General features: G+C 66.3%; 41 protein-coding genes and 7 pseudogenes. 21 read left to right on the forward strand and 27 right to left on the reverse strand.

Translation table 11 applies throughout. The annotated features are described in order from the left end of the window. Positions 1–424 (forward strand): radical SAM protein (locus FE811_RS11600; RefSeq protein WP_140847671.1); only part of this gene is annotated, 424 nt, incomplete at its 5' end. Positions 425–531: 107 nt separating this feature from the next. Here the strand turns inward: FE811_RS11600 and FE811_RS11605 are convergent. After that, positions 532–1,227 carry a TetR/AcrR family transcriptional regulator gene (locus FE811_RS11605; protein WP_116221205.1) on the reverse strand — a complete coding sequence of 232 codons (696 nt, stop codon included), beginning with the start codon at positions 1,225–1,227 and terminating at the stop codon, positions 532–534. A 1,091-nt stretch (positions 1,228–2,318) separates the two neighbouring features. On the opposite strand from FE811_RS11605, the gene dctP reads away from it, so the two are divergent. The 5 genes from dctP (at position 2,319) to FE811_RS11630 (ending at position 8,691) form a co-directional block, all read left to right on the forward strand. Further along, a complete protein-coding gene (gene dctP / locus FE811_RS11610) occupies positions 2,319–3,359 on the forward strand; it encodes a TRAP transporter substrate-binding protein DctP (protein ID WP_084196916.1) in 1,041 nt (346 codons plus the stop codon). 84 nt (positions 3,360–3,443) lie between these two features. Further along, positions 3,444–5,075 (forward strand): GMC family oxidoreductase, encoded by a 1,632-nt coding sequence (locus FE811_RS11615; RefSeq protein ID WP_116221206.1) that lies wholly within the window; start codon positions 3,444–3,446, stop codon positions 5,073–5,075. Between the two features lie 411 nt (positions 5,076–5,486). Beyond that, complete coding sequence (locus FE811_RS11620; RefSeq protein WP_208861527.1) at positions 5,487–6,905, forward strand: MmgE/PrpD family protein; 1,419 nt, start codon at positions 5,487–5,489, stop codon at positions 6,903–6,905. A gap of 155 nt (positions 6,906–7,060) precedes the next feature. Then, complete coding sequence (locus tag FE811_RS11625; RefSeq protein WP_116221208.1) at positions 7,061–7,432, forward strand: DUF4286 family protein; 372 nt, start codon at positions 7,061–7,063, stop codon at positions 7,430–7,432. 92 nt (positions 7,433–7,524) lie between these two features. Further along, positions 7,525–8,691: an acyl-CoA dehydrogenase family protein gene (locus tag FE811_RS11630; protein ID WP_114536551.1), complete on the forward strand. Its 1,167-nt coding sequence runs from the start codon at positions 7,525–7,527 to the stop codon at positions 8,689–8,691. 347 nt (positions 8,692–9,038) lie between these two features. Here the strand turns inward: FE811_RS11630 and FE811_RS28240 are convergent, their stop codons facing one another. From FE811_RS28240 to FE811_RS11670, 9 genes and pseudogenes are all read right to left on the reverse strand, one after another. Then, complete coding sequence (locus FE811_RS28240) at positions 9,039–9,164, reverse strand: DUF2200 family protein (protein WP_255469714.1); 126 nt, start codon at positions 9,162–9,164, stop codon at positions 9,039–9,041. Between the two features lie 76 nt (positions 9,165–9,240). Then, positions 9,241–9,381: pseudogene (locus FE811_RS28245) on the reverse strand (DUF2200 family protein); the annotation flags it as partial. Positions 9,382–9,471: 90 nt separating this feature from the next. Beyond that, positions 9,472–10,473, reverse strand: coding sequence for an asparaginase (locus FE811_RS11640; protein ID WP_116221209.1), 1,002 nt, complete (start codon positions 10,471–10,473; stop codon positions 9,472–9,474). 9 nt (positions 10,474–10,482) lie between these two features. Next, positions 10,483–11,241 carry an amino acid ABC transporter ATP-binding protein gene (locus FE811_RS11645; protein WP_116221210.1) on the reverse strand — a complete coding sequence of 253 codons (759 nt, stop codon included), beginning with the start codon at positions 11,239–11,241 and terminating at the stop codon, positions 10,483–10,485. Positions 11,242–11,317: 76 nt separating this feature from the next. Further along, on the reverse strand, positions 11,318–12,307 hold the full coding sequence (locus FE811_RS11650) for an agmatinase (protein ID WP_116221211.1): 990 nt from the start codon (positions 12,305–12,307) through the stop codon (positions 11,318–11,320). Positions 12,308–12,326: 19 nt separating this feature from the next. Next, positions 12,327–13,082, reverse strand: coding sequence for an amino acid ABC transporter ATP-binding protein (locus FE811_RS11655; protein WP_208021339.1), 756 nt, complete (start codon positions 13,080–13,082; stop codon positions 12,327–12,329). A 47-nt stretch (positions 13,083–13,129) separates the two neighbouring features. Further along, positions 13,130–13,852 (reverse strand): amino acid ABC transporter permease, encoded by a 723-nt coding sequence (locus FE811_RS11660; protein WP_036752659.1) that lies wholly within the window; start codon positions 13,850–13,852, stop codon positions 13,130–13,132. Between the two features lie 3 nt (positions 13,853–13,855). Beyond that, positions 13,856–14,515 (reverse strand): amino acid ABC transporter permease, encoded by a 660-nt coding sequence (locus FE811_RS11665; RefSeq protein ID WP_116221212.1) that lies wholly within the window; start codon positions 14,513–14,515, stop codon positions 13,856–13,858. A 61-nt stretch (positions 14,516–14,576) separates the two neighbouring features. After that, on the reverse strand, positions 14,577–15,419 hold the full coding sequence (locus tag FE811_RS11670; RefSeq protein WP_116221213.1) for a transporter substrate-binding domain-containing protein: 843 nt from the start codon (positions 15,417–15,419) through the stop codon (positions 14,577–14,579). Positions 15,420–15,661: 242 nt separating this feature from the next. Here FE811_RS11670 and FE811_RS11675 point away from each other — a divergent pair, with 242 nt between their 5' ends. Both FE811_RS11675 and FE811_RS11680 read left to right on the forward strand, forming a co-directional pair. Next, the gene (locus FE811_RS11675) at positions 15,662–16,651 is read left to right on the forward strand and encodes a LysR family transcriptional regulator (protein WP_116221214.1); all 990 of its coding nucleotides are present in this window, start codon (positions 15,662–15,664) and stop codon (positions 16,649–16,651) included. 344 nt (positions 16,652–16,995) lie between these two features. After that, positions 16,996–22,125: a RecQ family ATP-dependent DNA helicase gene (locus FE811_RS11680; protein ID WP_116221215.1), complete on the forward strand. Its 5,130-nt coding sequence runs from the start codon at positions 16,996–16,998 to the stop codon at positions 22,123–22,125. A gap of 202 nt (positions 22,126–22,327) precedes the next feature. Here the strand turns inward: FE811_RS11680 and FE811_RS27440 are convergent, their stop codons facing one another. Beyond that, the gene (locus tag FE811_RS27440) at positions 22,328–22,702 is read right to left on the reverse strand and encodes a hypothetical protein (protein WP_166435415.1); all 375 of its coding nucleotides are present in this window, start codon (positions 22,700–22,702) and stop codon (positions 22,328–22,330) included. Positions 22,703–22,712: 10 nt separating this feature from the next. Between FE811_RS27440 and FE811_RS11685 the strand changes: the two genes are divergently transcribed. After that, the gene (locus FE811_RS11685; protein ID WP_181180855.1) at positions 22,713–23,129 is read left to right on the forward strand and encodes a hypothetical protein; all 417 of its coding nucleotides are present in this window, start codon (positions 22,713–22,715) and stop codon (positions 23,127–23,129) included. 406 nt (positions 23,130–23,535) lie between these two features. Here the strand turns inward: FE811_RS11685 and FE811_RS11690 are convergent, their stop codons facing one another. The 5 genes from FE811_RS11690 to FE811_RS11710 form a co-directional block, all read right to left on the reverse strand. Beyond that, complete coding sequence (locus tag FE811_RS11690; RefSeq protein ID WP_116221217.1) at positions 23,536–23,769, reverse strand: hypothetical protein; 234 nt, start codon at positions 23,767–23,769, stop codon at positions 23,536–23,538. Between the two features lie 194 nt (positions 23,770–23,963). Then, positions 23,964–24,236, reverse strand: a complete 273-nt coding sequence (locus FE811_RS27445) for a hypothetical protein (protein ID WP_166435417.1) — start codon at positions 24,234–24,236, stop codon at positions 23,964–23,966. A 714-nt stretch (positions 24,237–24,950) separates the two neighbouring features. Further along, on the reverse strand, positions 24,951–25,358 hold the full coding sequence (locus tag FE811_RS11700) for a carboxymuconolactone decarboxylase family protein (protein WP_036752673.1): 408 nt from the start codon (positions 25,356–25,358) through the stop codon (positions 24,951–24,953). A 51-nt stretch (positions 25,359–25,409) separates the two neighbouring features. Next, on the reverse strand, positions 25,410–25,709 hold the full coding sequence (locus tag FE811_RS11705) for a DUF1330 domain-containing protein (protein WP_116221218.1): 300 nt from the start codon (positions 25,707–25,709) through the stop codon (positions 25,410–25,412). After that, the gene (locus FE811_RS11710) at positions 25,706–26,347 is read right to left on the reverse strand and encodes a GntR family transcriptional regulator (RefSeq protein WP_370362674.1); all 642 of its coding nucleotides are present in this window, start codon (positions 26,345–26,347) and stop codon (positions 25,706–25,708) included. Before FE811_RS11710 ends, FE811_RS11705 begins: the two co-directional genes overlap by 4 nt. Positions 26,348–26,514: 167 nt before the next feature. On the opposite strand from FE811_RS11710, the pseudogene FE811_RS11715 reads away from it, so the two are divergent. The 6 genes and pseudogenes from FE811_RS11715 to FE811_RS28255 all read left to right on the forward strand — a co-directional run. Further along, positions 26,515–27,116 (forward strand): annotated as a pseudogene (locus FE811_RS11715) (amino acid synthesis family protein). A gap of 138 nt (positions 27,117–27,254) precedes the next feature. Continuing rightward, a pseudogene (locus FE811_RS28250) lies at positions 27,255–27,401 on the forward strand (alpha/beta fold hydrolase); the annotation flags it as partial. Between the two features lie 342 nt (positions 27,402–27,743). Next, on the forward strand, positions 27,744–28,133 hold the full coding sequence (locus tag FE811_RS11725; protein ID WP_208861594.1) for an ABC transporter permease: 390 nt from the start codon (positions 27,744–27,746) through the stop codon (positions 28,131–28,133). Further along, the gene (locus FE811_RS11730) at positions 28,130–29,218 is read left to right on the forward strand and encodes an ABC transporter ATP-binding protein (RefSeq protein WP_116221714.1); all 1,089 of its coding nucleotides are present in this window, start codon (positions 28,130–28,132) and stop codon (positions 29,216–29,218) included. The genes FE811_RS11725 and FE811_RS11730 overlap by 4 nt, the downstream gene beginning before the upstream one ends. A gap of 68 nt (positions 29,219–29,286) precedes the next feature. After that, positions 29,287–30,732: pseudogene (locus FE811_RS11735) on the forward strand (NAD-dependent succinate-semialdehyde dehydrogenase). Positions 30,733–30,832: 100 nt separating this feature from the next. Next, positions 30,833–31,221, forward strand: a pseudogene (locus tag FE811_RS28255) (transposase); the annotation flags it as partial. A 90-nt stretch (positions 31,222–31,311) separates the two neighbouring features. Here FE811_RS28255 and FE811_RS27875 read toward each other — a convergent pair. The 8 genes and pseudogenes from FE811_RS27875 to FE811_RS11770 all read right to left on the reverse strand — a co-directional run bounded on the left by FE811_RS27875 (position 31,312) and on the right by FE811_RS11770 (position 36,139). After that, positions 31,312–31,803, reverse strand: a complete 492-nt coding sequence (locus FE811_RS27875) for a branched-chain amino acid ABC transporter permease (protein ID WP_244295122.1) — start codon at positions 31,801–31,803, stop codon at positions 31,312–31,314. 270 nt (positions 31,804–32,073) lie between these two features. Further along, positions 32,074–32,523 (reverse strand): annotated as a pseudogene (locus FE811_RS27880) (SDR family NAD(P)-dependent oxidoreductase). Further along, entirely contained in the window at positions 32,520–32,873 is a 354-nt protein-coding gene (locus FE811_RS11750) for an HIT family protein (RefSeq protein ID WP_116221221.1), read from the reverse strand. Before FE811_RS11750 ends, FE811_RS27880 begins: the two are co-directional and overlap by 4 nt. Positions 32,874–32,991: 118 nt before the next feature. Beyond that, positions 32,992–33,711, reverse strand: coding sequence for a 2OG-Fe(II) oxygenase (locus tag FE811_RS11755; RefSeq protein ID WP_116221222.1), 720 nt, complete (start codon positions 33,709–33,711; stop codon positions 32,992–32,994). Beyond that, positions 33,708–34,766: a bifunctional DNA-binding transcriptional regulator/O6-methylguanine-DNA methyltransferase Ada gene (ada, locus tag FE811_RS11760; protein WP_208861528.1), complete on the reverse strand. Its 1,059-nt coding sequence runs from the start codon at positions 34,764–34,766 to the stop codon at positions 33,708–33,710. Before ada ends, FE811_RS11755 begins: the two co-directional genes overlap by 4 nt. A gap of 123 nt (positions 34,767–34,889) precedes the next feature. Beyond that, on the reverse strand, positions 34,890–35,249 hold the full coding sequence (locus FE811_RS11765; protein WP_116221224.1) for a DUF1330 domain-containing protein: 360 nt from the start codon (positions 35,247–35,249) through the stop codon (positions 34,890–34,892). 210 nt (positions 35,250–35,459) lie between these two features. Continuing rightward, positions 35,460–35,627: a hypothetical protein gene (locus FE811_RS27455; protein WP_166435418.1), complete on the reverse strand. Its 168-nt coding sequence runs from the start codon at positions 35,625–35,627 to the stop codon at positions 35,460–35,462. After that, positions 35,627–36,139: an SRPBCC domain-containing protein gene (locus FE811_RS11770; RefSeq protein ID WP_116221225.1), complete on the reverse strand. Its 513-nt coding sequence runs from the start codon at positions 36,137–36,139 to the stop codon at positions 35,627–35,629. The genes FE811_RS27455 and FE811_RS11770 overlap by 1 nt, the downstream gene beginning before the upstream one ends. A gap of 98 nt (positions 36,140–36,237) precedes the next feature. Between FE811_RS11770 and FE811_RS11775 the strand changes: the two genes are divergently transcribed. The 5 genes from FE811_RS11775 (at position 36,238) to FE811_RS11795 (ending at position 42,280) form a co-directional block, all read left to right on the forward strand. Further along, complete coding sequence (locus FE811_RS11775) at positions 36,238–37,134, forward strand: LysR family transcriptional regulator (protein WP_116221226.1); 897 nt, start codon at positions 36,238–36,240, stop codon at positions 37,132–37,134. Between the two features lie 502 nt (positions 37,135–37,636). After that, positions 37,637–38,869 (forward strand): MFS transporter, encoded by a 1,233-nt coding sequence (locus tag FE811_RS11780; protein WP_255469716.1) that lies wholly within the window; start codon positions 37,637–37,639, stop codon positions 38,867–38,869. Between the two features lie 140 nt (positions 38,870–39,009). Then, complete coding sequence (locus FE811_RS11785; RefSeq protein ID WP_140847674.1) at positions 39,010–39,861, forward strand: universal stress protein; 852 nt, start codon at positions 39,010–39,012, stop codon at positions 39,859–39,861. 266 nt (positions 39,862–40,127) lie between these two features. Beyond that, positions 40,128–41,231 carry an ATP-grasp domain-containing protein gene (locus tag FE811_RS11790; RefSeq protein WP_116221229.1) on the forward strand — a complete coding sequence of 368 codons (1,104 nt, stop codon included), beginning with the start codon at positions 40,128–40,130 and terminating at the stop codon, positions 41,229–41,231. Positions 41,232–41,314: 83 nt separating this feature from the next. After that, positions 41,315–42,280, forward strand: coding sequence for an alpha/beta fold hydrolase (locus tag FE811_RS11795; protein ID WP_116221230.1), 966 nt, complete (start codon positions 41,315–41,317; stop codon positions 42,278–42,280). Here the strand turns inward: FE811_RS11795 and FE811_RS11800 are convergent. Beyond that, a complete protein-coding gene (locus FE811_RS11800; protein WP_036752694.1) occupies positions 42,235–42,813 on the reverse strand; it encodes a DedA family protein in 579 nt (192 codons plus the stop codon). The genes FE811_RS11795 and FE811_RS11800 overlap by 46 nt on opposite strands. 482 nt (positions 42,814–43,295) lie before the next feature. Here FE811_RS11800 and FE811_RS11805 point away from each other — a divergent pair, with 482 nt between their 5' ends. After that, positions 43,296–45,344 carry a catalase gene (locus FE811_RS11805; protein WP_116221231.1) on the forward strand — a complete coding sequence of 683 codons (2,049 nt, stop codon included), beginning with the start codon at positions 43,296–43,298 and terminating at the stop codon, positions 45,342–45,344. Positions 45,345–45,702: 358 nt separating this feature from the next. On the opposite strand, the gene FE811_RS11810 is transcribed toward FE811_RS11805, so the two are convergent. Further along, the gene (locus FE811_RS11810) at positions 45,703–45,999 is read right to left on the reverse strand and encodes a hypothetical protein (RefSeq protein ID WP_116221232.1); all 297 of its coding nucleotides are present in this window, start codon (positions 45,997–45,999) and stop codon (positions 45,703–45,705) included. Between the two features lie 55 nt (positions 46,000–46,054). Beyond that, positions 46,055–46,259: pseudogene (locus FE811_RS28260) on the reverse strand (hypothetical protein); the annotation flags it as partial.

Here is a 46,259-nt window from a genome sequence, read left to right on the forward strand (position 1 = left end):
CGACGGCGTGGTGTTCTCGGGCGGGGAGCCGACGCTTCAGCGCGGCCTGCCCGAGGCGTTGCGGGCGGTCCGGGCCCTGGGGTTCAGGACCGGCCTGCACACGGCCGGCCCCTACCCCGCCCGGCTTGCGGCGGTGCTGCCGCTTTGCGACTGGGTCGGCTTCGACGTGAAGGCGCCGTTTTCCGGCTATCGGCGGGTGACGGGCGCAACCGGCAGCGGCGACAGGGCCAGGGAAAGCCTGCGGCTGCTGCTGGCCAGCGGCACGGCCCACCAGGTGCGCACGACGGTCGATCCCACCCTGATCGACGGGGCGGCCTTGGCGCGGATGGGCGCGGAACTGGCGGCGCTGGGTGTCGCCGACCATGTCCTGCAGCCCTGCCGCAGCACCGGAACACCCACGAGCCGTCCGGTGCGCAAGGGCTGAAAGCCGGCCTTGGGGGCCGGCATGCCGTGGCGAAGGAACCGGGGGCAGCGGGCTCGTCTATGCCGACGGTATCGACCGCATCCGGCCGGTGGGCTCGGGCCGAACGGCTATCTTTGCGGCCGGCCGGAGCCGTGCCCGATGCCTTCCTCACCTCCGGCCTCTGCCGATGCGGGTGTCAGCGAAAGCCCGGCGGGCAGGTTGTCCGGTTTCAGATACCCATGGCAAGCAAAATTGATGATGGCCGAGGTGACATCTTCCACCGAATGCCGCCCGCCGGGGCGATACCACTTATACATCCAGAGCGTCATCCCCAGAATTATGCTTGCAGCTATATGAGGATCGACATCCACGAAAACCCCCTTTTCGACGCCCTCCCGATATATCTGCTCTACCGTGCGCAGGTATGATTTCTTGACTTCCCGGACCTGGACCAGCGCGCTTTCCGGAAGCTCGGATTCGTTTTCGATATATACGGCAAGGTCGGCCATGTTCGAGGAAAACATGTCGATCCGGCCGCTCATGATCCTGACCAGCTTTTCATGCGGGCCAATATCCATTTCCAGGATTTCATTGAGCTGCGCCGTCGACATCTCCATGAATCTCTGGTGTATTTCCAGAAGGATGTCGGACTTGCTCTTGAACCAGTAATATATCGCGGGCCTGCGCACGCCGAAGTGGTCGGCAACCTCCTGGAGACTGGTGCCGCGATACCCCTTCTTTCGGAACAGATCCGCCGAAACCCGCAAAATTTCGTCCCTGGTCAGGTTGGGCCGCGCATTCGGAGTTCTTGAGATCGGCGTCATGGTCGTGGCTTCTCGTCATCAAGGAATTATTGTTGCTCGTCCGTCGCGCGGCCATGATGGCATTTGCCCCATGAACAGCGCCCATTGATCTTTCGGGCGACAGTTTCCCTGCCGAGCCATGCAACCCCGCTTGAACTGCGCACAGATCGGTTCTCAATCTCGTTTTTCGGACGACGGCTGTCCTGGTTGAACCGCCAGCAACCGGGTCGTTTCGTTCGGTTCACCTTATAATCGTCGAGGATCAGGGGGCTGTTATAAGGAAGGATCACCGGACCGAACCTAACCGCCCGAGGCGCGACTGGCAAGCGCCCAGCCGCCGCGGGGCGGAAGGTCGCGCCGAGGATTCCAGCATCAGAGGCCCTGACGGAGAGAGGTCCCCCTGCGGAATACTACCTAGCGAAAACAGTAAACTAACTTCATGATGGTCAGCCCTGCGCCGCGACATGAGACCTGGGCGGCTCCGCGGTATACGCCCAAAGATTCCGCCCTGCAAAATGATGTTGACACGAATCGAAACGAGGTTTACTTACTAGAAAGTAAGCGTGGGGGAGATGTGGATGAGCCCGCAGGGATAGGCTGCGCCCGGCGGGAAACCGACCGGAAGGCGATCTCTGCAATTCGGAAAGTTTAGGCGTATCCTTAATACGGATATGCGCCCGACCATTTCGGTTGCGCAGACCGAAAAATACGAGATGGCTTCCTGCGACAACTATGACGTCATTGGCGCGAAAAGCCGCGCCGTATTCGCATATCGAAGACAAGTGCCCGAATGGCCTTGTTCGATAACCCCTCCCTGGGATTGACAGGGAACCTTGCCCACCTTCTTGCTGACGATCGCCGCCGCTTCATGCGGGCGATGTGCTGCATCCTTGATCCCCGCCAGCATTGCCAAAAACCCTGCCTTGCCGGCGCTTTGCAAAATTTACAAAAACGGCATCAAATTCCGTATTGCAAAACACATTTCCTAAAAGTAATTTCCCCAAGGAAGGCGACCTGCCGGGCCTCGGCCGCGCGCTTTCCGCGCCAAAGCGAAGGGCGCGCCCTGCCCCGCCGGCAGGTTTCTTGCATTTCATCTTGGGGAGGAGAAAGACATGAAACAAACCATCTCGCTGGCAAGGACAGCATTGCATGCGGGAACGGCGATGGCGTTCCTTGGCATGGCGGCCGGTTCGGCCGCATATGCGCAGGAGGTGACGCTCAAGCTGGGCAGCGTCCTGCCCGCCGGGCACTATATCCACCAGCACCTGGTCGATGTCTTCATGGCGGATGTCGAGCAAAAGACGAACGGCGCGATCAAGTTCGAAAGCTATCCCGCCGCGCAGCTTGGCAAGGACGTGCCCGCCACCATGGGCAGCGGCTTGCTGGACCTGGGCGTCGTCATCACCGGGCATCATGCGGCCAAGTTCCCGCTGTCCTCGGTCGGGGAACTGCCGGAAGGCGCCGGAAGTGCCTGCCAGGGCTCGGCCAAGATGTGGGCGCTGACCCAGCCCGGCGGCATCCTGGACCAGGCGGAGTTCGCGCCCAAGGGGCTGCGCGTCCTGAACGCCAACATGCTGGCCCCCTATGTGCTGTTCACCGGCAGCCGCAAGGTCGAAAAGCTGGACGACGTGCGCGGCCTGAAGATCTGGTCCAGCGGCCCGGCGGCCGAAAAGGCCATCGCCGAGATGGGCGGCGTGCCGATCAAGGTCTCCTCGACCGAGCTTTACGATTCCGCTACCCGCGGCACCGTCGACGGCGCCGTGTTCCCCTATTCCGGCCTAGTCCAGTACGAGCTTGAGCCGGTGCTGAAATATGCGGTCGACGGGGTCAACTTCGGCTCGGGCGTGTTCTTCATAACCGTCAACCAGCGCAGCTGGGACCGCCTTACCGAGGAACAGCGCGCGGTGATGAGCGAGGCGGCGCTGGCCGCGCAGCAGTCGTTCTGCGCCTATATCGATGAAAACAACAGCGAGCTTCGGGACCAGGTCGCGGCGCGGGACGGCTATACCGTCACCACCCTGGAAGGCCCCGCCCAGGAGGAATTCGTCGAACGGCTGAAGCAGGGCGCGGTCCACTGGGCCGGGGTCATGGACAAGGCCGGCCTGCCGGGCAGCGAGGTGCTGAGGGCGCATCAGGAAGCCGCAGCCGATTGACGCGACAGCGGCCGGTCCCGCCGCGACATCCGTTGCGGCGGGACGGATCTCTTGTCGCCGGGGCATCAACGCAAGGGCAGGGCATTGGAAGAATTCGACTATGTTATCATCGGCGCCGGCAGCGCGGGCTGCGTCCTGGCGCATCGGCTGACCGAGACGGGCAACCATAGCGTCTGCGTGATCGAGGCTGGCCCGCCGGACCGCAACCCCTTCATCCATATCCCCGCCGGATATGTGAAGAACGTCATGAACAAGGATCTGACCTGGGGCTTCGTCAGCCAGCCGGTCCCCGGCATCGGCGGGCGCTCGGTGGGGCTGCCGCAGGGCAAGACGCTGGGCGGCTCCAGCGCCATCAACGGCATGGTCTACAATCGCGGCCAGCGGGCCGACTATGACGGGTGGGCGCAGCGCGGCAATCCGGGCTGGAGCTATGACGACGTGCTGCCCGCCTTTCGCCGCTCGGAAAAGCGGGGCGGCGCTGCCGATCAGGACTATCGCGGCACCGACGGCCCCCTGACCGTGACCGACCCGGCCTTCGACAGCCCGCTGTGCCGGATGTTCGTCGAGGCGGCCAGGGAAATGGGCATCCCCGAGGTCGAGGATTACAACGCCGCCGCGCAGGAAGGCGTCGGCGGCTTCCAGTTCACCATCGACCTGTCGGGCCGGCGCTCGGTCCGCATGAGCACGGCCCGCGCCTTCCTGCATCCGGCCGAAACAACCGGCCGGGTCTCGGTGCGGACCCATGCCTATGCGGCGCGCATCCTGTTCGATGGCAAGCGCGCCATCGGCCTGCGCTATCATGCCGGCGGCCCGCATGGCACGCCGAGCGAGGTGCGCGCCCGGCGCGAGGTCATCCTGTCGGCGGGCGCGCTGAACAGTCCGCGGCTGCTGCAGATCTCGGGCATCGGCGATCCTCGGCATCTGCGCGGGCTGGGGGTGGACCCGGTCGCCGCCCTGCCCGGCGTGGGCGCGAACCTGACCGACCACTACCAGGTGCGCGCGGCGGTGCGGCTGAAGGGCATCCGCACCGTCAACGAACGCGGCCGGGGCCTGGCGCTGGTTTCGGAGGTCGCGAAATGGGCCCTTGGCAGCCGCGACACCATCCTGGGCATGGGGCCGGTGCCGATGCGGGTCTTCATGCGCTCGGACCCGGCGCTGGATGCGCCCGACCTTCAGCTTTCCTTCACCCCGGCCAGCTATCGCGAAGGGGTGGCGGGGCTTCTGGACCGCTATCCGGGCATGACCTGCGGCGGCTACATGCAGCGCCCGGAAAGCCGGGGCTGGGTGCGGGCCGTGTCCACCGACCTGGCGGTCCAGCCCGAGATCCAGCCCAACTACCTGGCGACGGAACGCGACCGCATGGCCATCGTCCAGGTGCTGAAATACGCGCGGCAACTGCTGGGCGCGAAAAGCTTCGCACCCTATTACGTCCGCGAGGAATTTCCGGGCGACAAGGTCTCGACCGACGACGAGATCCTGGACTTTGCCCGCCAGTTCGGCGGCACCGCCTTTCACCATTGCGGCACGGCCCGCATGGGGCCGGCCAGCGATCCGATGGCGGTGGTGGACGAAAGGCTGCGGGTGCATGGGATCGAGGGGCTGCGCGTCGTCGATGCCTCGATCATACCGGCGATCATCTCGGGGAACACGAACGCGCCCACCATCATGATCGCCGAGAAGGCGGCAGAGATGATCCGCGCCGACAACGCCGCCTGACCTGCGGCCGCGCATCGGCCCGCGCCTTTGCGCCTTGCGGACGGGCCCGTGGGGGCGCCGCAAGCCGTTGTTGCGGCGCAGAGCGGAGGCTGTGTCGAACACGTTGCGGCATCAAGTTTCGCTTTGCAAAACATGTTGACGCGAATCGGGATTAGATTTACTTACTCGAAAGTAAGCAAAGGAGACGCGGATGATCCCCCAGCTTGCCAGGAATGGATCCACCTGGACGAAAAGATCGGTCGGGCCCTGCGATTGTCAACGAAGATTGGGCTGGCGGCGGCTTTCCGAAACCGCGGCCAATCCGCAAGGCGAGGATGCCCAGGAACATGGAAATCCCTCGGCAATATCCGCGCCCCATTCCGCATGAAACCGGGCGGCAAGGACAGGCAATCGCAAGGCAGGAGGAGGATTATGGATATGAATGAGCAGGTGCTTGCCGATTTGTCGGCATTCGTGGCCGATACACGCTTCGAGGATCTGCCTGCGGCGGTCGTGGATGAAACGGTTCGGATCATTCTCGACTCGGTCGGCTGCGGCATTGCCGGGACGACGCATAAGCGCGGCCAGATCGGCATCGATTACGGGCGGATGCAGGCCGGGACGGAGGCGACGATCCTGGGGACCGGCCATCGCGCCTCGATCCTTGGCGCCGCCTTCGCCAATGCCGAGTTGATCAATGCGCTGGACCATGACGCGGTCCTGCCGCCCGGCCATGTCTGCCCCTATGTCCTGCCCGGCGCACTTGCCCTGGCCGAAACCCGGCATGCCAGCGGCCGCGAGCTGATCCTTGCGACCGCGCTGGCGCACGAGATTTCCTGGCGCATCGGCAAGGCGATGGATTACCTGCGCGACATCCGGGACGGCAAGGTCGAGCCGCCGCCCGTCTGGGGTTTCGCCAGCACGATCTTCGGCGCGGCCGCCGCCATTTCCAAGCTTCAGGGCCAGCCCGCCGAGGTCGTCGGCAATGCGCTGTCGATCGCGGCGATGATCTCGCCCGTGAACGCGGCGGCGTCCTGGCGCCAGCACGCCCCGCCGACGACGATCAAATACATGCTGGGCGGCTGGCTGGCCCATGGCGCGATCACCGCCGCGCATATGGCGGGCTTCGGCCATCGCGGCGACCGGCAGATCTTCGAGCCGGAATACGGCTATCCGCGCTTCATCGGCACCCGCCGCTGGGAACCCGAACATATCCTGGACAAGCTTGGCAGCGAATGGCGCTTTCCGTCCGAAAGCTCGTTCAAGCCCTATCCGCATTGCCGTGTCCTGCACCCGCCGCTGGACGCGCTGAACCAGATCATCGACCAGAACCGGATCACGCCGGACGAGATCGAAGGCATCAAGGCCTGGGTCGAGGGTTTCCTCGAACGCCCGCTGTGGATGAACCGCGACATCACCGACGTGACGGATGCGCAGTTCAGCATCGCGCATGGCCTGGCGCTTGGCGCCCATCAATTCCTCCGCGGCCCGGAATGGCAAAAGCCCGAGAGGGTCTATGACCCCTCGGTCATGCGGCTGATGGAGAAGGTCGAGCATGTGATCCACCCGGATTATGCCGATTCGCTGACCAAGGACCGCGCCAGCCGCCCGACCCGTGTCGAGGTCCGCGCGCGCGGCCAGGTCTTCGTCGCCGAGCGCAGCCACCCCAAGGGCAGCGGCGCGCCGGGCAGCGACAGCTACATGACCACTGCCGAACTGGTCGAGAAGTTCCGGGTGAATGCCGAAGCCGTCCTGGCGGAGGGCCGCGCACGACAGCTCGCCGACCGGCTGCTGGACCTGGCCGATGCCGACGACGTCTCGGCTGTCGTCAAACTGGCCGGCACAGGCTGAACGGGGCTGGTCTTGCCGGCGGTGCGGGGCGGCGCATGGGCCCGGCAGGACAGGCAGGACTTCGCGCGGGAAAGGCTTTCCCCAGGTCGCCGCCGAACGGGGTGGTCCGAACCGGCTGCCCCGAGGGGAACGATCGACCCGTTTTCGGGCCGCGTATGAAACTGCTGCAGCGCAGGGAGGATGAAATGCCGCGTTTCGACTTTATCGTGTTCACGAATTGCAAGGAAGGCACGGACGAGGAATTCAACGACTGGTATACGCATCAGCATCTTCAGGACGTGATGCGCATTCCGGGCGTGGTCAGCTCCCAGCGATTCAAGCGCAGCGAGCACCAGCGCGATCCCGGTCCGTTCGAATGGAATTACCTCGCCATCTATAATTGCGATACCGACAACGTTCAGGACATCATCGGCCAGATCCGGGCGCGCGTGAATACCGATGCGATGCCCATATCGGACACGCTTGCGGAAAAGCGCTTCTTCTGCGTCTTCGAACCGATCACGGATATGCAATATCCGAAAGAATAAGCCAATCGCCCCCGCATGCCCATGGCGCTTGAATGCCAGGCCGTGGCGGAGAAACACGCGCCCCTTTTCAATTGACCAACACGAGGATTCCCATGGAGAACATCCTGACCCCCGACCAGCAGGAGATTCGCGACGCCGCCCTGCGCATCGCGTCGAAATTCGGCCCCGACTACTGGCTGGAACGCGACCGCGAGGGCGGCTTCCCCGAGGCCTTCTATCGCGCCTGCGCCGATGACGGCTGGCTCGGCATCGCCATGCCAGAGGCCTATGGCGGCGCCGGCCTTGGCATCACCGAGGCGGCGATCTTCTTGCAGGCCATGGCGGAATCGGGCGGCGCGGTGCAAGCCGCCTCGGCCATCCACCTCAATATCTTCGGCCTGCAGCCCATCGTCCTCTTCGGCACCGAGGAACAGCGCCAGCGCATGCTGCCGCCGATGATCCAGGGCAAGGTCAAGGCCTGTTTCGGCATCACCGAACCCGATGCCGGGCTGAACACCACCAAGCTCAAGACCCGCGCCGTGCGCCAGGGCGACAAATACGTGGTCAACGGCAAGAAGGTGTTCATCTCGACCGCGCAGGTGGCCGATTACATCATGCTGCTGGCCCGCACCACGCCGATCGAGGAATGCAAGCGCCCGACCGATGGCCTCAGCATCTTCTACACCAAGCTCGACCGCAGCCGCATCGAGGTGCGCGAGATCGACAAGATGGGCCGCAAGGGCATCGACACCAACGAGCTGTTCATCGAGAACCTGGAAATCCCCGCCGAAGATCTGATCGGCGAAGAGGGCCAGGGCTTCCGCTACATCCTGCACGGGATGAACGCCGAGCGCATCTTCGTGGCCGCCGAATGCATCGGCATCGGCCGGGCGGCGAACGAGCGCGCGGTGCAATATGCCAAGGAGCGCGTGGTCTTCGACCGGCCCATCGGCCAGAACCAGGGCATCCAGCACCCCTTGGCGCAGAACTGGGCGAACCTGGAGGCAGCGAACCTGATGATGCTGCATGCCGCAAGGCTGTGGGACGAAGGCAAGCCCTGCGGTTCCGAGGCGAATGCGGCCAAGCTTCTGGCCTCGCAGGCGGCGGTCGAGACCTGCAAGAACGCGATGCTGACCCATGGCGGCTATGGCTATGCCAAGGAATACCATGTCGAGCGCTTCATGCGCGAGATCATGATCCTTTATATCGCCCCGATCACCCCGCAGCTGATCCTGTCCAACATCGCCGAGAAGAAACTCGGCCTGCCGAAGTCGTATTGAGGGCGTGCTGCCCCCGGCGGATCGTCGCCGGGGGCACGGCCCAGGAAAGCTCGGGAAGAAAGAGCGATCCCAAAGAGCAAGCTGCTTGCCGCCATCCGCATTCTCGGGCTGGGTGCCATGTCCGGGCACGCCATGCGGGAACGCTGCCGCGCGCCTCGCTGCGAAAAGCGGCATCGTCCCCGGCGAAGGATCGAGCGAAGACCAGGCGGGGCATGCAGTTCCGCGAGGAAAAGCCCGATTCCGGCAACACGCCACTGGGCCTTTTACCCACGATGCCAAGGGGCCTCACGCGGGCGGCGGCAGGGGTGGCATAGGTCGTAGCCTGTTACCCGCAATGCCAGCGCGCCTCACTCTTTCCGCAGGATCTTCTCCATCGGCTTCCCCTTGGCCAGTGCGTCGACCAGCTTGTCGAGATAGCGGATCTCGCGCATCACCGGGTCTTGGATCTTCTCGACCCGGACCCCGCAGACCACGCCCCTGATCCGCGCGCACCGGGTTCACAGCCTCGGCAAGGAAAGTCTCGAAATCCGTCCGGTCTTTCAGCCGGGCCGCCAGTTCCTCTGGCCCGCAGCCCTTCAGCCAGGGGATGATCGCATCGACCTCGGCCTTGGTGCGGCCCTTCTTCTCCGCCTTCGCCACGCAATGCGGTGAGAGGCTGGCGAAGCGCGTGGTGAAGATCCTGTGCGTCATGCCGCCTCCCCCGACCGTTCCAGGCGCGTCACGTTGACCTGCCCGCGTCGAACGGGCGACGCGCTCCGGGCCAACCTCGGCCGCGGGCGATCAGTCCATCTGCGCCCCGGCATCCCCAGCAAGATCGCGGCAATAATGCCCGAAATCCCTGGCCGTGACGGGACCGGGCTGGCTTTCCAGCAGCAGGGCCAGCAGGATGCGGGCCTTCTTGCCCTGCAGCCGGCCCGCCAGGATCGCCCCCGCATGCTGCAAGTCCAGCGCGCCGCCGTCGGCGTAAAGCGGCCGGGTCTCGCCCCGCAGGCAGCGCGTCGTCACGACGCAGGTCACGCCCCGCTCCCGCGCGCGCGCCACGGCCGAGGCCAGTTCGGGCGTGCCGTTGCCGCAGCCGAAGCCCTCGATCACGATGCCCCTCATGCCGGTGGCGACGAGCGCGTCGATGCCGCGGCCGTCCATGCCCATCACCGCCGGCAACAGCGCCACGTCCTGGCTGATGCCGGTCGCCGGCCGGGGCGCGGGCCGGGGCGGCCGTGCCAGCAGGCGGATACCGGCACGGCCGACGCGCGCCACCGGGCCGAAATGCGGACCGGCAAAGCCGGCGCGGGCCTGCGCGTCTATCTTGGTGACATCCTCGGCGGCATAGGCGCTGCCGTCAAAGACCACCACCACGCCCAGGCCCCGCGCCTTGCGCGAGCCCGCCAGGCGCAGCGCCGCCGCCAGATTGCCCGGCCCGTCCGGCACGGGGCTGTCGGCGGCGAATTGCGCCCCGGTGAACGCCACCGGCTTCTCGGACCCGATCACCAGGCTGGCCAGGAAGGCGCTTTCCTCCATCGTGTCGGTGCCATGCGTCACCACGCATCCGGCCACCTCGGGATCGGCCAGATGCCCGGCGATCCGCCGCGCCAGTTCCAGCGACAGCGCCAGGTCGATGCGGTTGCTGCCGAGATTGCAGAACGGATCGACCCGCAGTTCCGACGGACCCGAGGGCAGCAGCGCTTCGGGCCCGTCCATGCTGAAGAGCCCGCCGCGGTCGGCCGAAAAGCGCGAGGCGATGGTGCCGCCGGTCGAGACCAGCGCGATGGTCCGTGGCGCCATGCCCGCCCCCTAGTGCAGAACCTGGCTGAGGAAGCGCCGGGTGCGCTCATGCACCGGGGCGCCGAAGAACGCCGCTGGGGGCGCCTGTTCCACGATCTGGCCCTGGTCCATGAACACCACCCGGTCGGCCACCTGCCGGGCGAAGCCCATCTCATGCGTGACGATCATCATGGTCATGCCCTCGGCCGCCAGGCCGCGCATGGTGTCCAGCACCTCGCCCACCATCTCGGGGTCGAGCGCCGAGGTCGGCTCGTCGAACAGCATCACGCGCGGCTCCATGCAGAGCGCGCGGGCGATGGCGGCGCGCTGCTGCTGGCCGCCCGACAGCTGCGAGGGGTATTTATGCGCGTGTTCGCCCAGCCGCACCCGCTCCAGCAGCTTGACCGCCAGCGCCTCGGCCGCGCGCCGGGACATGCCGCGCACCGACATCGGCGCCAGGACGCAGTTCTGCACCAGGTCGAGATGCGGGAACAGGTTGAAATGCTGGAACACCATCCCGACCTCGCGCCGCACCGCCTGCGCGGCGCTTTCGCTTTTGCCCAACTCGATCCCGTCCACGACGATCGAGCCCTCCTGGTGCTGTTCCAGCTGGTTCAGGCAGCGGATCAGCGTCGACTTGCCCGAGCCGGAGGGGCCGCAGATCACCACCTTCTCGCCCTTGGCGACCGACAGGCTGACATCGGTCAGCACCTGGAACGCGCCATACCATTTGTTCACCCCGGCGACGGAGATGATCGGCCCGGCGGGCGAGGCGTCTGGATTGGACATGGCGGACCTCCTGAATCCTGGGTTGGCATCCTTGACGGCCCGCCCCGGCGGGACTGCCGGAACGGGCGGGGTGCGATCAGGCGGCGGGCCGGGCGGCGCGCCGGCTGATCCGCTCGTCGAAATAGCCGGCGCGGACGGCGGCGCCGACCAGGTTCACGAAAAAGCGCCCGGCGGCGATGGCGGTCAGCTGGTTCACGTCCTTCGAGGGGGTGATCTCGACGATGTCCATGCCGACCACACGGCCCTTGCGCACCAGCCCGTGCAGCAGCTCGCGCATCTGGCAATAGGTCACGCCGCCAAAGGCCGGCCCGGCCACGCCCGGCATCACCGAGGGATCGACCCCGTCCGCATCCACCGTCAGGTAATAGCGCCCGCCGTCCGGGATGCGGTCCAGAATCGCCTGCATGCCCTTTTCGTGCAGCTCGTAGGCGGTGACGATGTTCGAGCCGTAAGCCTGCGCCGCCTCGTATTCCTCGGGGCGGGCGGTGCCCTGGGCGCGGATGCCGATCTGGAAGATCTCCTTCACATGCGGCATTTCCGAGGCGCGGCGGATCGGGCTCGACAGACCATCATGCACGCCGTTGATCTGGTCGCGCCAGTCCAGATGCGCGTCGATCTGGATCAGCGTGATCGGCCCCTGGTCGTCATAGGCGCGCAGCACCGGGATCGGGATGCCGTGGTCGCCGCCGATGATCAGCGGCAACGCCCCGGCGGCCAGGATCTTGCGCACCGCGGCTTCGGCATTGCGCGCATGCACCTTGGGATCGGCCGGATCGCCGGTCACGTCGCCGCAATCCACCGCCCGCACGTCGCGGCCGTCGTAAAGCGTGCCGCCGATGTCGAAATCATAGCGGTCGAGCAGCCGCACCGCCCGGTCCGTCGCCTGCCGCACCGCGGTCGGCGCGCGGCTCTGGTCGTTCGTCACCTCGTCCATGGTATAGGCCGAGCCGTAGGGGATGCCGAGAAAGGCGATGTCGGCATCCAGCGTGTCCAGGTCGGTATGCACGGTCGAATAGAGCATGCTGGTATGGCCATGCTTCGGTGCCGAGGTCAGCTTGCGGGTCATGAATGGTCCTCCGGGTAAATCAATGGCTTGGGGTGGAAAGGTCGGCGGGGGCCGCCACCTCGTGGATCTGGGCGAGGAATTCCCTCAGCCTGGGGTTCTGCGGGTCACCCAGCACCTGCCGGGCCGGGCCCTGTTCGGCGACCAGGCCGCCGTCGAGAAAGATCACCCGGTCGGCGACATGGCGGGCAAAGCCGATCTCATGCGTGACGATCACCATGGTCATGCCGCTGTCGGCCAACTCGCGCAGGAACAGCAGCACCTCCTTGACGATCTCGGGGTCCAAGGCCGAGGTCGGCTCGTCGAAGAGCATCAGCCGCGGCTCCATGGCCAGGGCACGGGCGATGGCGACGCGCTGCTTCTGGCCGCCCGACAGGGCCGAGGGATAGGCATCCTCCTTGCCGGCAAGGCCGAAGCGGGCCAGAAGCGCGCGGGCCTGGCGCTCGACTTCCTCGCGCGGGCGGCGCTGCACTTTGATGGGGCCGCGGGCGATGTTCTCCAGCACGGTCATGTGCGGCCACAGGTTGAACTGCTGGAACACGAAGCCCATCATCGGCCGCAGCTGGTCGATGCGCTTGTGCGACTGCATCCGCACCTTGCCGTCGCGGCCCGGCTCGCGGCCGATATGGGTGCCGTCCACCTCGACGAAGCCGCCGTCGGGAAAGGTCAGGTAGTTGATGCAGCGCAGGAGCGTGCTCTTGCCGCAGCCCGAGGGGCCGATGATGCAGACCACCTCGCCCGCCGCGACCTCGAAGCTGATGTCGCGCAGCGCGGTCATGGTGCCGAAGGACTTGGCCAGGTTCGAGACTTTCAGAAGGGGATGGGTCACTTGCTCCTCCGCATTCCGAGCTGGAGATACTTGTCGGCCAGGCTGTGGCGGGCCTGCTGGCTGCCCTGCGCGGCGCCGGCGGCGCGCTCGACCCGGTGCATGCCATGGGCGAAGGCCGAGGTGATGAGCCAGTAAAGCGCCGCCGTGGTCAGGAACACCTCGAACGGGGCGAAGGTGGCGCCCTGGACCACCAGGCCCTGATAGGTGATCTCGGCCACGGTGATGGTGGACAGCACCGAGGTTTCCTTGATCATCGAGATCGCGGTGTTGGTCGAGGGCGGCAGCAGCAGCCGCAGCGTCTGCGGGGCCACCACCTCGCGCATGCCCATGAAATAGGACATGCCGACGGCGCGCGCGGCTTCCAGCTGGCCCTTGGGCACCGCCAGCACCGCGCCGCGGATCACCTCCGAGAAATAGGTGCTGGCATAGAAGGCCAGGGCGATGCCGCCGACCACCGGCTCGGGCAGGCGCAGCCCCATGAAGGGCAGGCCGTAGAAGAAGATATACAGCACCACGATGAAGGGGATGTTGCGGAACCATTCCACATAGGCCCCGGCGATGGCGCGCAGCCAGCGGCGATGCGACAGCGCCATGATCGCCACCGGGATCGCCAGCAGGAAGCCCGCGGCGATGGACAGCAGGGCGACGACCAGCGTCATCCACAACCCTGCGGCGAAAAGCGGCCAATTGTCGAGAATGACGGAGAAATCGAGGGTCATGACCTATCCCCTGCGTGCGGCGAAGCGGGTTTCGATGCGGCGGCCCAGCTGGCTGATCGCCAGGTTCAGCGCAAACAGCACGATGGCGGCGGCCAGGAGCGCCTCGAGCGGGCGGAAGGTGGTGTTGGCGATCTGCTGGGCGGTGCGCAGCACCTCGACCACGGTGATGACCGACAAAAGCGCGGTGCCCTTGACGATGGTGGTCAGCTCGTTGACCAGCGGCGGCAGGATGCGGATGTAAAGCTGCGGCAGGATCACCCGCGTCCAGATCGTCCGCGCCCGCACGCCCAGGGCGATGGCCGCCTCGACCGGGCCGGGATCCATGCCGGCTAGGCCGCCGCGCATGATCTCGGTGATGAAGATCGAGCTGTTCAGCGCGATGGCCAGAACCCCGGCCTGGATCGGCGTCAGGTCCAGCCCCAGCGCCGGCAGGCCATAGTAGAACAGGAAGATCTGCACCAGGATCGGCGTGCCGCGGATGAAGCTGATCAGCACGCCGATGGCGCCGGTCAGCAGGCCGATGCCGGTGGTGCGCAGCACCGTCAGCACGGTGCCGCCGATCAGCGCCAGCAGCATCGCGCCCAGGGCGATGGTCAGGTTGGTGAGGGCTGCGGGCAGCAGCCGGGGGAAGGCGTCGCCAAACGCCAGCATATCGAAATCCACGGGCTTCCTCCTGCTTCTGCTCGGCCTGTGCCGCGGCCCCTTGCCAAGGGCCGCGGGGCCGTCAGAGCGCCCCTTCGGGCAGATAGCCCGTTTCGGGCAGCTCGTAGGTCATGCCGAGCCATTTCTGCTGCAGCTCGGCAAAGCGGCCGCTGGCCTTCAGCTCCAGGATGACGGCGTTGATGGCGTCGCGCAGGTCCTTGTCCTCGGGGCGCACCACCCAGGCGTTCAGGCTTTGGGTATCGGCCGCCTGCCCGACCAGCTCGAACACGCCCGGCCGTTCGTTCATCAGGTTCTGCAGCACCGGCAGCCCGGCCATGGCGGCATCCGCCGTGCCATTGGCCACCGCCAGGAAGGAATCGTTGAAGGTGGGGAACAGCTTCAGCTCGGCAAAGCCCTGGCCCTCGGCCTTCAGCTTCTCGTCCAGCGCCTTGGCGACCGGATCGACGGCCGAGGCGAGCTGCGTCGCCACCACCTTGCCGGCCAGGTCCTCGACGCCCCCGATGTCGCCGTTGCCGGCGCGCTTGATGGCATAGGCGGTGCTGTCGGCGATGGGCAGCGTATAGGCATAGCGCGCCGCCCGTTCCGGGTTGATGCCGACCGAGGTCGCCACGAAGTCGAACTTCTGCGCCAGCAGCCCCGGCAGGATGCCCTGGAACGGCAGGTCGAGCTGCTTGATCTCGACGCCCCAGGCCTTGGCGATCTCGTCCAGCAGGTCGCGGCCGAAGCCGGTGATCTGCCCGTCCTTGACGAATTCAAAGGGCGGATAGGCGGCCTCGGTGCCCACGACCATGGTGCCGGTGCGCCTGATCTTCTCGAAAGTGGTCTCGGCCAGAGCCGGCACTGCGCTCGCCAGGGCGATGGCGATGCTGACCGACAGGCCGGCAAAGGTGCGGCGGGTGATCATTGTCAGGCTCCTCCCTTGTCAGATGATCTGAGCCGTGGATAAGGCGAATCCGCGCCTTATCAAAAACAAAAATCATTCTCTGGTCGCGCGCCGGAAAACTCGCCGGCCCCGATGGGTTCCCATTAATTCCATTGTTTACAGGATTATGTCCCAGAAACACCCGCATATCCGGCACGATTCTAGCTTGCCATCATCCCGAAAATTCCTGATCATCATTCCCTAAAATCATGGTTTGACCCTTCATGTGCGCTGCCGACCCCCTCAGCCCCCCGCCGCGCCTGGCGATAGACCTGCATGCGCTTGAACTGTATCTCGCCGTCTTCGGCTCCGGCAGCATGACCGCCGCCGCCGAGCGCATGCAGCTGACGCAATCGGCCGTCTCCCGGCAGATCCTGCGGCTCGAGGCAGAGCTGGGCGTGCCGCTGTTCGACCGCACGTCGCGGCCGTTGGTGCCGACGCCCGCCGGCCGGCGGCTGGCGCAAAGCGCCGAGCGGCTGCTGTCGCAGGCGGCATCGCTGCGAAACGAATTGCTCGACGCCAACCAGACGACCCTGACCCAGCTGCGGCTGGGGATCATCGATTCGCTGTCCGATCCGCTGGTGCCGCAGCTGATCAAGGCCATGCGCCACACCATCGACGCGGTCTCGATCTTCAGCGGCTTCATGGAACCGCTGCGGCAAAAGCTGATCAGCGGCGACCTGGACGCCGTCATCTCGGCGGACCCTTTCGACGATCTCGACCGCTTCGACCGGCACGAGCTGTTCTCCGAGCAGTTCATCGCGCTGCTGCCCAAGGAGGTGCCGCCGTTCCGCGACGAGGAATCGTTTCGCCGTTTTGCCACCACCTCGCCGATGATCCGCTCGGGCGCCACCACCGGCATCGCGCGGCGGGTCGAGCAGCAGTTCCGCCGCACCCGGCTGGAGGTTCCGCATGCCTTCGCCTGCGACACCATCGATTCCATCATCAGCTTCGTTGCGGCGGGGCTGGGCTGGACGATCCTGACGCCAAGCTGCATCCGCAAATGCGCGCACCATGTGCCGTTCCTGCAGATCCTGCCCCTGCCCGGCCCGGCCTTCGCGCGGCGGATCTATCTGGTGACCCGCAGCGGCGAATTGACGGCGTTGAAACCGTTGCTGGTCCAGACCTGCCGCGCGATCGTCGCCACGCAATATGTCCCGGCTCTCAGCGCCCTGGCCCCATGGCTGGGCACCGCCGTGACGGTGGCGAAATAAGCCACGGCCTTGGGGGCAATATGACCGCGCGCCAGACCGAAACCGCCGCAGAGCGCGCCCTTGCTCAGCCCCCCGCGCCGGATTCCTTCGCGGGGCCTGGGCGGCAAATGCCTGGAAATCCGTCTGCCGGCGAAGCTCGTGCCATGCAGGCCGGGTCGTCACCGGGCGCCTGTCCCTGGGCATGGGCATTCGAACATGCCGGAATGCAAGCCGCCCCTCTTCGCCATGCGCCGGCATTGTCGCCAGAAGAATGCGGCGGCATCCGGCACCCGCCGGGGCGACCCGAAAGCTGCGGCGATGTTGCGATTGCACGAAGCGCAGGAATTGTATTCCCTTTGCTCGAGATGGATGAGCAATGCACCACGACCGCCGTATCGGACCGCCACCGCTTTCTGCGGCAATGCCTGTCGATCGATCTGGAGGTCAACCCCAGGACGGCGCGGATCTTTGCCTTCGCCGCGGTCCGTCACGGCATGGACGGGGCGATCCGCGCCGAAGAGGGACAGCTTGAGAAGGGGCTCGATCGTCTGGAAGAGGCGCTCGACGGCATCGCGCACCCGATCGGGCATAATTTCCTGCGGCACGATCTGGCGCATCTCGTGGCTGCCCGGCCGCGCCTGTCGCGGATCATGCAGGCGCCCATCGACACGCTCTGGCTGAACCCCCTCGCCTTTCCGCGCAATCCCTATCACCATCTGGTCAAGCATTATCAGGACGGGCGCCTGCAGGCCGGCCATGTGAACGACCCCGAGCTCGATGCGAAGCTGGTCTTCCAGGTGCTGGAGAACCAGCTCAAGGCCTTCAGCGACCTGAATGCCCAGACGCCCGATGCATTGACCGCCTATCACTGGCTGACCACGCGCAAGGATCTGAGCCGGGGATTCGACGCGGTGTTTGGCCATGTGCGGGGCGCCGGGCTACCCTCTCGGGAACAGGCCTTCGCCGCGATCCGCCGCCTTGCGGAAGGCAAGACCTGCAAGCAGCGCCTCGAGCAGGAACTGGACCGGCTGGCCAGCCCCGACCGCGGCTGGCCGATGGCCTATGCCCTGTCCTGGATCTCGGTCGCCGGCGGGGATTCGGTCATGCCGCCCTGGGTTCGGGCCCAGTTCAGGGAGGCCTCGCTGATCGTGCGAGAGCTGAGGGACGGCTCCTGCCAGGATCCCGGATGCGGATGGTGCGCGGAACAGAACGACCCGGTCAAGGCGCTCCGGCGCTGGTTCGGCTTCGATGCCTTCCGGCCGCAACCCGCCGACGAGAGGGGGCGCTCGCTTCAGGAACGCATCGTCGGCGAGGCGATGGACGGGCGGAACCTGCTGGGCATCCTGCCCACGGGCACCGGCAAGTCCGTCTGCTACCAGATCCCCGCCCTGTCGCGTTTCGACAGGACCGGCGCCCTTACCGTGGTCATCTCGCCCCTGGTGGCGCTGATGGCCGATCAGGTCCAGGGGATGGAGCGGGCCGGGATCTCTTCGGCCGTGACGATCAACGGGATGCTGTCGATGCCCGAGCGCAAGGACGCGCTCGACAGGATCCGCATGGGCGATGCCGCGATCCTGATCATCTCGCCCGAGCAACTGCGCAGCACCTCGATCCGCTCGGTGCTGCAACAGCGGGAAATCGGTCTCTGGGTTCTGGACGAGGCGCATTGCATCTCGAAATGGGGCCACGACTTCCGGCCGGACTACCGTTATGTCGCGCGCTTCATCCGCGAAACCGCCGGGGACGGGCCGCCGCCGCCGATCCTTTGCCTGACCGCCACCGCGAAGCCCGAGGTCGTGCGCGACATTCGCGAGCATTTCGAAAGCCGCGTCGGCGTCGAGCTGTTGCTTCTGGACGGCGGTGCCACGCGAGACAACCTGAGTTTCGAGGTCCGTCCGACGGGGAAAGAAAGGAAACTGGCCGACATCTTCGAAGTGATCTCGGACATGCTGCCCGCCGAAGGCCGCTCGGGCGCCGTGGTCTATTGCGCGACCCGGAACGCGACCGAGCGGGTCGCCGCGTTTCTGAAGCACCAAGGCATGGCGGCCGAGCATTTCCACGCCGGCCTCGGCGCCGACGACAAGAAGGACATCCAGGAACGCTTCCGAACCGGAGAATTGCGGGTCATCGCAGCCACCAACGCCTTTGGCATGGGGATCGACAAGCCCGACATCCGCCTGGTCGTGCATTGCGACATTCCCGGCTCGCTGGAGAACTATCTGCAAGAAGCCGGGCGGGCCGGGCGGGACCGGGCCGATGCCAATTGCGTGCTGCTTTATGCCGCCGACGACATCGAGCGGCAATTCCAGCTTTCGGCACGCTCGCGCCTGGCCCGGCACGAGATCGGCGCGATCCTGCGGGCGATCCGCCGGATCGACGAACGCACCCGCAAGACCGGGACGGTCGTCGCCACCTCGGGCGAGATCGTCCGCGAGGAAAAGGACCGCGAGTTCCAACGCGACAGCGCCACCGAAGACACGCGGGTCAAGACGGCGGTGTCCTGGCTCGAAGAGGCGGTGCTGCTGCGGCGCGAGGAGAACCGCGTCCAGATCTATCCCTCCTCGCTGAAGATCCGCACGCTCGACGAGGCCGAGAGCCGCTTGCGCGAGGCCCAGATCACCGAGGCCCGGCGCAAGGCCCTTGTCGCCATCGTCCGGCATGTGATGAACGCGCCGCCGGACCAGGGCATCTCCAGTGACGAGCTTTGCGGCGCGAGCGGCCTCACGCCGGGCCAGCTGAACAAGGCCATGGCCGATCTGGAGACCCTGGGCATCGCCAGCAACGATCTGGCGATCACCGTCTTCGTCCATATCGGCATCGAAGGGCATTCCGCCGCCCGCCTTGCCGAGGCGTCGGATCTGGAGAAAACCCTGATCGCGCTGATGCGCGAGGCGGCCCCCGATGCCGGGCGGTCCGAACCCGTCCCGCTGCACCTGTCGGAGACCTGCCAGACCCTGCGCGACAGGGGGTATAAGGAGGCACGCCCCGACATCGTCGAAAAGCTGCTGCGCGGCATGGCCCGCGACGGACGGGACCAGGATGGCGGCCGTGGCAATATCCGGCTGAGAAAGGCGTCGCGCAACACGCTTGCGGTCGCGCTCGAACGGTCCTGGCGGATCATCGAGCAGACGGCGGAACTGCGCTGGAAGGCAGCGGCCGTTCTGCTTGGACATCTGGCCGGCAAGGTCGGCAAGGGGATCCGGGGCAAGGACATCCAGATCGAAACGAAGATCGGCGATCTCCTGAACGCCATGGCCGCGGATATCGAGCTGAAAGCCAGCGGCGTCAGGGACAAGACCAAGCTCATGGAACGTGCGCTTCTGTGGCTGCACGAACAGGGCATCGTGACATTGGGCAAGGGGCTCATGATCTTCCGCCCGGCGATGACCGTCCACCTGAACCCCAAGGGCGGACCCTTCACCAAGGAACATTTCCTGCCGCTCGAGGAACATTACACCGAGCAGACCGTGCAGACCCATGTGATGGCCGCCTATGCCGAACGCGGCCTGGTCGACATGAACGAGGCGGAACGCCTGTCCGCGGACTACTTCACCCTGGACCAGGACAGCTTCCTGCACCGCTGGCTGCCCGGTCGGGGCCAGGACATCCGCCGGCAGACGACCGGCGCCTCCTGGAAGGCCATCGTCGAATCGCTGGGAAACCCGGTCCAGCAGCGGATCGTCACCGATACGCGGGAAAAGACCAATGTCCTGGTGCTGGCCGGTCCCGGCTCGGGCAAGACGCGGGTGCTGGTGCATCGCATCGCCTTCCTGCTGCGGATGCGCCGCGAAGATGCCCGCGGCATCCTGGTGCTGACCTACAACCGCCATGCCGCCATCGAGATAAGGGCGCGCCTGCGCCATCTGGTCGGCGACGATGCAAACGGCGTCACCGTCTCGACCTGCCATGCCCTGGCCATGCGCCTGGTCGGCGCCAGCTTCACCGGCCAGAAATCCGACGACCGCGATTTCGACGGCATCGTCATGGAGGCGGACCGCCAGCTGAACGGCGAGGGCCTGGGCCGGGCCGAGGCCGAGGCGCAGCGCGATGCGCTGATCCAGGGCTATCGCTGGATCCTGGTCGATGAATACCAGGACATCGGCCCCGAGGAATATGCGCTGATCGCGGCGGTGGCGGGCCGGTCGCTGGACGACCCGGACCTTCAGCTCAGCCTGTTTGCGGTCGGGGACGACGACCAGAACATCTATGCCTTCGCGGGGGCCTCGATCGACTACATCCGCAAGTTCGAGGAGGACTACCGCGCCCGCCCGGAATTCCTGGTCGAGAACTACCGCTCGACCCGGAACATCGTCGAGACCGCGAACGCCGTCATCCGGCCGGCGCGGGACCGCATGAAGGCCGATCGCGACATCACCATCGACAGCGGCAGGGTGATGGAGCCTGCGGGGGGTGTCATGGCCCGGCATGATCCCGTCGCCCAGGGTCGCGTCCAGCTGCTGGACTGTCCTGCCGGTGAAATCCCCCACGCCATGGCCGCGCTGGACGAATTGATCCGGCTGTCCCGCCTCGATCCCGAATTCTGTTGGGACCGGGCCGCGATCATCGCGCGGCAATGGAAGCGGCTTGGCCCCGTCCGGGCCTATGCCGAGACGCTGGGGATCAAGGTCGAGCTGGCCAGCGAAAAGCCCCCCGGCCTCTGGCGCCTGCGGGAAATGCAGGCCCTGGTTGCGGACCTGCGCCGCGAACCCGGCAGGGTGATGACGATCGCTGATATCCTGGATCTGCTGAACGCGCAGACACCGAGCCGGTGGATCGACCGCATCGCCGAGGGCATCGCGGCCCTGGCCCGCGAGTTGGGAACAGGCGCGATGCCGGCGCTGGATGCCATCGAATGGCTGGCCGAATGGTCGCGGGACAGCCGGGGCGAACAGCGCGGATTGCTTCTGCTGACCGGGCATCGCGCCAAGGGGCTGGAGTTCGACCACGTCGTGATCCTGGACGGCGGATGGGAAAACGCCAACCGTGGCGAGGATCAGGACGCCCCCCGCCGGCTCTTCTACGTTTCCATGACCCGCGCGCGCCAGACGCTTGCCATGACCACCACCGGCCGGCATGCGTTCCTGCAGCCAGGGGGCGACGGCATCCTGCACCGCCCGGTGCGCGTGGATCTCGGAAATGGCCTGCCGCCCGAAAGGCATTACGAACTGCCAAGCCTCGAGGCGGTCGATCTGTCCTTCGCCGGTCGTCTTGCGCCGGGACATCCCGCCCATGCGGCCATTGCCAGCGCCCGCTCCGGCGACGAGCTTCACTTGATCCGCGAGGATGGTCGCTGGAGCCTGCGCGACCGTCGCGGCCGCCCGCTTGGCCGCATGGCGAAAGCCTGGCAACCACCCGAGGGCATGACCTTCCTGAAAGGTTCCGTCGGTGCCGTCGTGCGCTGGCGGAAGACCGACAACGAGGAGGCCTACAGGGAATGGATCAAGCGGGACGAATGGGAAACCATCCTGCCCGAGCTTGAATTCACCCGCGATTAAACGGGGCAAGGCTTGTTCGCCCTGTCCAGATTCGGAGGCTGGATCGCCCCTGCCCCTTCCGCGATCAGATGGTGAAACCCTCCAGACCTCTCCAGGCGGATATGCGCGACGACGGGCGGACGCATGCCTTCATGGCCAGCACCATCGCGCTTGGCCGCGCCGGGGGCCATCGCCACGCCGCTTTCGAAAGCCGATCGCCCGGTCAACGCCGGATCGAGATTTCGGGCGAGAGGGCGAACTGATCTCCTCCAGTTCTGGCGCCGGCACGCAGCTGGAACTGCCCATTTCGAGCGTTCGACATGAGTTGGGTGATCTCGGTGCCGACCTCGAACGACGGGTGCCGGCTGCCACTGTCCGCCGGTCCGGCTGCCGGAGCCAACTGCGCCGACCTGGCCTGCTTCGAGGGCCGCGAGCGTGACGCGGCGCGCCCTGCCCCGGCGTCATAGGCGGCGCCGGCGTCACCCCGCCGGACGGTCTGGTGCGGCTCAAGCAGCTGCTTGCCGCGCAGGTGATGGCGGTCCGCTCCCTCGATGCGAACGACCTGGCGGCCCGGAACGACAAGGGAGGGTGGTGACATGCGCATTCTCGTGACCGCCGATCTTCACCTCGCCTTCTGGCTGCAGGCCGGCCGCGATCCGCTCGCGGCCCTTGATGCGGAGTTGCTCGCCTCGCTCGATGCGCTGATCGTCGCAGGCGATCTTTCGAACAAGCCCAAGGTGCGCTGGCCGCATATGCTCCGGCACCTGGGTCGCTATGTCGAGCCCGGCCGGAGCCATCTCCGGCCTGGCAACCACGACTATGACGACCATGCGCTGGACGGCGACGACTCGCTGGCAGCGATCTGCGCCGGGGCCGGGGAGCATTCCTGCAGAAGGCGGAACTCGTCCTCGGCAACCTGCGCTTCCTGTGCTGCACGCTCTGGACAGATTTCGCCCTGCGCGGCGATCTGCGCCTGGGCGATGATGGCGGCGCAGCGTGACGATTGCCGCTATCGCATCAGCTAAGGCTACCGCCGACACGACGCTTGCCCATGCCGATCACCGGACATGGCTGGAAGGGCGCCCTTCCCCGGCCTCACCATCGTCGTCGCCCATCACTGTCCGCATCCGGGCCTGATCGGCGGGCGGCGCAGTAATCTGGATCCGGTCTATGGCTCGGATATGCTACCGCTCATCGAGCGATATCAGACCAACAAGGCTCCGATCATATCAATGATACAATTACTGCCTCCCAGGGGTCCGTGCGCCGCTATACCGTGGAATATCGCCTCGTGAACTGCAGGGCTTGAAGTGTCATGTGCAGCACTGCCAAGACAATGATAATGGCCGGGTCCATTTCCATGGCACTCATCCACGGTTTTCGAGGCCATGCATCCGGTTACGCTTACGCCGGGCATGCCGGAAATATTGTTCAGGAATGCATTTCCCCCATGCTCCGGTGCCGAGGTGGCTTGGCAAGCACCATGATCGGCCTGCAGAAGGTGTTGCTGACGGTCCCGTATTCCCCATGGCAATCGATCTTCTCGCTTCCACCGCTGGCAATCTTGAAAACACCGGGCGCCACCTCATTCGCCATCAGGATGTCGGGAAGGCTGACGGCGATAGCTGTGGCTTTTGCCAAATCACCTCTGATGATCATTTCCATCTTTCGGCTGGAACTTTCCCTACCAGTTATATTCGAGGAGGAGACACCTCTGGACAGCGGAAACCCGTGGACAGCCATCAGCTTCCACAGCAAGAAAGCAGGAGGAGGATTATCGAAAAACTCTATGAATCACCATATGCCTGGACGAACATCGCCTCGTTTCACCGGAAAATCAGATCCCAGCACGGCGATGCTCACCGCAGACCAAGCTCGGTTGGGGGGATAATAGCCATCCAGAAGGTCGTTTCGTTTCCGAACATCGCGCCGACAGCGGCAAAGAAGGCAATAAGGCGACGGAAACGGCCTTCCCGCAGCTCGAATTCGTGCTGGCCACGACGGGCAACGTGCAGACCCAGGTCAACAACGTCGAGGATCTGATCGCCCAGCAGATCGACGCGCCAGTGATCCTCCCGCTGGCCGAGCCGGTCAAAGCCGCCAAAGCACGCGGCATCTTCTTTCAGTACCAATGCGACATCTGCTGCGCGTCATCCTCTGATCCGGTCCCAGGATGTCGGGATAGGAATGACCCTAACAGGCTGCTGAAAAAGGATTTTGAGAGGGCGACGCAGCAGAAATCGTTCTGGATCCAGCTGATATCGGCCCGAAAATAGGGTGTTTTCGGCAAATTTGAGGCGGATTTCCCGGTTCCCCGCCCGCGCTGTCCTGTCGCAAGGACCTTTTCAGCAGCCTGCTAAGTTGCCCACAGAGCCGCTCCCCTAGTTCTTGCGCTTCATCTGCAGCCCGGCAGCCTTGGCCGGGTTGCACCACTCCCGAATTGATCCCCTGGTGACAGATACGCCGCCGCCCGGCGATATCACAGAGGCGTTACGGCGCGCTCTGGTCCAACGGCTGGTCGCGACAGGATGATGCGATGTGCTTGACCGGAATTCTTCCCGGATCGCGGCGAGAAGGATATGGCTGCAACATAAAAAGTGGATGCGCCGAGAATCAGCCAGCGCAGCACCCTGTTCACGGCGGCCGTCGAGCGGATTCCACTTGATTCAACAGCGGAGAGGTCAATGCGGCTTTCGCAAATCAGGTCGCCTAACATTCCGGCGAGAGGCGCCGATTATCCACAATGACATTCCCCTGAGATCGTTACCGAAACAGCGGCCGGGCTTCATGTCAACTGCAGGCATCCGCCCGCCCAAATCGCCGACATGATAAAGTGGCACTTCACCCTATTTGTCCTCATTCGGTTTGGGGACGGCTCCTTCGGCCACCAGGATCTCATGCGCGGCCTTGAAAGCGTCAAGGCCTGCCGGGATACCGCAATAAGCCGTGGCGTGCAGCAACGTAGCGCGGATCTCGTCCACGGTGACGCCGTTGTTCAGCGCCCCCCGCACATGCAGCTTGATCTCGGGGGTGCGGCCAAGCGCGGTCAGCATGGCAAGGTTCAGCAGGCTGCGCGTCTTGCGGTCCAGGGTTGGATCGCCCCAAGCCCAGCCCCAGGCCCAAGCCGTGGTCGCCCGCTGGAACGACATCATGAAGTCGTCCGCCCGCTGCATCGAGCCATCGACATAGTCCGCGCCGAGCACCTCGCGCCGGATCGGCAGGCCCTTGTCGAACAATTCCTGGTCTTCGGCCATCGCGATATCCCTTCTCGCTTGATCATTCGCCGGCCTCCTAGCCGACCTGCATCAGGACGACGGTTCCGAAACGCCTTCCACGACCACGACATGCGCCTCGCATGCGCCGTCCCGGCGAGCACGGGCTTCCCGTAATTCCGGGGAATGAAAGCAGGCGCGGGCGCGGGCCAAGTCGGGAAACCGGATCACCACATGGCGCTGGAGAGCCGGGCCTTCCAGGGTCTCGGCTGCCCCACCCCGGACCAGAAACTCGGCGCCGAACTTCGCGAAAGCCGCGGGCGCCAGCGCCTGGTATCCGGCATAGGCCTCGGGATCGAGAACGGTCACATGGGCGATCCGATAGGCGCTCATTGCCCCATCCTCTGGTCATCCTCGTTCGCCGCATGCAGCAGCTTGCTTGCGATTTCCGCGGTTTCGGTCAGGTGCTCGCGCACGGCTTCGCCTGCCCGGTCCGGGTCTTGCGCGAAAATGGCCTCGGCAATGCGCTGCATCCGGGCCTGGCCCGATACATGCCGGTCGGTCGAGGCCAGCGTCAGCGCCCGAAGCCGCGAAATGCGCCCATTGAGGCGCTGGACGATCTCCCAGGCGATGTGATGCCCGGCGGTGACGAAAATGACCTCGTAGAACCGCGTCGTCGCATCGTAGAGCACCTGGGGATCGTCGGATAGAAAGGCCTCCTTGAGGCGCTGAAGCGCGGCCTGCAGATCGGCACGGGCGGACGTGTCGAGAAGCCTGGCGCAAGCCGCCGCCGCCGCCGCCTCCAGCCGGAGACGGATGTCATAGATCTGCCGGGTCTTGTCCCAGTCGAGGGTAGCGACGATCGGCCCTTGCCGGGGCTGGATCTCGACCAAGCCCTCGGCCTCCAGATAGCGGATCGCCTCGCGGATGACGGATCGCGAGACACCCAGTTGATCGACCAGCGTCCGTTCGACGAGCCGGTAACCGGAAGGGAAGCGCCCCGACATGATCGCGGCCCGCAAGCGCTCCACCGCAAGTTCGCGAAGCGTCTGAGGAACGTGCTCGATGCGCAGGCTGGCATGTTGTTCGTTTGTCATGGTGCCAGATTAACGCGGCTGGAATGCCAAGACAATGTCTTATTGACATATGGAATGTTGGTATACCACCTTCCGGTCATCGAATTGCTCTGGGGACTGCCATGATAGCGGAAATCCGCAAGACCTTGCTGAATATCGAGACCACGCTGAGCGAAGGCGGCCGCACCGCGCCGCAGCCTTTGAAGCTGATCACTGCCGCCGCCGTGCTGAAGAATCCCTGGGCGGGGCGCGGCTATGTCGACGACCTCAAGCCGGAAATCCACGCCGTCGCCCCGATCCTGGGCGAATTGCTGACCACTATGGTGATCGAGGCCGCCGGCGGCGGCGACAAGGTCGAAGCCTAGGGCAAGGCTGCGGTGGTCGGCCTCGATGGCGAGGTCGAGCATGCCAGCGCGCTGATCCATACCCTGCGCTTCGGCAACCAATACCGCAGCGCGGTGGGTGCGAAGTCCTACCTGGCCTTCACCAACACCCGCGGCCCGGCGCACGCCCCGATCATGATCCCGCTGATGGACAAGAACGACGAGGGCCGCCGCTCGCACTATCTGGCGATCCAGTTCGCGATCCCGGATGCCCCAGCCGCCGACGAGATCGTCGTCGCGCTCGGCGCCTCGGTCGGCGGGCGCCCGCATCACCGTATCGGAGACGCCATCAGGACCTGAAGGATCTGGGTCATGATGTCTCGAACCCTGCCGCTGTCTGACGGCGCCTCCGTCCGGCTGATCGAGGCCGGGCGCGGCGATCCGCTGCTGCTGATCCACGGCGTCGGCATGCGGGCCGAGGCCTGGGAGCAGCAGATGGCCGCCTTGTCGGCGCATCACCATGTCATTGCCGTCGACATATGCCGGGGCACGGCGCTTCGTCCCTGCTGCCGGCGGCTGCGCGCCTGCCCGATTTCGTCGCCTGGGCGGCGCGACTGGTCGAGGCGCTGGACCTGGGTCCGGTCAATCTGGCCGGCCACTCCATGGGCGCGCTGGTTTCGGCGGGCCTGGCGGTCGAGCGTCCCGACCTGGTCCGGCGGCTGGCATTGCTCAACGCGGTCCATCGCCGCTCGCCCGAAGCTCGCGCCGCCGTCCTGGCCTGCGCCGACGAGATCGCGCGCCGATCCGCGCTGGCTGCAGGCCGCCTTCACCTCGGCCAAGATCGCCGCCATCGTCATGGTGCTGTCCGTCGCCATCGGCCTGCTGGCCTCGCTGGCGCTGGTGCGCGGCCGGTTCCGCGGGCGGGCGGTGCTGCGCGGCTTCTTCCTGACCCCGATGGTGCTGCCGGTGGTCATCATCGCGGCGCGCTTTGCGCCGCCTTCCTACGGCTGGGGCTGAACGGCACGCTGGTGGGCTTTGTCATCGCGCATCTGATCGTCGCCCTGCCCTTCGCGATCATCACCATCTCGGGCGCGCTGGAAACCTTCGCCCCCTCCATCGAGGATGCCGCGATCCTCTGCGGCGCCAGCCCGTGGGAGGCGCGCTTCCGCGTCACCCTGCCGGCCATCAGCCACGGCCTGTTCTCGGCCGCCATCTTCTCGTTCCTGATCTCCTGGGACGAGGTGGTGCTGGCGATCTTCATGGCCTCGCCCAAGCTGCCGACCCTGCCGGTCAAGGTCTGGACCACGCTGTGCCAGGACCTGACGCCGGTGATCGCCGCCGCCTCGACCCTCCTCGTCCTTCTGACCGTGGTCCTGATGATCGCGGCCGCCCTGATCCGCAAAGGCAAATCCCGATGACCAGCCCCTACCTGCACATCAACGGCATTCGCAAGACCTTCGGAGACGTCGTTGCCACCGACCATGTCGAGCTGGAAATCGGCGAAGGCGAGTTCATGACCTTCCTCGGCCCCTCGGGCTCGGGCAAGTCGACGACGCTTTACATCCTGGCCGGTTTCCAGGATCCGACAGCGGGCGACATCAGGCTGCGCGGCAAGACCATCCTGCAAACGCCCTCGCGCACGCGCAACATCGGCATGGTGTTCCAGCGCTACACGCTGTTCCCGCATCTTTCGGTGGGCGAGAACGTGGCCTTTCCCCTGCGCGTGCGCCGCGCGCCGCAAGCCGAGATCGCCGCCAAGGTGAAGCGCGCCCTGTCGCTGGTGCGCCTGGACGGGTTCGAGGACCGGATGCCCGCCAACATGTCCGGCGGCCAGCAGCAGCGCGTCGCCCTGGCCCGTGCGCTGGTCTACGATCCGCCGGTCCTGTTGATGGACGAGCCCTTGTCCGCTCTGGACAAGAAGCTGCGCGAGGAAATCCAGTATGAGATCCGCCGCATCCACCAGCAGACCGGCGTGACCATCCTCTACGTCACCCACGACCAGGAAGAGGCGCTGCGCCTGTCCGACCGGATCGCCGTCTTCAACCGCGGCAGGATCGAGCAGGTCGGCACCGGACCCGAGCTTTATGCCAGTCCCGCCACGCATTTCGTGGCCGATTTCATCGGCGACAGCGCCTTCCTGGCCGGAGAGCTGGCCGAGGTGAAGGACGGCCGGGCCACGCTGCGTTTCACCGATGGCACGGTGCTGGCCGATGTGCCGATGCACGGCGCGGGCGCGCGGGGCGGCAAGGCCGAACTGATGCTGCGCCCCGAACGGATCGACCTGTCTGACACGATGGGCCCGCCGGGCGCCTCGCTGCCCATCACGGTAGAGGACGTGACTTTCCTGGGCAACAACAGCGCCGTCACCGCCCGCACCGGCTGGGGCGACCCGCTTTATATCCGGCTGAACTTCGGCCATCCGATGATGGGCAGCGTCTCGCGTGGGGACAAGCTGCATGTGCGCTGGCAACCGCAGGATGCCCATGCCTTCAGCAAAGAATGACGCCCGAGATCGGAATTCCCTCCAACCCGCCGGCTTGCAACACGCGCCCGCCCGCAGCGGAAACCGCGATGCTTGACCTGAACGATCCCTCGCTGCTGACCGGCAGCGCCCTCATCAACGGCTCATATGTGCCGGGCGACCGGGTGTTCACCGTGACGAATCCCGCAACCGGCACGGAACTGGCACAGGTGGCCGATCTGGGCGTTGCCGCGCTTCGCCAGGCCGTCGACGCCGCCCATGCCGCGCAAAAGCCCTGGGCCGCGCGCACCGGCAAGGACCGCGCGACGATCCTGCGCCGCTGGCATGACCTGATCATGGCCAACCCGGAGGATCTCGCCCTCATCCTGACCGCCGAGATGGGCAAGCCCCTGGCCGAGGCACGGGGCGAGATCGCCTATGGCGCATCCTATGTCGAATGGTTCGCCGAAGAGGCCAAGCGCGTCTACGGCGACACCATTCCCGGCCATATGCCCGACAAGCGCATCATCGTGCTGAAGCAGCCGGTGGGCGTCGTCGGCGCGATCACGCCCTGGAATTTCCCCAACGCCATGCTGGCGCGCAAGATCGCCCCGGCTTTGGCGACAGGCTGCACCATGGTCGCCCGGCCCTCGGAACTGACGCCGCTTTCGGCCCTGGCGCTTGGCGTTCTGGCCGAGCATGCGGGGATTCCGGCGGGGTCCTGAACATCGTGCCCGGCCTTGATGCCGCCGGCATGGGGGCCGAGCTTTGCGCCAATCCCAAGGTCGCGAAGATCACCTTCACCGACTCGACCCGCGTGGGCAAGATCCTGATGCGGCAGGGCGCTGATACGATCAAGGAGCTGTCGCTGGAACTCGGGGCAACGCGCCCTTCATCGTCTTCGATGACGCTGACCTGGACGCGGCGGTCGAGGGCGCCATGGCGGCCAAGTTCCGCAATGCCGGCCAGACCTGCGTCTGCGCCAACCGCATCTATGTGCAGACGGGGTGCATGACTCCTTCGTCGAAAAGCTGGCTGCCAAGATCGCGGCCCTGGCGGTCGGCGACGGTCGGGCCGAGGGCATCGCGATCGGTCCGCTCATCAACGACGTGGCGCTGGCCAAGGTGGAGGACCATATCGCCGACGCCCGCAGCCATGGCGCGACCATCGCCACCGGCGGCACACGGCATGCGCTGGGCGGCCGCTTCTTCCAGCCGACCGTGCTGTCAGGCATGACGCCCTCAATGAAGATCGCCCGCGAGGAAACCTTTGGCCCCGTCGCCCCCATCTGGCGCTTCGAGACCGAGGATGAGGCGGTGGCGCTGGCCAATGCCAGCGTATTCGGACTGGCGGGCTATTTCTTCTCGCGCGACCCGTCTCGCGTCTGGCGCGTGGCCGAGGCACTGGAGGTCGGCATGGTCGGGGTGAACACCGGCCTGATCTCGACCGAACTGGCGCCCTTCGGCAGCGTCAAGCAATCCGGCCTCGGCCGCGAGGGCAGCCATTACGGGATAGAGGATTACCTCGAGATCAAATGCATGTGCCTGTCGGCCTAAGCTACTTTGGCAGATTGCAGTCCTGCGAGCGTTTTGAGGATCTCCCTGTTCGGTTTTGCGGGATTCATGGGGTCGATTGTTGCAGGCACCGGCCAAGAACATGGATTGGCAAGTCGATCCGCAGCGGTGGCTTGAGCCGTTCATCACGGCCTTACGCGCGCGGATCTATCCGGCCTGTATGGCCAGGCTGATTGGTCCTGGGGATCGCAAGAGCATCCAACCGATGGCGCCGCGTGCCGCAGGCGCAAGCTATGACCCACTTCATCGCTGGCTTGTGGGATGCCGCGCCGTTGGAGGCGGCGCTGCCTGCCGAGGCCGAACAGACAAGTCGGCGGGGACGATGCGTGGCTGATTGTGGATGACACCGCGCTCCTCAGGAAGGGATGCCGGGCGGCCGGCGGCGCGCCGCAATATGCCTCGGCGCGCGGCAAGAATGCCAACTGCCCCACGCGGGTGGCGCAGACGCTGGCCTGGGGCGAAGTGCCGGTCACCGCGATTGTTGGCCATACTGCCCAGAGATTCAGGCTGAGGGCGAGAATACCGTAGATGCAGGAGATCGAGACGACATGAATGAGGAAATCAGACACGGCTTGCCTCGCTGACGAAAATGCCCTTGGGGTGGAACAGCAGGATGGCAACCAGCAGCGCGAAGGAAGCCGCAGGTGCATAGCTTGCCGGCAGGAAGAAGAAATCCCTCCCGATCAGCAGACCATAATTGAGATTGGTGATCAGCGTTTCGGCCGCCGCGATAATGACGGCTCCCACCACCGCACCAAAGGCGTTCCCCAACCCGCCAAGGATTGCCGCCGCAAAGACCGGCAGCAGCATGTTGGTCCCCATGTCGATGCTGACCGATCCCCTCAGCGCCAGCATCGCGCCGCCAAGTACGGCGAGAACGCCAGACAGGAAAACGACGAAGCCGGTTACCTGCCCGATGTTCACCCCGGCGGCGGCGGCGAGGACGGGGTTGGTCGAAACCGCGCGCATCTCTCGCCCGAGCGGCGTGCGGAACAAGAGCAATGCAAAGCTCAACAGCACGACCAGCGCCAGGCCGCCGGTGATCATCTGCATCTCGGTCACGCGCACACCCAGGATCCGGGTGGCAGGCGCAACGGGAACCGCGAAGCGCTGCGCCGACAGAACATGGCCAACGCGAGCGACCCGGTCAATGCGATCGCGGACTCCAACCGCAACAGCCGCTCGAAGATGAGGCGGTTGCACAACCAGGCCAGCACGCCCGCGGACAGCGCCGAAACCGTGATGGCCAAAGCCAGGGAAAACCCATGCCTTTGCAGCGCTATGCCGGTGCACAAACGCGACGTTTGGAAAGCAGGTCAAGGATTAGGCCGCCGTCAGGTTGACCGCGATGACATCCCGCCAGTTCTCGGGTGCCATCTCGGGGACCAGCCCCATCTGGCCGACGATGCCCGCATTGTTGAAGGCGCCGTCCAGCGCACCGAATTCCTGCAGCGCAAGGCCGGCCAGCACATCGGCATAGCCTTCATCCCTGACGTCGCCGGCCAGAACGCGGGCTCAGCCGCCGTCCCGGTTGATCGAGGCCGCAAGGGTTTCCAGTTCCGCCGCCCGGCGCGCGGCCAGCGCCAGGTTGGCACCCTCGGCGGCAAACAGCGTGGCTGCGGCTGCGCCGATCCCGCTGCTGGCGCCGGTGACGATGATCGTCTTGCTCGTCAGTTCCATGATCCGTTCTCCTGAATAGTGGCCCATGGGTGTCCAGCCGCGGGGCCGCCCTGGCGGCTTCCCGTTCCTTGCCCTCGAAAGGCGGCGGCTCATAGCCTGCGGGCGATGTCCGCCGCGATCCGCTGAAGCGCGGCATCACCCGGATGCGGAAGCTCGCGATAGGTCACTTTCTCCTCCGGGATGTATCGCCTGGAGGTGATGTCGTCCTTCTCGACCAGCGGCACCAGATGGGCATGGGCATGGGCATGGGCATGGACGACATCGCCGCCGGTGAAGGCGAAAGCGACCCGCTCGACATCGAACAGCGCCTTCAGGATCCTGGCAAGCCTCTGCGCCAGCCTCATGATGTCGGTGGCAATGTCCGGCGGCAGCTCATCGAAGGTTTCATAGTGCTCAATGGGGATGATCTGCAGATGTCCCGGCCGGGTCGGCCCGATATCCACGAGGCGCCCAGCCGTTCGTCGCGGAAGACCTCATGCGCCAGCCCCCGGTTGCGGGCGACCCGGCAGAGCAGGCAGGACATCGCGTTCACCCCTTCCCAAAGCCCGCGCTTTTACCCGATCATGTCGCGTCGTGGAAGATGATCCCCAGCGTGTGGCGCCGGCCGCCTCGGACGGTGCTGACGCCGTGGCGCATGTTCACGCGGTAATCGCCCCGGTTGCCGCGCACCGGGCGGTGATGCACCGCGAAGGCGACGGCGTCGCCCTGGCGCAGCGGCACAACCTCGGCCCGGCTCTGCATCCGGGGGCGCTGTTCGGTCAGCACGAACTCGCCGCCGGTGAAATCGCGCCCAGGCTCGGACAACAGGAAGGCCACCTGCAGGGGAAAGGCCAGCTCGCCGTAAAGATCCTGGTGCAGGCAATTGAAATCGCCCGGCCCGTATTGCAGCAAGAGCGGCGTCGGACGGGCCTGGCCGGCCGCATGGCACTGCTGCAGGAACGCGTCCAGCGTACCGGGATAGCGGGTGCCGATCTCCATGCGCGCGTTCCAGCCATTCGCCACCGTCGCCAGATGCGGATAAAGCCCCGCGCGCAACTCCGCCACCAGATCCGGCAGCGGATAGCCGAAATAGCGGTATTCGCCCTGGCCGAAACCGTGCCGGGCCATGTGGATATGGCTGCGGAAATGGCCCTCCTGCGGATAGAGCGCCGCCAGCGCGCGGCATTCGGCCGCGATCAGCAGACCGGGCAGGACCGCGCTGCCATGCCGATCCAGCTCTGCCCCGAAACTCGCCCAATCCCGTGCGGCCAGCCGGTCCTGCAAGGTCGCCAGGGCGCTCATGCCTGCGCCTCTTTCTCCAGCAGCGCACGCTTGCGCGGGACGCCCCAGCGATAGCCCGAGAGGCCGCCGTCGGTCCGCACCACGCGGTGGCAGGGGATGGCGACGGCGATGTGGTTCGCGGCGCAGGCCCCGGCCACCGCGCGCACCGCCCGCGGCGCGCCGATGCGACGGGCGATCTCGGCATAGCTGGCGGTCCGGCCCGCCGGTATATCGCGCGACGCTTGCCAGACGCGGGTCTGGAAAGCCGTCCCGCGAATGTCCAGCGGCAGGTCCAGCCCGATCCCCGGCGCCTCGACGAAGCCGACCACCTTCGCGACCAGCGCCGCGAAATCCGCGTCGTCACCCGTCAGCCGGGCCTGCGGAAAGCGGTCCTGCAATTCGCGCACCAGCGCATCGGGATCGTCGCCCAAGCTGATCGCGCAGATGCCCCGGCCGCTTTGCGCCACCAGGATCGCGCCAAGCGAGCATTGCCCCACCGCGAAACGGATATCGGCATCCCGGCCGCCCTGCCGGTAGGCCGAGGGGGCCATGCCGAGCATCCGCGGCGACTGTTCGTAAAAGCGGCTGCTGGCGTTGAACCCGGCGGCATAGATCGCATCGGTGACGCTGGCGGCCTCGGGCAGTTCCGCGCGCACGCGCCCCGCCCGATGCGCCGCCGCATAGGCCCGCGGCGTCAGCCCGGTGATCGCCTTGAACTGGCGGTGGAAATGATGCGGGCTCATCCCGACCTTCTTGGCCAGATCGTCCAGCCGCGGCACCTCGTCCGCCCGTTCGATGATCCGGCAGGCCTCGGCGACGATGGCGGCATTCGCCTGCGCCGACGACGGGCCGCGGGGATTGCAGCGCAGGCAGGCGCGGAAGCCCGCGGCCTCGGCCTGGTCGGGCGTGTCGAAGAAGGACACGTTCTGCGGCTTCGCCTTGCGCGAGGGGCAAGAGGGGCGGCAATAGACGCCCGAGGTCCGCACCGCATAGACGAAGGCGCCGTCGCAGGCCGGATCGCGGGCAAGAACGCCTTGCCAGCGCGGATCGCGTTCGGTTTCGGTTTCAGTCGTCATCGCCAGTTCCATCGCTCGGCTCCTTCCATCACATATGTCGCGATGATAGGCGCCGCCAGCATCGCGTCGCTTCCCGCCCCTTGCTTTCAAATCCGCGACCGGGCGCCGACGGTCCCGGCACGGCTACCCCCCGGCGACGGGGTGCGCCCCCGCCCCGCCCGGCTGCGAGAGGATGTCCGTGGCACGATGATCGTCCCCGACCCCGTCGATCAGGATCACATCCCCTTGGGAATTGCGGGTGCGCAGCGGCAGGATCGCCTGATAGGCCGGCGAGGCATACCAGGCGCGGGCAGCCACGCGGTCGGGAAAGCCGATGACGATCAGATCCCCCGGCCAGGCGCCCTCCAGTTGTTCCTTGTCGCCGCCATGGATCAGGAACCTGCCTCCGAACGGCGCGAGCGTGGCGTCGATGGCTTCGAGATAGGCAACGATATCGGGGCCCATCTCGACCTGATGCAGACGGGCAACGGCGTAGCTGGTCATGAGTAGATCTCCTTCTCCGATGTGATTGGTTGAGTGCCGGCCGATGGCGTGGCGCACCAAACCCCGGCCCGGCTGGAAAGCCGGCAACCGCCGCCCGGCCGATGAACGGTCCAACGACCGCTCGACATGATCGGGCCCGTCGCCGGCGGGACGATGGCGGTCGTCTGCGCCGCCTTCATGGGGAACGGGCGGAATGCCCGGACCCGATACCTATTTTCCGCCGGATTTCCCGGCCCAGGCCTTCCAGGCCGAGCCGATGGCGAGGCCCAGCGCCAGCCCTATGCCGACGCCAATCCCGATATTGTCCATCGCGCTGCCCACACCGGCGCCAATCCCCAGGCCCAGCGCGATCCCGATAGCGATTTTCCTGTTGCGCATCACCGCCCCTTTCCCAGGCCGATGGGTCCGGCCTCCACCCTGGCTTTCAGTGCCGCGTTCATCCTGTCGAAATCGCCGGCAAACCGCTTCACGTCGATGAACCACAGCAACACGCCGTGAAAGCTCTCGCCATGGACCAGCCGGGTGCCGCCCCGGCGCCCGTCGAGGATGAAGTAATGCTCGCCGTCGAAGACGCGCGGCAGGAACAGGCGGCCAAGCCAGCGCAGCTCCCTTGCCGGCGCGACCTTCAGCACGACCGGCCTGAAGGTCATCTCGCTGCCGGTTTCCGGGCGCATCCTGTTGACGAGCGTTGCGCCCTCGGCCAGCTCGCCTTCCATCGACAGGATGAAGGGATTCCAGTCGCGATGGCTGCCCGGATCGCCCAGCAGCGCCCAGACCTGCGCGGGCGTGGCGTCGATCTCGACCTCCGTGATCACCTCCTGCCGCGGCGCGAACAGGAACGCCGCCGCCAGCAGGGCGGCCACCAAGGCGACGGCAAGCAGGATGGTCATGGCGTTCCTCCGCATTGGCGCTGTCCGTGGACAAGACATAGGCCGCGCAGGGCAGAACGAAAATTGACGAATGACGTAGGGAAGATATACAAAATCGTATGTCTGGTCGTGTCGATAGCTGGGATCATTGGCGCAGCTTTCTTGCCGTGGTCGAGGAAGGCAGCCTGTCGGGGGCGGCCAGGGCCCTGCGGCTGACCCAGCCGACGGTAGGCCGTCACATCGACGCGCTCGAGGATGGGATCGGGGCAAGGCTCTTTACCCGGTCGCGCGGCGGCCTCGATCCAACCCAACTGGCGCTGTCGCTGGTGCCGCAGGCAAGGGACATGGCCGTGATCGCGGATGACCTGGTCCGCACCGCCTCGGGCGAGCGGGACGAGGCGCGCGGCACCGTCCGGCTGGCGGCGATCGATATCGTCGGAACCTTCGTGCTGCCGCCGATGCTGGCCGACTTCCGCGATCGCCATCCGGGGATCGACATCGAATTGGCGCTGTCGACCCGCAACGAGAACCTTCTGCGCCGCGAGGCCGACATCGCGGTGCGCATGGTGCGCCCCGAACAGCAGGCCATCGTCGCGCGCCATGTGGGGCTCATCCGGGTCGGCCTGTTCGCCCATCGCCGCTATGTCGTCGCCCACGGCCTGCCCGAGACGGTCGAGGCGCTGTTCTCTCACCCGCTGATCGGCATCGACCAGGAAGAGGGCCTTGTCGCCGGCATATCCTTCGGCGGCCACCCGCTCACGCGCGAGAGCTTCGCCTTTCGCTGCGACAGCGCCGTGGCCCAGCTGATGGCCGTGAAGGCCGGCTTCGGCATCGGCGCCTGCCACCTTGGGCTTGCGGCCGATGAGCCGGACCTGGTGCGCGTGCTGCCGGACGTGGTGGAGTTCGGCTATGAGATGTGGGTCGCCATGCACGAAGACCTGCGCGACACGCGCCGGATGCGACTGCTGTTCGACCACCTGGTCGAAAACCTCGCCGCCTATGCGGCAATGCAATAGCTTCGACAGGCTTGAGCCGTTCAGGGCGCCCCCGGTGCAGGCCGGTCAGGGCCGAAGAACACAGGTGCCCCCGGACGCCATCGCCCCGCCGAATGCGATTACACGGTGGCTGCGGGCGCGAAGAATGCGCTGGATCATGCTGGACGGTCGGAAGCCCCGCAGGCTTGGGCCATACCGTTCCTGCTGATCGTTCCCGGTATCCTTCCGGGGCCTCCGCGGGACCAACCTGGTCCCGGCCCCGTCGCGGTCGTTGCCGATGCGGCCGGGCTGAGGGCCGGCAGCCTTCGCGTGATAGTTTCGGCCGCAGGCAAGGGAGTTGACGATGGGAATTTCGAACGACGCAGACAGGTAAGCCGCGACAGCCTGGAAAACTGTCGCGGCGTGCCGTCAGGCATGATTCTCCTCTGCTGGCAGGACGCCGCTTGACCTTCAATCAACGCGGAGTTTTGTTATACTTGCAAACCGGAGTGGCCATGCGGCCATCGGGCTTTCATCCCTGTTTCTGGCCTCGCTGGTGCTGTTCACCGACGACTATGTCATCGCCGGCATCCTGCCCGAACTGGCCCGAGACCTGGCCGTCAGCGAGGGCCTGGCGGGCCAGTTGATCACCGTCTTTTCGGTGACGGTCGCAATCGCGGCGCCCCTATGCGCCATCCTTCTTGCAGGGCTCGGGCGCAAGCCCCTGATCCTGGCGGCCCTGCTGCTATTCGCCTGCGCCAATCTGCTGGCAGCATTCGCTTCGTCCTTCGCCCTGTTGATGGCAATGCGGGTCGCCGCGGCGCTTTGCGCGGCGGCAACCACGCCATCGCTGTTCGCCGTCGCAGCCTCGATGGCGCCAGAGGAAAAGGCCGGGCGCTACATCGCCGTGATCAGCCTTGGCGTCACCGGCTCGATCGCCTTCGGTGTGCCTTTGGGAACGTGGATCGGGGCCGCCTTCGGCTGGCGATGGACCTTCGGTTGCATGGCGATGGGCGGCCTGCTGGCCGCCATCGCGATAGGGCGACTGCTGCCGAGGTCGGAGCGTCAGCCGGCTTCGGACCTGAAGGCGCTGCTGGTTCCGCTGATGTCGCGGCCTTTGCTGCTCGGCTTTCTGGCGAATTTCCTGAACATGGCGGCAAGCATGATGCTTCTGACCTATCTCGCACCGGTTCTGCTGGCACTGGGCGATATCGGCCCGCAGCAAAGGGGGCTGGTCTTCGGCCTGTCCGGCTTTGCCGGGATGGCGGGGGTCTGGCTCGGCGGGCGCGCGATTGATCGCCGGAGCGCGTTTCGCGCCCTGATCATAGGGATGACGGCCTTTGCCATCGCCATGATCGGGCTGACGATCTTCTGGGCCTTGCGGCCCGTCCCGCTGCCCGGCCTGCTTATGGTAGTCGCCCTGTGGGCGGGATCGGCGTTCTGGAACGCGCCGGCCATCGCGGCAAGGATCATGGGCCTTGCCGGTGGGGCCGCGCAGCAGGCGATGGCGCTGAACACCAGCTTCACCTATCTCGGCGTGGCTTCTCGGCGGCATCCTTGGCGGCATTGTCCTCGATCTGGCCGGCGTCGCGTTCCTCGCGCCGGTTTCTCTGACGCTTGCCACCCTGGCCGTGGGCGTGCTGCACATGTCCCGCGGAAGCTAGCGGCGCGAAGCCCCCTGCCTTCGGGCCGGCCCCTGGTCCATCCTCGTGTCGGCCGAACGGTCGATAGGGTCTGCCTGCCGATCCCGACCTCGCCCTTCGAGATCGCAAGGTAGCGCAATGGCTGATTTCCCCACCTTTGCGAATGCACCGGCCTGCCGCCGGTAGCACCTAAAATCGTTTGCGCACAGACAAAGACAGGCAGGCTTGGGCGGCTGACGGCAACCGAAGCTCGCAATGAACGAAGGGACAGGCCATGAAGACGATCCTTGTTGCGGTTGATCCTCAGCACGATGCCGACCGGGTGCTTGCCCGCGCCGCCCAGCTGTCCGAACAGCACAAGGCAGCCGTGGTCGTCATGCACCTGCTCGACGATATGGGCGTCATGGAACCCGAAATGCGTGCCGCGGCAGGGCGGCATGCCCGTGCGACGCTCGAGACGCTCATCGACGCCCCGCGCTTTGCGAGGGCGCCGACCCTGAGGGTCGAGTTCGGAATACCGCATCGCTGCGTGACAAAGGCAGCGCATGAGCTGTCGGCCGACATCGTCGTGATCGGACCAGGGCAGCCCTCGACCCTGCTCCAGCGCGTGTTCGGCTCGACCGCGGATCGCATTGTGCGTATGGCATCAGTTCCGGTGCTTGTTGTCCGCGGCGAGCATGCGCGGCGATATGGCACCGTGGCCGCCGCCATGGATTTCTCGCCCTTGTCGGAGGCAGCTCTGGAAGCGGTCCGGGGGCTGGCGCCGGATGCACGGATCACCCTTGTTCACGCCTATGAAGCGCCTCTTCCCTTCGAGCAGGCGATGCTGCAGGCCGGCACCCTGCCAGACGATGCCGAACATTTTCGGCGGTCCAGGATGAACGATTGTCGCCGGCAACTGCTGGACCTGGCGCGATCCCATGGCCGCGAAGAGAACGTCCTGATTCTACAGGGGGCTCCCGGTGCCGCACTTGTGGAATTGTCCCAAGGCGGGCGCGTGGACCTTGTCGCCATGGGAACGCAAGGGCGAAGCGCGACCGCGGAGGTCTTGTTGGGAAGCGTCGCCAGGCGGCTGCTTTCGGAGGCGGGTTGCGATGTGCTGGTCGTTGGACCAGCGCGCGAATAGGACAGTGGCCGCGCCTGCCGGCAGAGCCCGCATAGCCGGGTCGAACGCTTGCTTTCGGGCAGCGGCGGACGGGACGACATGGTCTCTGGCGCGAAACGATGGGGAAGATCGGCGGGCGGCCCGCAAATCTGGACCTTTTGGCAGAATTGCGCCATGGTCGCCTTCTTCCGGGCGCTGCGTCGGAAGCCGGGACGCATCGCCGGCACAAGGTGGCTCGGTCATGCCCGCAGCGCGACACGCGACCCAGCAAAGGACGACCCGGACCATTGACCTGCACGCCTCAAGCCGCCTCTCTCCAGTTCCGTCCGACGGAGGGAGAGCGTTATCCCGCCTTCAAGCGCCACATCCCCGAGCGGCTGTTCTATGTGCTGCCCGCGCTGATGTGGCTGGCGCTGGCGATCCGATATCGCAGCCTGACGCTTCCCAGCGCCGCCAACCCGGCGATGGAGGCGGGCGGGCTGTGGGGGGAAAGCAAGTCGCAGGGGCTGGACCTGTTCGGGCCGCAGGGGCGGACCCGGCTGGCGGGTTTCGTCCGCCTTCGTCGTGAGGCGGCGGACATCGCCCCCCTCGACCGCGCGCTGACCGCCATGGCCGGGGCGGGGCTGGACTTTCCGGTCGTCGCAAAGCCCGACCGCGGCTATCAGGGCTGGGGCGTCAGGCTGATCCGGCAGGCCGAGGATCTGGCGGATTACCTGGCGGTGCATCCTCCGGGCACCACCATCCTGCTGCAGGAACTGGTCGATCTGCCCGGCGAGGCGGGGATCTTCTACCTGCGCCACCCCGGCCAGGCGCGGGGCCGCATCGTCTCGATGGCCTTCGTCTATCCGCCGCATGTGGTCGGCGACGGACGCAGCAGCGTGGCCCGGCTGGTCCAGGCCGACAAGATCCTGCGCCCGAACAGCGCCATCTATCGCGACCGGCATCCCGAAAGCTGGGAGACGGTGCCCATGCCGGGTGCCGCCCATATCCTGACCAATGCGCGCAGCGCCCGGCTTGGCGCGGTCTATCGCGACGCGCAATCCTTCGTCACGCCAGAGCTGGAAGCGGTGATCGACGAGATCTCGCGCGAGATCCCGGATTTCCATTTCGGCCGCTTCGACGTCCGCTTTCGCAGCGCCGAGGAACTGGCCGCGGCCCGCAGTTTCAGGATATTGGAGCTGAACGGCGCCGGGGCCGAGATGCTGCACATCTGGTCCGGCGGCCGCACGCTGCGACAGGCATACCGCGCGTTATGGCAGCAGTATCGCTGGCTTTTCGCCATCGGCGATGCCATGCGGCGGCGCGGGGCGCGGGTGGTGGGCCTGCGCGGCATGATCCGGCTGCAGCGCCAGCAGGAGGCGCTGCGGCGGATCTATCCCCCAAGCTCGTGAACGCCCCTTGCGCAGCTTCGCGCCGGGCGGGACAGTGCCATTGATCGGCGCGGCCAATCCGGCCCGGCGCAAAGGAGCCCTGCATGATCCCCGACCTGCCCCTCTGCCAGCCCCCCGGCGAAACCATCGTGGTTCCCGCGCCGGAACAGTCGCTGGCCGAAGAGGCGCTTGGCTTCGTGCTTGAGCCGTTCCAGCCGCTGCGCGAACAGTTCTCGGCCATCACCGGCCTCGGGCTGGAGCCGGACGAGGCATGGCCCGAGGAACAAGGCCGCACGGTCCGGCAAATGCGGCTGGCGCGCAAGGACGGGCAGGCATACCTGGGCTATCTGGCGGCCGGCCAGCCCGGCGGGCGGCGGGTGATCTTCCTGCATGGCAGTCCCGGCACCGCCGAGGAATGGGACAGGTTCCTGCTGGATGTCCCCGCCGGGCAGTATCACATGGCCGTGGACCGCCCCGGTTTCGGCGCGAGCGGCGAAGAACCCGAGACCGCGCTGGCCGGTCAGGCCGCCGCCGTAGCCCCGCTGCTGACCGCCGGCACGCGGCCTGCGGTTCTTGTCGGCTATTCCTACGGCGGTCCGGTCGCCTTGCGGCTTGCCGCCGATTATCCCTACCGGGTGGCGGGCGTCTTGTTGATCGGTGCCGCCGCCGATCCGCAGCTGGAGGAAACCCACCCGCTGCAGCAGCTGGCCGCGCTGGATTTCTTCGCCCGGCTTTTGCCCGCCGAGCTGGCCAATGCCAATGCGGAGCTTATGAACCTGCAGCCGGGACTTCAGGATCTGGCCGCCGATCTGGGGCGCATCACCGCGCCCGTCACCATCGTTCAGGGTCTGGCCGATACCCTGGTGCCGCCGGAGAACGTGCCCTTCCTGCAAGCGCATCTGCCCGAGAGCCCCGGCCCGCGGGTGATCCTGGTCGAAGAGGCCGACCATTTCCTGCCCTGGACCCATCCCGAGCTGCTGCGCGCGGCGCTGGATTGCGTGATCGGCGACGAAGAGGCGCCGCCTCAGCCGCCCGAGCCGTCCCCCTCGTCCTTGCTCGAGGCGAAATAATAGACCGTGAACCGATGGCTCAGCCAGACCGCGGCGATGACCAGCGCCGCCACGACCAGCCAGGCCCAGTTGCCCAGCAGGTCGAACAGGACGAGGTTGAGACCGAACGCCCCGAAGAACAGCGCCACCGTGTAGACCGCCGCAACCACGCCGTTCACGATGGCGAACCGGCGAAAATCCACCCGCAGGAAGCCGCTGGCCATGAAGATCGGCGGCAGCAGCCGCGCCAGCAGCGCCGCCGGCCAGACCCCGCGATCCAGCAGGTGCCGCCCCCGCTCCAGCATCTTCCCGTCGATCCAGCGGCGGACAAGCGGGCTGCTTCCGGCCAGCGCGCCGATCCCGTAAAGCGCCCAGTCGCTGACGATATTCCCTGTCACCAGCGCCACCAGAGCCAGCGTGGTGCCGATCTCTCCGGCGGCAGCCAGCGCCGCACCGGCGACGATCGCCCCTTCCTCCATGACGAAATTCGCAAGAAACAGCAGCACGGCCAATATCAGCGGATTGCCCAGATACTGTTCGATAAGGGCCTCCACCGGGCGGATCCTCCTGGGGCATGGGGCATGATGGGTCTAGCTAATGGCACCCGCCTGCCTCCGCAAGCCGGGCACCGGACAAAGCTTCATCGCGGGCGTGACCCACGCGCGCCTGTCCAGCACCGGCCGGAGAAATGCGCTATTCGCCGAGCGAGAGGCGGGGGCCCGCCGGCGATCCACCTTTCCTGAAATACGGCTCTGGCCATGGGGAAGGGCCAGGACAAAGCTGCGGCAGGAAGCCCGCCAGAGCCAGCTTGCGACCGCCGGCCGCCGGTTGCTGCGGTCCCGCGGGGAAAGCCCTACGCTGGCATGGATCGCTGCGCCTGTCCGAAACCGATCCGCGTCGCCGGGGCCGAGCGGCCGCGCCTCGACGCATGACGGCACCCTGCGGGGAACCGTTGCTCTTGCCTGACGTTGGACCATCTCCGGCGGCGCTGGTCGGCGTGCCAGTGCCCACCCACCTTCATGGCAGGCGAGGAACGATGGCACCGAATCCCGACAGGACTGAACAAGGCAATGCCGGCGAAACGCAGCAGCGCGGCGGCGAGACCCTGACCACCAACCACGGCATCCCGTTTTCCGACAACCAGAACAGCCTGCGCGCGGGCCATCGCGGCCCGACGCTGCTGGAAGATTTCCTTCTGCGCGAGAAGATCTTCCATTTCGACCATGAGCGCATCCCCGAGCGCATCGTCCATGCCCGCGGCTCGGCCGCGCATGGCCATTTCGAATGCACCGACCCGATCCCCGAGCTGACGCGCGCCAGCCTCTTTGCCAAGAAGGGCAAGAAGACCCCGGTCTTCGTGCGCTTTTCCACCGTCGCGGGCGGGGCGGGCTCGGTCGATACGCCCCGCGACGTGCGCGGTTTCGCGGTCAAGTTCTATACCGACGACGGGAACTGGGATCTGGTCGGCAACAACATCCCGGTCTTCTTCATCCAGGACGCGATCAAGTTTCCCGACCTCGTGCATTCGGTCAAGATGGAGGCCGACCGGGGCTATCCCCAGGCCGCCTCGGCCCATGACACGTTCTGGGATTTCGTCTCGCTGATGCCCGAAAGCCTGCATACGGTGATCTGGGCCATGTCCGACCGCGCCATCCCGCGCAGCTATCGCATGATGCAGGGCTTCGGCGTCCATAGCTTCAAGCTGGTGAACGACCAGGGCGAGACCCGTTTCGTCAAGTTCCACTGGCGCCCGCGGCTGGGCATGCAATCGCTGGTCTGGGACGAAAGCGCCAAGATGCAGGGCGCGGACAACGACTATCACCGCCGCGACCTCTACGAGGCGATTGCAGCGGGCGACCATCCCGAATGGGACCTGGGCCTGCAGATCTTCGACCAGGAACTGGCCGACAGCCTGCCCTGGGACGTGCTGGACGCGACCAAGATCATCCCCGAGGAGATCGTGCCGCTGCGGATGGTCGGCCGCCTGGTGCTGGACCGCAATCCCGACAATTTCTTCGCCGAGACCGAGCAGGTCGCCTTCCTGCCCTCCAACATCGTGCCGGGGATCGAGTTTTCCGACGACCCGCTGCTGCAGGGGCGGCTGTTTTCCTATCTCGACACGCAGAAATCGCGGCTGGGCACGACCAATTTCCACCAGATCCCGGTGAATGCGCCGAAATGCCCCTTTGCCAACATGATGCGCGACGGGATGATGCAGACCCAGGTGCCGAAGGGCCGCGCCAATTACGAGCCGAACAGCCTGGACCAGGCAGGCGAAGACCCCGGCCCCCGCGCCAGCGCCGAAGGTTTCGCCACCGCGCCGCAAGAGGTTTCCGGCCCCAAGCTGCGCATCCGGGCCGAAAGCTTCGGCGATCACTACAGCCAGCCGCGCCTGTTCTGGCGCTCGCAGACCGCGAACGAGCAGGCGCATATCGCCTCGGCCTTCGTCTTTGAACTCTCCAAGGTGGGGCTCGGCCATGTGCGCAGCCGCGTCGTCAGCCATCTGCGCAATATCGACGAGGATCTGGCCAAGCGCGTGGCGGCGGGCCTCGCGATCGAGTTGCCCGAGGCGGCAAAGCCGTTCCGCGACCCGATCGATATCGCGCCTTCGGACGCGCTGTCGATCCAGAAGAACTGGCAGCCGACGCTCAAGGGGCGCAAGGTCGGCATCCTGTTCGCCGAAGGCTCGGACAAGGCGGAGCTCGACGCGCTGGTGGCGGCGGTCGGAAGGGCCGGCGGCACGCCCTTCACCATCGCCCCCAAGGTCGGCGGCATCGCGCTGGCGGGCGGCGAGGCCAAGGCCGACGGCCAGCTTGCCGGCTCGCCCTCGGTGCTGTTCGACGCGGTGGCGCTGGTCCTGACCGAGGAGGCGGCGCAAAAACTGGCGCGGGACGGCGCGGCGGTCGGCTTCGTCATGGACGCCTTTGCCCATCTCAAGGCCATCGGCCATACGCCGGGCGCGCAACCGCTGCTGGACCGCGCGGGGATCGAGCCGGACGAGGGCGTCACCGATCTTGCCGCCCTGCCCCAGGCGGCTGCCCGCCGCTATTGGGACCGCGAGCCCAAGGTTCGCGACCTGGCCTGACCCCCGGCCCGCCCCGCAACGGGTGGGCCTTTCCATCTTTCGGCAGATGCCATGCCCGCGCAGGGCGCCAAGTCCCGCAAGGACGATCTGCGCGCCGGAACACCCTTCCGGGTCACGGCCGCAAAGCCCCTACCCCGCGGCTGACCCGCGACCGCCTCGACGTCATCGGGCGCACGCATCACGGGCTGGGGCCGAGGCGGGTTAGGGAAATCCGTCCTGATCCAGGACCGCCGCCCGCCGATGCGCGGCTCGTCGTCTCGACCGCGATGATCCCGCCCCAGTTCGGCGTGCGGACCGACAGGTCAGCGCTGCGGATGCACCTATCGACAGCAACCGACGACAAAGCGGACACGAGGCTTCAATCCGCCCATCTCCTGTCGCAGGAAGACCCGCGCCCGCAGCCGCGGTCCCGAAGCGGTTTCGAGCATCGGATTTCCTGCCGCCCGCGCGCGGATGCGATGTCCGAGCCCGCCACCGGATATGGCGCGACCGTGAGTGCGAAGGTCTGCAATAGCATTTCCAGGGCGATGAAGCCCAGTTGCACCGCCTTGCGCGCGCCTGGCAGGCTGCTGAAAAAGGATTTCGAGAGGTCGCCGCAGCGGAAATCGTTCTGGATCCAGCTAATATCGGCCCGAAAATGGGGTGTTTTCGGCAAATTTGAGGCGGATTTCCCGGTTCCTCGCCCGCGCTGTCCTGTCGCAAGGACTTTTTCAGCAGCCTGCTAGCAGGGCGCGCGCCGAGACCGACCTGCAATGCCCCGAAAGGTGGAGCAGGCGCGCCATCCCCTCGGCATCCGGCCGATCCGTCCTGATCGGCCTGGCCTGCAGTTCCTGCGCCATGATGCTGCGGCCCCCAGACCACAGGTGCGCAGGCTGCGCCCCGATCTCCGCCTCGCGATCCTTGCGGCGCTGCGTG

The organism is Paracoccus sp. FO-3 (genome assembly GCF_006386455.1).
Lineage (GTDB): Bacteria > Pseudomonadota > Alphaproteobacteria > Rhodobacterales > Rhodobacteraceae > Paracoccus > Paracoccus versutus.

What these genes read in the sequence shown, in the direction of transcription:
- FE811_RS11690 (WP_116221217.1), bottom strand. Translation starts at nt 23,769, where the DNA reads ATGGAAATGATCATCAGAGGTGATTTGGCAAAAGCCACAGCTATCGCC.
- FE811_RS27455 (WP_166435418.1), bottom strand. Translation starts at nt 35,627, where the DNA reads ATGCGCAACAGGAAAATCGCTATCGGGATCGCGCTGGGCCTGGGGATT.
- FE811_RS27440 (WP_166435415.1), bottom strand. Translation starts at nt 22,702, where the DNA reads ATGTCACCACCCTCCCTTGTCGTTCCGGGCCGCCAGGTCGTTCGCATC.
- FE811_RS11625 (WP_116221208.1), top strand. Translation starts at nt 7,061, where the DNA reads ATGAAACTGCTGCAGCGCAGGGAGGATGAAATGCCGCGTTTCGACTTT.
- FE811_RS11645 (WP_116221210.1), bottom strand. Translation starts at nt 11,241, where the DNA reads ATGTCCAATCCAGACGCCTCGCCCGCCGGGCCGATCATCTCCGTCGCC.
- FE811_RS11630 (WP_114536551.1), top strand. Translation starts at nt 7,525, where the DNA reads ATGGAGAACATCCTGACCCCCGACCAGCAGGAGATTCGCGACGCCGCC.
- FE811_RS11770 (WP_116221225.1), bottom strand. Translation starts at nt 36,139, where the DNA reads ATGACCATCCTGCTTGCCGTCGCCTTGGTGGCCGCCCTGCTGGCGGCG.
- dctP (WP_084196916.1), top strand. Translation starts at nt 2,319, where the DNA reads ATGAAACAAACCATCTCGCTGGCAAGGACAGCATTGCATGCGGGAACG.
- FE811_RS11805 (WP_116221231.1), top strand. Translation starts at nt 43,296, where the DNA reads ATGGCACCGAATCCCGACAGGACTGAACAAGGCAATGCCGGCGAAACG.
- FE811_RS11730 (WP_116221714.1), top strand. Translation starts at nt 28,130, where the DNA reads ATGACCAGCCCCTACCTGCACATCAACGGCATTCGCAAGACCTTCGGA.
- FE811_RS11785 (WP_140847674.1), top strand. Translation starts at nt 39,010, where the DNA reads ATGAAGACGATCCTTGTTGCGGTTGATCCTCAGCACGATGCCGACCGG.
- FE811_RS11775 (WP_116221226.1), top strand. Translation starts at nt 36,238, where the DNA reads ATGTCTGGTCGTGTCGATAGCTGGGATCATTGGCGCAGCTTTCTTGCC.
- FE811_RS11640 (WP_116221209.1), bottom strand. Translation starts at nt 10,473, where the DNA reads ATGGCGCCACGGACCATCGCGCTGGTCTCGACCGGCGGCACCATCGCC.
- FE811_RS11670 (WP_116221213.1), bottom strand. Translation starts at nt 15,419, where the DNA reads ATGATCACCCGCCGCACCTTTGCCGGCCTGTCGGTCAGCATCGCCATC.
- FE811_RS11655 (WP_208021339.1), bottom strand. Translation starts at nt 13,082, where the DNA reads ATGACCGCGCTGCGCGACATCAGCTTCGAGGTCGCGGCGGGCGAGGTG.
- FE811_RS11650 (WP_116221211.1), bottom strand. Translation starts at nt 12,307, where the DNA reads ATGACCCGCAAGCTGACCTCGGCACCGAAGCATGGCCATACCAGCATG.
- FE811_RS27875 (WP_244295122.1), bottom strand. Translation starts at nt 31,803, where the DNA reads ATGCAGATGATCACCGGCGGCCTGGCGCTGGTCGTGCTGTTGAGCTTT.
- FE811_RS11765 (WP_116221224.1), bottom strand. Translation starts at nt 35,249, where the DNA reads ATGACCAGCTACGCCGTTGCCCGTCTGCATCAGGTCGAGATGGGCCCC.
- FE811_RS11700 (WP_036752673.1), bottom strand. Translation starts at nt 25,358, where the DNA reads ATGGCCGAAGACCAGGAATTGTTCGACAAGGGCCTGCCGATCCGGCGC.
- FE811_RS11620 (WP_208861527.1), top strand. Translation starts at nt 5,487, where the DNA reads ATGGATATGAATGAGCAGGTGCTTGCCGATTTGTCGGCATTCGTGGCC.
- FE811_RS11675 (WP_116221214.1), top strand. Translation starts at nt 15,662, where the DNA reads ATGTGCGCTGCCGACCCCCTCAGCCCCCCGCCGCGCCTGGCGATAGAC.
- FE811_RS11705 (WP_116221218.1), bottom strand. Translation starts at nt 25,709, where the DNA reads ATGAGCGCCTATCGGATCGCCCATGTGACCGTTCTCGATCCCGAGGCC.
- FE811_RS11660 (WP_036752659.1), bottom strand. Translation starts at nt 13,852, where the DNA reads ATGACCCTCGATTTCTCCGTCATTCTCGACAATTGGCCGCTTTTCGCC.
- FE811_RS11795 (WP_116221230.1), top strand. Translation starts at nt 41,315, where the DNA reads ATGATCCCCGACCTGCCCCTCTGCCAGCCCCCCGGCGAAACCATCGTG.
- FE811_RS11680 (WP_116221215.1), top strand. Translation starts at nt 16,996, where the DNA reads ATGGATGAGCAATGCACCACGACCGCCGTATCGGACCGCCACCGCTTT.
- ada (WP_208861528.1), bottom strand. Translation starts at nt 34,766, where the DNA reads ATGACGACTGAAACCGAAACCGAACGCGATCCGCGCTGGCAAGGCGTT.
- FE811_RS11605 (WP_116221205.1), bottom strand. Translation starts at nt 1,227, where the DNA reads ATGACGCCGATCTCAAGAACTCCGAATGCGCGGCCCAACCTGACCAGG.
- FE811_RS11755 (WP_116221222.1), bottom strand. Translation starts at nt 33,711, where the DNA reads ATGAGCGCCCTGGCGACCTTGCAGGACCGGCTGGCCGCACGGGATTGG.